This window comes from Gammaproteobacteria bacterium, from assembly GCA_013001575.1.
Classification (GTDB): domain Bacteria; phylum Pseudomonadota; class Gammaproteobacteria; order Steroidobacterales; family JABDMI01; genus JABDMI01.
In genome coordinates this window covers 1-47,993 of the sequence record JABDMI010000102.1, presented here as the reverse complement: position 1 = coordinate 47,993, position 47,993 = coordinate 1, and the positions used below count along the sequence as shown (strand labels likewise).

At 46.6% G+C, this 47,993-nt stretch carries 47 protein-coding genes and 3 tRNA genes; 19 read left to right on the top strand and 31 right to left on the bottom strand.

Translation table 11 applies throughout. From position 1 onward, the window contains the following. The coding region (locus HKN88_08620; GenBank protein ID NNC98122.1) for an FAD-binding oxidoreductase at positions 1-1,148 on the top strand (1,148 nt) is incomplete at its 5' end. A gap of 47 nt (positions 1,149-1,195) precedes the next feature. On the opposite strand, the gene HKN88_08615 is transcribed toward HKN88_08620, so the two are convergent. Further along, positions 1,196-1,798 carry a DUF899 family protein gene (locus tag HKN88_08615; protein ID NNC98121.1) on the bottom strand — a complete coding sequence of 201 codons (603 nt, stop codon included), beginning with the start codon at positions 1,796-1,798 and terminating at the stop codon, positions 1,196-1,198. A gap of 27 nt (positions 1,799-1,825) precedes the next feature. Beyond that, positions 1,826-2,467, bottom strand: coding sequence for a carbonic anhydrase (locus HKN88_08610; protein NNC98120.1), 642 nt, complete (start codon positions 2,465-2,467; stop codon positions 1,826-1,828). A 163-nt stretch (positions 2,468-2,630) separates the two neighbouring features. Between HKN88_08610 and HKN88_08605 the strand changes: the two genes are divergently transcribed. Continuing rightward, complete coding sequence (locus HKN88_08605; GenBank protein ID NNC98119.1) at positions 2,631-3,998, top strand: hypothetical protein; 1,368 nt, start codon at positions 2,631-2,633, stop codon at positions 3,996-3,998. Between the two features lie 14 nt (positions 3,999-4,012). On the opposite strand, the gene HKN88_08600 is transcribed toward HKN88_08605, so the two are convergent. Then, on the bottom strand, positions 4,013-5,158 hold the full coding sequence (locus tag HKN88_08600; protein NNC98118.1) for a ferredoxin--NADP reductase: 1,146 nt from the start codon (positions 5,156-5,158) through the stop codon (positions 4,013-4,015). A gap of 92 nt (positions 5,159-5,250) precedes the next feature. On the opposite strand from HKN88_08600, the gene HKN88_08595 reads away from it, so the two are divergent. Next, positions 5,251-5,886, top strand: coding sequence for a hypothetical protein (locus tag HKN88_08595; protein ID NNC98117.1), 636 nt, complete (start codon positions 5,251-5,253; stop codon positions 5,884-5,886). A gap of 52 nt (positions 5,887-5,938) precedes the next feature. Here HKN88_08595 and HKN88_08590 read toward each other — a convergent pair whose 3' ends face one another. The 17 genes from HKN88_08590 to HKN88_08510 all read right to left on the bottom strand — a co-directional run bounded on the left by HKN88_08590 (position 5,939) and on the right by HKN88_08510 (position 22,718). Beyond that, positions 5,939-6,658, bottom strand: coding sequence for a hypothetical protein (locus HKN88_08590; GenBank protein NNC98116.1), 720 nt, complete (start codon positions 6,656-6,658; stop codon positions 5,939-5,941). A 67-nt stretch (positions 6,659-6,725) separates the two neighbouring features. Continuing rightward, positions 6,726-7,628: a hypothetical protein gene (locus tag HKN88_08585; protein ID NNC98115.1), complete on the bottom strand. Its 903-nt coding sequence runs from the start codon at positions 7,626-7,628 to the stop codon at positions 6,726-6,728. A 3-nt stretch (positions 7,629-7,631) separates the two neighbouring features. Next, positions 7,632-7,892 carry an acyl-CoA-binding protein gene (locus tag HKN88_08580; protein NNC98114.1) on the bottom strand — a complete coding sequence of 87 codons (261 nt, stop codon included), beginning with the start codon at positions 7,890-7,892 and terminating at the stop codon, positions 7,632-7,634. A 140-nt stretch (positions 7,893-8,032) separates the two neighbouring features. Next, the gene (locus HKN88_08575; GenBank protein NNC98113.1) at positions 8,033-9,733 is read right to left on the bottom strand and encodes a Mur ligase; all 1,701 of its coding nucleotides are present in this window, start codon (positions 9,731-9,733) and stop codon (positions 8,033-8,035) included. Between the two features lie 37 nt (positions 9,734-9,770). Continuing rightward, positions 9,771-12,557, bottom strand: coding sequence for a cyanophycin synthetase (gene cphA, locus HKN88_08570; protein NNC98112.1), 2,787 nt, complete (start codon positions 12,555-12,557; stop codon positions 9,771-9,773). Positions 12,558-12,638: 81 nt separating this feature from the next. Beyond that, positions 12,639-13,460: a cyanophycinase gene (locus HKN88_08565; protein NNC98111.1), complete on the bottom strand. Its 822-nt coding sequence runs from the start codon at positions 13,458-13,460 to the stop codon at positions 12,639-12,641. A gap of 62 nt (positions 13,461-13,522) precedes the next feature. Continuing rightward, entirely contained in the window at positions 13,523-14,689 is a 1,167-nt protein-coding gene (locus HKN88_08560; GenBank protein NNC98110.1) for a beta-aspartyl-peptidase, read from the bottom strand. Between the two features lie 80 nt (positions 14,690-14,769). Continuing rightward, positions 14,770-15,750, bottom strand: coding sequence for a hypothetical protein (locus HKN88_08555; GenBank protein NNC98109.1), 981 nt, complete (start codon positions 15,748-15,750; stop codon positions 14,770-14,772). Beyond that, the gene (locus tag HKN88_08550) at positions 15,747-16,151 is read right to left on the bottom strand and encodes a cytochrome c-type biogenesis protein CcmH (GenBank protein ID NNC98108.1); all 405 of its coding nucleotides are present in this window, start codon (positions 16,149-16,151) and stop codon (positions 15,747-15,749) included. Before HKN88_08550 ends, HKN88_08555 begins: the two co-directional genes overlap by 4 nt. 17 nt (positions 16,152-16,168) lie before the next feature. Further along, positions 16,169-16,714, bottom strand: a complete 546-nt coding sequence (locus tag HKN88_08545) for a DsbE family thiol:disulfide interchange protein (GenBank protein NNC98107.1) — start codon at positions 16,712-16,714, stop codon at positions 16,169-16,171. Beyond that, positions 16,707-18,668 carry a heme lyase CcmF/NrfE family subunit gene (locus tag HKN88_08540; protein ID NNC98106.1) on the bottom strand — a complete coding sequence of 654 codons (1,962 nt, stop codon included), beginning with the start codon at positions 18,666-18,668 and terminating at the stop codon, positions 16,707-16,709. Before HKN88_08540 ends, HKN88_08545 begins: the two co-directional genes overlap by 8 nt. 1 nt (position 18,669) lies before the next feature. After that, the gene (gene ccmE / locus HKN88_08535) at positions 18,670-19,176 is read right to left on the bottom strand and encodes a cytochrome c maturation protein CcmE (GenBank protein ID NNC98105.1); all 507 of its coding nucleotides are present in this window, start codon (positions 19,174-19,176) and stop codon (positions 18,670-18,672) included. After that, entirely contained in the window at positions 19,173-19,343 is a 171-nt protein-coding gene (gene ccmD / locus HKN88_08530; protein NNC98104.1) for a heme exporter protein CcmD, read from the bottom strand. The genes ccmE and ccmD overlap by 4 nt, the downstream gene beginning before the upstream one ends. Next, a complete protein-coding gene (locus HKN88_08525) occupies positions 19,343-20,092 on the bottom strand; it encodes a heme ABC transporter permease (protein ID NNC98103.1) in 750 nt (249 codons plus the stop codon). Before HKN88_08525 ends, ccmD begins: the two co-directional genes overlap by 1 nt. An 18-nt stretch (positions 20,093-20,110) precedes the next feature. After that, complete coding sequence (locus HKN88_08520) at positions 20,111-20,776, bottom strand: heme exporter protein CcmB (GenBank protein ID NNC98102.1); 666 nt, start codon at positions 20,774-20,776, stop codon at positions 20,111-20,113. Then, positions 20,766-21,392, bottom strand: a complete 627-nt coding sequence (gene ccmA / locus HKN88_08515) for a heme ABC exporter ATP-binding protein CcmA (protein ID NNC98101.1) — start codon at positions 21,390-21,392, stop codon at positions 20,766-20,768. The genes HKN88_08520 and ccmA overlap by 11 nt, the downstream gene beginning before the upstream one ends. Before the next feature lie 141 nt (positions 21,393-21,533). Then, positions 21,534-22,718, bottom strand: a complete 1,185-nt coding sequence (locus HKN88_08510) for an acetylornithine/succinylornithine family transaminase (GenBank protein ID NNC98100.1) — start codon at positions 22,716-22,718, stop codon at positions 21,534-21,536. A gap of 438 nt (positions 22,719-23,156) precedes the next feature. Here HKN88_08510 and HKN88_08505 point away from each other — a divergent pair, with 438 nt between their 5' ends. The 8 genes from HKN88_08505 to HKN88_08470 all read left to right on the top strand — a co-directional run bounded on the left by HKN88_08505 (position 23,157) and on the right by HKN88_08470 (position 33,822). Further along, a complete protein-coding gene (locus HKN88_08505; GenBank protein NNC98099.1) occupies positions 23,157-24,158 on the top strand; it encodes an N-acetylornithine carbamoyltransferase in 1,002 nt (333 codons plus the stop codon). Positions 24,159-24,176: 18 nt separating this feature from the next. Next, the gene (locus HKN88_08500; GenBank protein NNC98098.1) at positions 24,177-25,388 is read left to right on the top strand and encodes an argininosuccinate synthase; all 1,212 of its coding nucleotides are present in this window, start codon (positions 24,177-24,179) and stop codon (positions 25,386-25,388) included. Further along, on the top strand, positions 25,385-26,464 hold the full coding sequence (locus HKN88_08495; protein NNC98097.1) for an acetylornithine deacetylase: 1,080 nt from the start codon (positions 25,385-25,387) through the stop codon (positions 26,462-26,464). Before HKN88_08500 ends, HKN88_08495 begins: the two co-directional genes overlap by 4 nt. A 46-nt stretch (positions 26,465-26,510) precedes the next feature. Next, a complete protein-coding gene (locus HKN88_08490; GenBank protein NNC98096.1) occupies positions 26,511-27,842 on the top strand; it encodes an acetylglutamate kinase in 1,332 nt (443 codons plus the stop codon). Next, positions 27,839-28,837, top strand: coding sequence for an N-acetyl-gamma-glutamyl-phosphate reductase (locus tag HKN88_08485; protein NNC98095.1), 999 nt, complete (start codon positions 27,839-27,841; stop codon positions 28,835-28,837). Before HKN88_08490 ends, HKN88_08485 begins: the two co-directional genes overlap by 4 nt. A 55-nt stretch (positions 28,838-28,892) precedes the next feature. Beyond that, a complete protein-coding gene (gene argH / locus HKN88_08480) occupies positions 28,893-30,230 on the top strand; it encodes an argininosuccinate lyase (protein ID NNC98094.1) in 1,338 nt (445 codons plus the stop codon). Next, a complete protein-coding gene (locus HKN88_08475; GenBank protein ID NNC98093.1) occupies positions 30,227-31,450 on the top strand; it encodes a pyridoxal phosphate-dependent aminotransferase in 1,224 nt (407 codons plus the stop codon). The genes argH and HKN88_08475 overlap by 4 nt, the downstream gene beginning before the upstream one ends. Positions 31,451-31,602: 152 nt before the next feature. Next, positions 31,603-33,822 carry an NADP-dependent isocitrate dehydrogenase gene (locus HKN88_08470; protein NNC98092.1) on the top strand — a complete coding sequence of 740 codons (2,220 nt, stop codon included), beginning with the start codon at positions 31,603-31,605 and terminating at the stop codon, positions 33,820-33,822. A gap of 23 nt (positions 33,823-33,845) precedes the next feature. Here the strand turns inward: HKN88_08470 and purU are convergent, their stop codons facing one another. The 5 genes from purU to HKN88_08445 all read right to left on the bottom strand — a co-directional run bounded on the left by purU (position 33,846) and on the right by HKN88_08445 (position 36,371). Beyond that, positions 33,846-34,703: a formyltetrahydrofolate deformylase gene (purU, locus tag HKN88_08465; protein ID NNC98091.1), complete on the bottom strand. Its 858-nt coding sequence runs from the start codon at positions 34,701-34,703 to the stop codon at positions 33,846-33,848. A 40-nt stretch (positions 34,704-34,743) separates the two neighbouring features. Further along, positions 34,744-34,830 (bottom strand) — tRNA-Leu (locus HKN88_08460). Between the two features lie 236 nt (positions 34,831-35,066). Next, positions 35,067-35,140: transfer RNA gene (locus HKN88_08455), tRNA-Cys, on the bottom strand. 133 nt (positions 35,141-35,273) lie between these two features. Continuing rightward, a tRNA-Gly gene (locus HKN88_08450) sits at positions 35,274-35,349 on the bottom strand. A 113-nt stretch (positions 35,350-35,462) separates the two neighbouring features. After that, positions 35,463-36,371, bottom strand: coding sequence for a hypothetical protein (locus HKN88_08445; GenBank protein NNC98090.1), 909 nt, complete (start codon positions 36,369-36,371; stop codon positions 35,463-35,465). A 90-nt stretch (positions 36,372-36,461) separates the two neighbouring features. On the opposite strand from HKN88_08445, the gene HKN88_08440 reads away from it, so the two are divergent. The 5 genes from HKN88_08440 to HKN88_08420 are packed head-to-tail and all read left to right on the top strand — an operon-like array spanning position 36,462 to position 38,396. After that, positions 36,462-36,878: a GFA family protein gene (locus HKN88_08440; GenBank protein NNC98089.1), complete on the top strand. Its 417-nt coding sequence runs from the start codon at positions 36,462-36,464 to the stop codon at positions 36,876-36,878. Next, the gene (locus tag HKN88_08435; protein ID NNC98088.1) at positions 36,875-37,234 is read left to right on the top strand and encodes a hypothetical protein; all 360 of its coding nucleotides are present in this window, start codon (positions 36,875-36,877) and stop codon (positions 37,232-37,234) included. The genes HKN88_08440 and HKN88_08435 overlap by 4 nt, the downstream gene beginning before the upstream one ends. Positions 37,235-37,277: 43 nt before the next feature. Then, positions 37,278-37,667 (top strand): GFA family protein, encoded by a 390-nt coding sequence (locus HKN88_08430; protein NNC98087.1) that lies wholly within the window; start codon positions 37,278-37,280, stop codon positions 37,665-37,667. Then, complete coding sequence (locus tag HKN88_08425; protein ID NNC98086.1) at positions 37,667-38,146, top strand: hypothetical protein; 480 nt, start codon at positions 37,667-37,669, stop codon at positions 38,144-38,146. The genes HKN88_08430 and HKN88_08425 overlap by 1 nt, the downstream gene beginning before the upstream one ends. 19 nt (positions 38,147-38,165) lie before the next feature. Then, complete coding sequence (locus HKN88_08420; protein NNC98085.1) at positions 38,166-38,396, top strand: hypothetical protein; 231 nt, start codon at positions 38,166-38,168, stop codon at positions 38,394-38,396. Between the two features lie 9 nt (positions 38,397-38,405). On the opposite strand, the gene HKN88_08415 is transcribed toward HKN88_08420, so the two are convergent. Further along, positions 38,406-39,251 (bottom strand): pirin family protein, encoded by an 846-nt coding sequence (locus tag HKN88_08415; protein NNC98084.1) that lies wholly within the window; start codon positions 39,249-39,251, stop codon positions 38,406-38,408. 110 nt (positions 39,252-39,361) lie between these two features. Here HKN88_08415 and HKN88_08410 point away from each other — a divergent pair, with 110 nt between their 5' ends. From HKN88_08410 to HKN88_08400, 3 genes are all read left to right on the top strand, one after another. After that, positions 39,362-41,560, top strand: coding sequence for a malate synthase G (locus tag HKN88_08410; protein ID NNC98083.1), 2,199 nt, complete (start codon positions 39,362-39,364; stop codon positions 41,558-41,560). Between the two features lie 118 nt (positions 41,561-41,678). Continuing rightward, positions 41,679-42,857 carry an acyl-CoA dehydrogenase gene (locus HKN88_08405; protein ID NNC98082.1) on the top strand — a complete coding sequence of 393 codons (1,179 nt, stop codon included), beginning with the start codon at positions 41,679-41,681 and terminating at the stop codon, positions 42,855-42,857. Between the two features lie 197 nt (positions 42,858-43,054). Beyond that, positions 43,055-43,582, top strand: coding sequence for a DUF1232 domain-containing protein (locus HKN88_08400; protein ID NNC98081.1), 528 nt, complete (start codon positions 43,055-43,057; stop codon positions 43,580-43,582). Positions 43,583-43,616: 34 nt separating this feature from the next. On the opposite strand, the gene pgsA is transcribed toward HKN88_08400, so the two are convergent. The 5 genes from pgsA to HKN88_08375 all read right to left on the bottom strand — a co-directional run. Beyond that, entirely contained in the window at positions 43,617-44,192 is a 576-nt protein-coding gene (gene pgsA / locus HKN88_08395; GenBank protein NNC98080.1) for a CDP-diacylglycerol--glycerol-3-phosphate 3-phosphatidyltransferase, read from the bottom strand. Between the two features lie 52 nt (positions 44,193-44,244). Continuing rightward, positions 44,245-46,092 (bottom strand): excinuclease ABC subunit UvrC, encoded by a 1,848-nt coding sequence (uvrC, locus tag HKN88_08390; protein ID NNC98079.1) that lies wholly within the window; start codon positions 46,090-46,092, stop codon positions 44,245-44,247. A 4-nt stretch (positions 46,093-46,096) separates the two neighbouring features. Further along, the gene (locus HKN88_08385) at positions 46,097-46,744 is read right to left on the bottom strand and encodes a uracil-DNA glycosylase (GenBank protein ID NNC98078.1); all 648 of its coding nucleotides are present in this window, start codon (positions 46,742-46,744) and stop codon (positions 46,097-46,099) included. Positions 46,745-46,777: 33 nt separating this feature from the next. After that, complete coding sequence (locus HKN88_08380; protein ID NNC98077.1) at positions 46,778-47,422, bottom strand: response regulator transcription factor; 645 nt, start codon at positions 47,420-47,422, stop codon at positions 46,778-46,780. Between the two features lie 106 nt (positions 47,423-47,528). Further along, positions 47,529-47,993 (bottom strand): hypothetical protein (locus HKN88_08375; protein ID NNC98076.1); only part of this gene is annotated, 465 nt, incomplete at its 5' end.

Sequence of the window (47,993 nt, the reverse complement as noted above, 5' to 3'; positions counted from 1 at the left end):
TCGATTTGATGGATGAGATTGCTGTAATTTCAGATAATGCCATCAAGCTAAATCGCAGCGGGTATCTTCTGGCGAGTCGCAACAACACGATTGATGATGTGTACGGCCTGGATCAAAACCTGATCCGTGAATACAGCGACAAAAGTATATCCAAATATTCAAACAGTCTAGATACGCTCTGGAGCGAGGTTCCTGACGCCATAGATGTACTGCAAAACCGCGCACACATTCAACAGCTTTATCCGCATTTGAGTAGTGAGATCAGCAGCCTGATCCATATCCGCAAAGCCGGTGACCTTGATGGCCAGGCGCTGGGACAATTTATGTTGCAAGCAGTTAAAACGAGTGGCGCTGCCAAGCTGCGCTACAAAGTCACGGATATACAACATTCAAACGGTTTTCAAATTGCATTAAGTGATGCGCAGCAGACCCAATCCCTGCATGCCGATTATGTAATAAACGCGGCGGGCCCTTTTGCGCACCAAATTGCAAATATGCTGGGCCAGGAATTACCCCTGGAAAATCTCTATCAACAAAAAATATTATTCGCCGATGAAGTGAATGCCGTTCCACGTACGCAGCCTTTTGTGATCGACATTGACAAACAACATCTCGACTGGACTGAGGAAGAACGTGCATTACTTGAACAAGATCCCGATTCAATCTGGCTAACCCGGGAAATCGGCGGAAGTGTGCACTGCCGTCCGGAAGGCGGTGACAAGGCCAATTGGGTCAAACTGGGATGGGCCTATAACACGCGCCCAAGCGAACCCGCTGAAGACCTGATGAATGACACAGCCTTTGATCCAAGTTTTCCAGAAATTGTCATTCGCGGCGCCTCGAATCTAAACCCCGCACTAAAACATTATCTCGATAAAATGCCGTCAAAAATGACGCATTACGGTGGTTATTACAGTATGACCGAAGAGAACTGGCCCTTGATCGGGCCACTGGGGGTCGAGAATGCGTTTGTGGTCGGGGCACTCTCGGGCTTTGGTACCATGGCGGCCTGTGCGGCAGGGGAATTGTGTGCAAACTGGGTATTGAACGCAGACTTAGCGGACTATGCAAAAGATCTAAGTTTGTACAGGTATTCGGACGAGAAGTTGATGAAAAATATCCGGACCGCCAATAAAGGAGTTTTGTAATACGCCTACTGCAGCGATTGAATACTGGATCAAGCTTATCTTAAGCATCACTCATTCAAATTCTGGCCGCCATCATCCATGGTCCCCGGTTTTTGCCAATAACGATATTGTGGTGTCCAGTTTGTTTCACTCATTCCAGCCAGGTTGAGCAGATCCCAGATTGAGCAATAATTATCACCGGGTCCGAAATATGCCGAGTTTTTACGGTAGATCTTTCCGTCTTTACGCTCGTACACCACCACACCAGGCATATTTTTTTCACCTGGCACGACCGTTTGCTCTTGAATGTATTCGCCGCCACCGTGTGACGCCAGACGGAATCGCCAAGCACGTGAGTTGGCAAAGTCGCGTTGCACAGCCGGTGCATCTTTCGAGACCAGTGCAACGGATAAGGCCGACTCTAGATGCGGTAAAAAGCCGTTAAAGCCGTCTGCCCATAAAGTGCAATAACGACACCCCTGCCCCATGTTATGAATCAACAGTAATGAGTCTTTATCGCCAAACAGATCCGACATTTTGACCTCGCCCTCAAGACTTGTGAACTGATAATCATTCACTTCGTCACCGATATGCCCGGCTTGCAAGCTGGATAATTCCTGCTTGAGATCAAAAATTTGTTTCTGAATATCCTGAATTTTTTGCGTTGACATATTGCACCTCCAGAAGTGAGCTAATAATCAGCGATTTCCGCCGAGGTCATATACCTCACGGACACTGTCGAGTTTTGCTAAGAAATCAATGTCCAGATCTTTGAGTAAACCCGTGGAAACGTCAAAGATCCAGCCATGCACCTGCGGATAGCCACTTTGCAAATAGGCGTTTTGTACAACCGCGGTTTTAATCACATTAAAGGCCTGTTCTTCCACATTGAGTTCGACCAGACGTTGGTAACGATCACTCTCGTCCGTCATTGCGTCCAGTTCATCATGGTGTAATCGATACACATCCCGGATATTGCGTAACCACGGGTTCAGAACACCCATATCCAGTGGTTGCATAGCCGCTTGTACGCCACCACAACCGTAATGGCCGCACACTACAATGTGTTTAACTTTAAGATACTTCACCGCGTATTCGATCACCGACATCGCGCTAAGATCCGAATTACTGATCACATTGGCAATATTTCGATGCACAAAAACTTCACCCGGTGTAGCGCCCATCATGTCTTCAGCGGTTACCCGGCTGTCGCTGCAACCAATGTATAAAAAATCGGGATCCTGGCCCTTGGCCAAATGGGTAAAAAATTCCTGGTCATTGGCCTGTTTAGTAGCTGCCCATTGCTTGTTATTGGCAAATATTTTCTGATACGGCGTCATATGTTTCCTGTCGCTGGGGTCAATGTGAGCTCATAGTATACGCATTCAACAGTCACTATTCACCTATTCAGTACTTGTAATACCTTTAATGGAACAAGCTTGCATCCGCATGGTCTTAGTTATAATGTTTAGAATCTTAAGTCAATTCCTGTGCTTGATAATCTTGCTCTCAGTTGCCCACGCGGCATCGGCGGTCGAACATCACATTGACTTGACTTTTCCCGAGTCGCTTGACTATGTTGAGGTTGAAATTCGCTTGGCTTATCCAGTACGTAGTCTAAAAGCCCGTAATGCGTATTCCGACCTGTTCCTCAGATTCCCGCAAGCCTGTGATTCCAGTGAAGCGATCGATTATCGTGATTCGCGCTTGTATCTTTATCGTTCTGTCACTTGCCTGAATTACCGCATGCGTCTTTTGCAAAAACAGGATCGCAGAGCTTTTTCCCTGAACTCGACAACCATGGTGAGCACACCGGCGGAATGGTTGTTTTTACCCGGCTTGCGAGCCAGTGACAGTGTTTTGATCACGGTTAAAAAGCATGCTCAACACGAGTTGTCGGTACCCTGGGAAGTTATTGACGCAGGCAAACAAACGTATCGCCTGCGCGCCTCACCGCAAAGTGCGGATGGCTTGGTGATCATTGGCGCTTTTGAACAAGATTATATTCAGCACAAAGGCACCACATTACGAGTCGCGTATTTACCCGGCCGCAAGATCGACAAACCGACCATGCGCGACTGGTTGCAACAGACCGTGGACAATGTCAGTCAAGTTTATGGTCGTTTTCCACACCCGAGTCCGCAGATCATTGTGTCACCCAGTGCATCATCCTGGTCTCGACAGCGTTCACCGGTACCGTTTGGGCGTGTGGTGCGCGATTATGGCGAGTCGGTACAGTTTTATATCGATCAACGCCAATCACTGAAACAATTCAATGCCGACTGGACCGCCACGCATGAGTTCAGTCATTTGCTGCTGCCTTATGTGAAATGGAAGAACCGCTGGCTTTCCGAGGGCTTTGCAAGCTATTACCAGAATATTCTCATGGCACGTAATGGTTTTTATACCGAACAAAGTGCCTGGCAAAAATTGCACGATGGATTTATGCGCGGTAAACGCGCGGTACCCGAACTTTCACCCAATGCCGCGGCACAAGGTAGTTGGGGCGGCACCATGAAGATCTACTGGAGCGGCGCTGCTTTGGCATTTTTGGCGGATGTGCAATTACGTGAACTAAGTAATCACACAAAAAGTCTGGACACCGCGTTGGATGCCTTGCAACGCTGTTGCCTACCATCCACCCGCAGCTGGTCCGGTTCGCAGCTGATGCGTAAACTCGATCAACTCAGTGAGACCACTGTATTTAGCGATCTCTACACACGATATGCCAACAATGATGAATTTGTACCATTTGAACAGGCCTATGCAAAACTGGGAATTGAGATCAAAAATCAAAAAGTGGTTCTAAAAAGTGAGCCAAAATACCGCAAATACAGGGCATCACTACTAGAGAAAAAAGAGAATAATTGATTCCACAGACTTGATTAAACCGCGTCGTAATCCACCTCAAGTTCAGCGGTTAGCGCTTCAGCCTGACAGGTAAGAATATAGCCTTGTTCAAGTTCATCGTCACTCAAGACTGCATTACTGCGTAATTTCACTTTGCCTTTTTTACACAGGGCCTTACAGGTTGCGCACACACCCGATTCACAGGCGTAAGGCACAGACAATCCTTCATCAATACTGGCGCGTAGAACCGTTTCACCTGCTGGCAGGTCGAAGGTTTCGGTGTCACCATCCAGAGTGACGGTTAGTTGCGTGGTGAGTAAGTCAGACGTTTCCGAGTTATTATTGGCAGAAACTTCATCCCGGGTAGCGCTACTGGCTGCATCAGCGGCAGCGAAATATTCATGATGGATATTACTTTCTGACACGCCTATTGATAATAAGGCGGCTTCCAATTCAGGGATCATTTGTCCCGGGCCACAAATATAATGATGCGCCTGGTTAAAGTTTGTATCGGTCTGTGCAAGCTTTAGCAATTTATCAACGGTAAAGTCACCTGGCTGAGCTTCGGTATCATGAGTTTCTACTTGTTTATTACCAAAAAATTTCCCAAATAAGCCTTTGCTTTCGGTTGTTTTTGCGTCAGTGTAATGATGGGTTAATACAAAACGCTCGGAATAAGCATTTTCAAGCGCTTGTAATTCCTCATGAAAAATAACTTGTTCGCGATTGAAATTTCCGTATTGCATATTAACCTGACAGTTCTCATGGCCTTGCAACAGGGTTTTGAGAATCCCAAAGATCGGGGTTACCCCACTACCGGCAGCGTATAAATACACTTTGTCAGGTACTGCATCCGGCAATACAAATTGACCCAAGGGTGGCATGGCTTCGAGAATGTCATTAACCTGCAGGTCATCCACAAAATGGTTGGACACTTTTCCCTGAGCGACCTTTTTCACTGTGACCTGCAAGGGATCGGAATTATATTCGGAACTGTTGATGGAATATGAGCGACGCAACTCCTGGCCATTATGATTCACTTTAAAGGTCAGGTATTGTCCGGCTTTGAATCGATAAAGTTCCTGCAGATTATCTGGTACTTCGAATTCCAGACTGCTGGCTAATTCAGTGCGTTTGATTATTTTGGCTATCCGGAGCGGATGAAAATGTCGGTCGGTCATAATTTTTGTTTTTTTTGCGTATAAGTCTTGGAATTGATCCACAGAGGGGTCATTATAGAGCATCTGCATGCATCGTGGTCTGGAGCAAAAACATGAGTGACAAAACCCCAAAACATTTTCACGGCAAACATATTGACGTCAGTTTTGATGCAGGGATCTGTTCCCACGGGGGTGACTGTGTGCGCAATTTACCAGGGGTGTTCGATCTCAAGGCCAGACCCTGGATCAATCTTGAGGATTGCGATACCGCAGCTGTGATTAATGCGGTCAGACAATGCCCGAGTGGCGCGTTGCAATTTCACGAGGCCTGTGACCAACAAGTGTCGATTCGCGTGGTAAAAGACGGCCCATTACAAGTACGTGGCAACGTATCCGTGAAGGAGAACTACAATTCCGAGGGCACACAGCATCAACGTGTCGCTTTGTGTCGATGTGGTCTATCCAAGAACAAGCCTTTTTGCGATGCACGACATATGAAAATCTTTAAAGACTCCGGCACTTTTAACAAAGTTCCTGCAGGTACCTCAAAACAGGAGGCCGCTGAACACGCGAATATTATTTGTGTGGAAAACGGGCCATTCATGTGTCGGGCAACGGTTGATGTGATCGCAGCCGATGGTCAAACCCAACGAGTTATAGATCCTGCCTTATGTCGTTGTGGTGAATCGCAAAATAAACCCTTCTGTGACGGTAGTCACAACAAGATCAATTTTGACAGTAGCAATTAATGCGGTATTACCGGGCACGCCTGTCCAGGACACAGGATGGACAATGAAATACTTAGTAAAAGCCCGGTAAGACAAAAAGCATGCCTTCCGCGATTGCGTCATCGGTTTTGATGAATTCCAGACGGGTAATATCCGAACACATCACCCCGTCACCAGCGGAAATACTAATTGTTGAGTCGCCATCGCAAAGATCCAACTTGCCTCTTATGACATGCACATAGGCTTTGTGGTGGTCCGCGGCACGCGCCAGATAAAAATAACGATTCTGGTCCAGATGAAAACGATATATCTCGGATTCCTGGTTTAAAAACATCGCTTCATCGCGCGGCATGTGTGAAGCTACTAACTGAAAATTCGAGCTCGGCTCAATGGAACGCTGTTGGTAACCCGGGCGGATATTGATCTGATTGGGAATGATCCACATTTCCAGAAATTCCAGCATCTCTGTTTCTGAACCATTGCTTTCGCTATGTTCGATTCCCGCCCCCGACGCCATTAATTGAAAATCACCGGCTGGTACAATTTGTTCAGTGCCCAAGCTATCGGTATGCACCAATTCACCTTGCGTGACATAAGTCAGAATTTCCATGTTCACATGCGACTTTTCGCCCAGACTGACGCCTGGTTTTACACTGACGGCATTCAGCGCCTGTAAGACCGAATACCCCATACGCGTGTGATTAAGATAGGTCCCAAAACTGAAACTGTGCAAACTGGTGTGATGGTCCGAGTCAGATTGACCACGTTCGGTGCCAGGGAGTATTGCCAACATTATCTATATATCACTTTAATTATAGTATGTATCTTATTGTTATTATTATATTAATTAACACTTTAAGTCACAAATATTCGATCTGGCCACTCATGTGGGGTTTAACACCTGCAGAATCCTTCATCACGAATTCCAAACCATCATTATTGTCATGGGTCTCCAGCATAACCCAAGACGGAATAAACACCGGAAGTTTAAAGTTCACATCAAAACGCAGCTTATTCAAACCGGTCTGGCGTTTGAGTAATTGCGGCTCAAGTTCTGCCAAAGTACGTGACATTGACCAGACCCCGTGGATAATGGCCTGTTTAAAACCAAACAGTTTTGCCGTGATGTTGGTCAAGTGGATTGGATTGATATCGCCGGAGACTTTAGCAAATTTCCTGCCCATGTTACCTGGCACTTCCCAACTAATTATCTGGGCGTCGGATTTTTCAACTGCTTGGATTTTTTTAGGACTTTTATTGCTGCGTTTATTTTTGGGTGTCTTTTTGCGTGCGATAAAACTGGTAGTCTCTTCCCAAACTAATTCATCACCAACCTGCATGTGGGTGTGTAAATGAAATACCTGCCCTCGTATGGTGTCGTCATATTCCTGTATATGACAGGCAATTGACAGCTCTTCTTCTAAACCGATCGGTCGATGTTGAGTAATACTATTGCTTATATGCACGAGTCCCAGCAACTTCAAAGGAAAGGCCTGGTGGGTTAACAAGGCATAGTGCAATGGGGCTGCAAGTACATGCGGATAGGGTAATGGCAAAAAATCACGATCTTCAGGAAAGCCTGACACTTTAGCAAAATCATTTACGTGTGATCTATCTGGACGTACACCATGAATACTGGCTTCCAGGCGTGGGTAAGATGCACCCTCTTTCAATCTGCCCGGTTTACGCGACAACATCATCTTGGGGTACATTTTCAATACCGACGGGATACTGTTCAATTCTAGGGTTACTGTATTAGTCAAAACTCAGCCTTGTTTTAATTCATTCACCAGGTCGATATACGCCTGTTTGGCATTATTGCCTTGCATCCCGCAATAACCGTACCAGGCATCATATTTTGCCCGGCCTTTCACGTCCAGAATCCCGGGACGTTTACCAATTGCATCGCCTACAGTCGCCTGCTTGAACAGACCGTACATTTTCAACATATTCTTATTACTTGGTCGCTCACTTAATTGATAGGCCTCATCCTGGGCTCGACTAAATAATTCTTCGAGATCACTCATGTTGTTACTCCTTTATTTCCATGTATATTCACAATCACATTCAAACATAAGTGTTATGTTGATAGTATATTTATATCAATTCTATTCCGTCACACAACTTATAACCAAAATATCAAACCACTCTGTTCATGTCAATTTATTCAAGACACCAATTTGCCCACATCGTGCAAGTGCTGCAAAAGCGATTTTGCCTCAGATAATGCAAGCATAATAATCAGGTCGCCTTCTCCAGCCATGGCCATGGCCAGCTCTAGTGACTCTGATTCCCGCTGGGTATGCGTAACCTGGTCTGCACGCGCACCACTGTTAAGCAACTCATCGCGTAACAGTTTATACACTTCACCACTTTCTCGTCCACGATAATAGTCCGCCATTTCACAAATAAATACATGCTCTAGACCAGAGGCCCAGGCAGTTCGCGCCAGGTCCCGAATCAGCTCATCGGTACGATCACCCGCTTGCCCAAAACATAAAAACCGACGTTTGGCCGGATGCTGACGGGCAATTTCCAGAATACTCGAAATGCCTTCCGGGTTGTGGGCAAAATCCAGCAAGACCTCGCAATTATTCACTTTGAACAAATTACAACGACCGGGATTGTCACTCGCGGTCATGGATTGCAATCCCTTAATTATTGCTGCATCCGGAATTTGCATGGCCACACAAACGCTGGCGGCAGCTAATGCGTTGGCGATATTATGCCGGGCAATACCATTGAGAGTGAGCGGTATCGAATTGATCGCACATAACTTGACCCACTGCTGCCCATCATAGCGGGCAACATGATCTTCAATCACACTGACCAAACGCTTGCCTTGTTGCGCTTGCTCCTGCATGAGTGGTTTTTCCGGGTCCAGACTGAACCAAAGCAGTTCCGGTTTGTTTAGGTTTGCACTTTTTGCTACCAGCATGGGATCGTCAGCATTGAGTATGGCAATCGATCTTTCATCCAGGGCTTGCATCACCAGCCATTTGATCGCCAACAACTCTTCCACAGTACGTGAACCAAAATCTCCTAAATGGTCTTCACTGATATTAGTGATCAAGGCGACATCCGCACGGGCAACCCCCAAACCGCGTCGCAAGGCACCACCACGGGCGGTTTCCAAAATAGCTTTATCGATTGAGGCTTGACGCAGAATACTGCGCGCCCCGCCTGGACCGGAATAGTCACCTCGTTCAATAATGTCATTGTTGATTCCAATCCAGTCAGTTGAACTGATTCCAACCGTGTCTCCCGCAGCCTGCATGATCTGACTGGTCATTCGCACGGTCGTAGTTTTACCGTTTGTTCCTGTGATCATGGCAAGCGGGATGTTGTGAATATTTTGCCATTCGACCTGGTTTGGAATCTCTGTCACAGGCCAGGTTTGTGAACCCTTACCGTACCCCACCGAGACAAGATCATCGTCCCATAAAAAAGCGACTTGATGTGCGCGGGCTTGTTGTTTTAAAGCCAATAAGTCGTGGTTTTGTTCTTCTGCAATTTGAGTTTGCAAACGTGCTAAAAACTCAGACAATTCATCAGGGCTATCGCTGTCACTTTCCGGGATTAATAATTTTTCGCTGCGATGATAAGCCCATTCGGCAATTTCCACGGCAGAGTACATGCAGTCGATAGGTGCAGAAAGTGCCAGACTTATGCCACCGGTGAATTCATGCATGGTGGTTTGTTCAGCCGTCCAGCCAATTGCGTGCAGTACATCCTGTACCTGTTGTTGCCAATGCGAGACGAGTGCGGGGATCATTTCCGGATTGGTGATCTCCACATCCACAATTGCACAGGGACGTTCCCAGATCACATTCAATCCGGTCAAACGTCTGGCATCAAGTAATTTCATTACTGGCTATGTGATTAGAGCAAAAAGTCTGAACAACTTAATCGCCGGCTTCACGGGCGATTCGCACACCACGATCGTCAACAATCAATTCCAGATCATCGTCCAGTTCAAATTGCAGTTCTTCGGGGAGTTCTGGCCGTACGGGTTCACTTGTTTTAGTGGCGGGTTCGATTTGCTCGGAATTAAAATAAATGATCTGTTTCCAGCAACGACTGATGTTATCGCCTAACACCAAAACCAGGTCATCGTGTTGTGCTAACTCCAGGGCATGATTAACGGCGTCTTGTTCGTCGTGTACGAGTTCAATTTTACTGGCATCAACACCGGCATCTTGCAATGCGCGTTTTAAAATCAGCGGAACTTCATCACCCTGGCGTCCGCGTAGATGATCATCACGCCGACAAATAAAATAGTCAAAATGCGGTGCGGCAATGCGCGCGATCTCCTGAATGTCTTCGTCGCGGCGATCACCCGGTGCGGCTAAAACCACGAGGCGCCGACCTTCGGGCTTGAGTTGATCAACCAAATGACACATGGCCTTTACGGCCGCCGGATTGTGTGCGTAATCCAGAATAACTTTAAACCCGTGTTCATTGTAAATATTCATGCGTCCTGGCGCCTGGAAAAAGCTGGTATCAAAGGTACGCAAGCCCTGACGGATGTTATCCAGTTTGATATTCATGTTATAAGCAAGCGCTGCCGCAAACATTGCGTTTTGCACATTATGCAACGCCTTTCCTTCAATTGTGGCCGGTATCAAATGCGTCCAAAGCAAGGGGAAGTGATTGTCCCCGTCATAAATTGTGATCATGTGCCCGTTCATCCCTTGCTCAAGCACAAAGGCTTGACCGCCTGCCTGTATGTGCTGTTTAACTAATGGATGGCTGGCGTTCATGGTCACATAACATACGGTGCTGGCCTCGGTGTAATCCGCCATTTGTAAACACAATGCATCGTCTGCGTTCAATACCGCTGCGTCTTTGGCAACTTCAATGGGAATGCGTTTGATCTCGGCCAATTGCTCTAGCGTGTCAATGCCTTTTATTCCGAGGTGGTCCGCGCTCACATTCAAACAACATGCGACGTCACATGTTGCATACCCCATGCCACCACGCAATAATCCACCGCGAGCGGTTTCCATCACCGCAGCATCAATTGAGGGGTCGCGTAACACCATCTGCGCCGAGATCGGACCAGTCATGTCGCCTTCAACCGAAAGCTTTCCATCGATGTATACCCCGTCGGTCGAGGTTAAGCCAACGGTATTGCCGCTGAGTTTTAATATATGGGCCAACATGCGTGACGTGGTGGTTTTCCCGTTGGTGCCAGTCACAACCGCAACTGGAATGCGACTGGGTGAGCCACTGGGGAACAATCCTTCGATCACGGGGCCGGCCACATCGCGCGGTGTGCCTTCACTGGGCGCAACATGCATGCGGAAACCAGGGCCGGCATTCACTTCACAGATGGCGCCACCGGTTTCACGATAGGAACGGGTAATATCATCGGTTAAGAAATCCACGCCACCCACATCCAGACCAATGGCTTTAATGGTGCGAATTGCCATATTGCGATTGTCCGGATGAATGGAATCGGTGACATCTATGGCCGTGCCGCCAGTCGAGAGATTGCCAGTGGAACGTAGAAACACGGTTTCGCCCTCTTCAGGGACGGTGTCCTGGCTATAACCCAGTTTTTGCAATAATCGTTCGGCCTGATGATCAAACTCAAGACGCGTTAGCACTTTCTCATGCCCGACACCGCGGCGCGGGTCTTGATTCACAATATCGACCAATTCCTTGATCGTGTGTTTAGCATCGCCAACCACGTGCCCGGGCATGCGTTTGGCCGCGGCAACCAACTCGCCATTGACCACCAATAAGCGATGATCCATGCCCTGGATAAAACTTTCCACCAAAACCGAACGACTGTGTTCACGTGCTTTGCTATACGCAAGCTTGACTTGCTCGGCATCATTCAAATTAATTGAAACACCCCGCCCATGATTGGCGTTTAACGGCTTCACCACAACCGGATAGCCGATACGTTCTGCGGCGCGCACCGCTTTGCTTTCTGAACGAACCAGATACTGTTGGGGCACAGGTAAACCGAGGTCACGTAAAATAATGTTGGTTTCTTCTTTGTCCGAAGCCAGTTCAACTGCGATATTACTGGTGTTGCCGGTACACGTCGCTTGAATTCGTTTTTGGTAGCGACCGTGACCAAACTGGATCAAGCTGTGCTCGTTTAAACGTATCCATGGAATATCGCGTTCTTCTGCCGCAGCCACCAGGGATGCGGTACTGGGGCCCAGTGCACGGCGTTGGGTAAAACGAATAAAGTCATCGCGTTCACTGGCAAAATCCCAGTCTTGATCGGGCGCATCACTGGATCTCAATTTTGCCGGTAACAAATACTGGATCAATCTCATCGCCAGACGACTGGCTTCACGGCCAACGTGCTCGTTGCGATATTCAAACACCATATTGTAATGACCAGGCTGTCCGTCAATCGAACGAGTGCGCCCGAAGGTCACTGGCAATCCGGCAACATTTTGCAGTTCAATAGCGATATGTTCCATGACATGACCAAGCCAGGTTCCCTCATCCTCACGCAGGCGACGGACAAATCCCCCGGGCTCCTTGTATGAACAGCCATGCTCATGCAATCCCGGTAATAATTCCAGCAATGGATCAATGAATTCAGAACCCAGTTTAGAGGTCGGCCAGCTTTCAAGTTCACCCAGATCAATTACATGCCGGATAACCGGGAAATGTGCATATAAATTGGGTCCGAGATAAACATTGGTTGAAACAATACGCATGGTTTTTCTCCATTACTTTATGCCGCAGCATTATTTTAGTCGGCATTTCGCCGTTATTTATTTGTGCCGTTTTGTAAGTTGCTATTCAGGATAAGCCTTTCGCTCTGAAATATCAAAACGTCCGCCCGAGACCAAAATATGCACTTTTATATCAATCAAACTTACCGGCTCGTTTTCACCGGCACGGTCCATTGAGGAATAGCTCAGATCAGTTGGATCTATAATGGTGATCCCACCACTACCGATGACCTCAAGATTATCCCCGGGACGAATAAAAGCTGCGGTGTCTTCATCCAGGCCAATGCCTATCGCAAAAGGATTATAGGCCAGCGCGGTCAATAAACGCCCTAGGCGATCACGTTGCCGGAAATGCTGGTCAATAATAAAATTATTGGTTAATCCCAGTCCCGGTGCCAAGGTCACTTTGTTAGGCGATGGCGTACTGCCTTCACTGCCGCTCGCGATCATGTGCTCGGGCATAAATGCTGCACCGGCCGATGTGCCCGCTACATGCATACCCTGGGCATTGCGTCGACGGATCATTTGGGCAACCGCCGTACCACCCAAAGTGGTTGACAGTCTTAACTGGTTTCCACCCGTCATGAATACCCCATCGGATTTTTCGATATAGTCCAGATGTTCACTGGATTTGCAATCATCTCGTGTAATAAATGGCAACACTCTTGCGTGTTGCACCCCGATACGACGAAAAAGCTTTTCGTAATTTCTGCCGGTATCTTCCAACTGGGATGCGGTGGGTATAATTGCGATGCGTGAGTTATTACCCCCGCAAATAGAGATAAATTTATCCAGTATTTCCGGGTTACTCAGTTTTTCCTCGGCTCCGCCAATCGGGATAATGTAACCACGATTGGCGGGGTCTTTTGCGGGAGATGGAGGCATTTGAAAGTGTCCTGTTTAGTGATTTTTTTAAATTAATTGGAAATGGTGTAATTGTGGTCAGCTTAAGAATTCTCAAAGCTGCCAGTGATAATTTGCTGGTGATACTTCCGATGCCAATTGCCTTGGCACATCACTGAATGGATCTGATGCTCTTTATCCATAAGTACCAGATCCGCATCGACATTGTGTGCAATGTGACCTTTTGAAGATAAGCGTAATAATCTGGCGACATTGCTGGTGTAGGCCGGTAATATTTTTTCCAGGGAAATTCCTCGTTGCAACAAATCCTTGATGGAATCAAACAAGCTGCACGGGTCGCCAATGTCCATGTGCACAATCTGCCCGTCTGCATCGAATTCCGGTAAACACCCTCCACCATCGGAACTGATGGTTAACTTGTCCGCTGGAGCGCCTGACGCGTGATAATTTTCCCAGGCGTCGGCGGCACACCAGGCATCTTCGCCATCGGCAACCGGGAACGCGGTAATATCCACACTGCAACCCAGTTTCGCCAATTCACAGGCTTCGATAAACAAGGCCTTGCGACGATTAATATGGGTTGGATGAAACACGCGCGCGGGTAATTCACTATTCGATAATGCATCCCGAACCAATTGCAGACCGCTTTCCCCGTCGCCCAAATGGATATGCAAAATACCGGCTTTCCCGGTCATCATGCCGGCCACGTGCGCATCGCTGGCCAAGCGCAAGATCTCCTGCAGAGTTGGTTGACTGGAACGGTGATCACATATAGCGATCTCACCGACACCAATTACCGGTTCAAGGTTTACGATGTCACTGCGCACACAGCCGGTGAAAGTTGTGGGCGGGATGTGATAGCCACCGGTGTAACACAGGGCGTGCATGCCCTGGGCACGCAAAGCTCTGACCTCAGCAAGTAAACTTTTGGTATCTCGTGTTGTGTCATCCGTTCCAAGCAAGCCAACCACAGTTGTGACCCCGCTTTGGGTAAAGCGCGATAAACCAACCGCAGGTACACGACTGGCATAACCGGATTCCCCACCACCACCCGTGATGTGGGCATGACCGTCAATCAAACCAGGCATTAGCACCAGACCCTGTGCATCGTATGTTTCAGCAAGCACTGTTTTTTCGAGTGCTGGTAAGTCCGCTCCCATCCAGAGAATTTTTCCGCCACCGATCAATAGATGTTGGATACCTAAATTATCTGGTGCAAACACATGTGCGTTTTTAATTAGTTTTAGCATTGAATTCTTCGCTTATATTTATTATCACGTGACGCTGGATTATTCATACCCAAGTACAACCTGAGCAATCCGCCATTATCCTACTCTGCAGCAGTTATTTCCACGTTAAGGGCTGATTTCAATTGTTCGCGGGTGACAGTTTGACTGCGTTTTATGTTTCCGGCCGCATTCGCCGAGCCTTGCGGAGACCAGATTATGCTGAGTGACACGGGCTTATCCCAGTTTAATTGCGATTTATCAGACATTTGGGCAATTGTGTTACGGTAATCCAGGTTTACAGGTTTATTGAGATCATTGATTGAAAGGCTCTTGGCCACGACAGGTGGCGCAGTCTCTGGTTGGCGCAGACTAAGAAAAATTCGGCTTTGCGCCTGGCTTTGAGACACTAATTCAGGTGCCAGTGAGATCTCGAGTTTCATTTCCCACAATGAATCCAGACGTTTTATAACTACATTCTGTAATGCCTGTGGCGGGTTTTGCCGTAGTAATAATTCCCAGCGTTGTTTGGCCAGCTGGGTATTTCCACGTTGTGCGGCCGCCAAGCCTCCATACCAAAGCACTTTGGGATTATTCTCAGCCAGTTCACTGGCCTGCTCGATCAAGTTGTAACTGTCCTCATCTATAGCGCCCTGTCTGGCCAGTATTCTGGACTCGGCCAGGCCGGTAAGCCAGTCAATGCGTGAACCACGCTTGGTCGCCGTCAGTGGCGCAAACTGGTCCAGCTGTTGTGATTCAGAATACGCCAAATAGGCATACAAATATTCGCGTTCGAGTATCAATTTGCGTCCTAGAGCATTCCACTTCTCCACACTCCCGGGATTATTTTGTGCTTCTGCCAAAGCCTGCTGTGTATCGGAATTTTTACCGGTCGGTTTGATCACCGCCTCCTGTTGCTTCACTTGTTGAAACAAGAATATTATTCCGGCCAAACCAAGCAGCCCCGACAGAATTGCGACAATCCGTGTTTTTGACGAATTGTCAGGTTTTTTAACGAGTACAGGCTGCAAACAATAGCCAAGACTGAGTATTACCAGCAAGGTAAACAACATTGAATTGGTCATGCTGTATGCTCACTGCCGGAATCGGTGGATTGCATTTTTTTTACCACAGCGATGAATATGACAAGCAGTATCGTCAGAAGAATTACAGGAGCAAGCCACAACACTTTGGTTTTTCCGCTGTTGGCCGGACGGTAATGCACAAATTCGCCATAGCGTGCACTCATGTATTCACGTATCTCGTGGTTAGTTTTTCCAGCACGTAATTGATTTGCAACTTGTTGTCGCAAGTCAACGGCCAAAGGTGCATTGGAACCGGCAATGGTTTCGTTTTGACACACCAGACAGCGTAATTCTTCCGTTAGTAGTTCATAACGCTGTTGCAAAGCGGCATCATCAAAGCTGGTCGGATCCAAGGCATGCAAACTGATTGTCAGGAATACCATCAGGAAGCCGCTAATCATTGTAAATAGATATCGGGTCATGGTATTTGCTCTTGTTGCAGGGCAAGTACCAATGGACGCAATGTGTTTTGCCATTCCTGCAAGCTTATTGGAGCGATGTGTTTATACCGGATCACGCCTTGTTTATCGATGACAAAAGTTTCCGGTGCACCGTACACACCCCAGTCAATCGCCACATTGCCATTCGCGTCGTTCGGGATTGCAACGTAAGGGTTGCCCTGCTCTTGTAACCAGGCTTTGGCCTTAACCGGATCATCTTTATAATTCAGGCCAATTATTGGAACCAGTCGTTCGGCTGCCATAGCATTCAATACCGGGTGTTCCAGTAAACAACCGCTGCACCAGGTAGCCCATACATTTAACAAAACTACTTGGCCTCGCCATTGCGACAGATCGACAGTTGAATCGCTGCTTAATAGATCGGGCAAGATCAGCGCGGGTGCGCTTTTGCCAATAAACGGTGAAGGAACTTTATCCGTGTCCAGTGAAAGACCTTTCCAGAATAATGCGATCAATCCTAGCAATACAACAAACGGTATCCAGATGAATAATTTTTTAAGCATTGGATAATCCATTTTTTGTCAAATTGCCAGAATCGGGCTTAGTGACACGATAACGCTTGTCCAATATTGCAATCAAGCCGCCCAAGGCCATGAGCAAGCATCCAAGCCAGATCCAGCGAACAAAAGGCCGTACTTGAAAACGTACACTCCAAACGGCGCCTTTTTGACTATTTGGTAACTGCTCACCTAAAGTCACGTACAGATCCCGAATAAACCCGGCTTTGATGCCAGCTTCGGTCGTTGAGGTTTGACGTCCCGGATAAAAACGTTTCTCACTGGTCAGACTGGTAATCGGTTGCGAATGACGTTTTACGTCGAACACGGCCTGGGTCATCTGATAATTACTTTCAGTGGCCTGTTGTACCTTGGAAAAGTGAAAACTGTATTGCCCGACTGTTCGTGTATCACCCGGACTGATCGGTACCGTCTCAACCTGGGCTAACTGATTGCTCAAAGCAACACCCAGGGCAAATACCGCAACACCGATATGAGCAGTGAACATCCCAATCTGTGATTTACCCAGTTTATTGTTATTAAGCTTGGTATTCACTATGGCTTGCCCGGCGCTGTACAGAACCCAGAGTGCAAACACGATTGCAAGTAATGTCAGCCAGCTGATATCAGTCAGCGGGATTGCGATAATCAAACCCGTCACCACCGCTAATGCGAATGCAAGCAATAAGATCTTTGCAAGTTTAGTTGGCAGTTTGGATGTGCCTTTCCAATTCAGTCGCTGGCCCAAACCAATCGCAAGTAATAACGGCAAAGTCACATAAAGCATCACATGATCAAAATACGGCGGGCCTACCGAGATCTTGCCCCAACCCATGGCTTCCACCACCAGTGGGTATAAAGTACCTAGCATGACCAACAGCAACATGGCGATCAACAACAGGTTATTTAATAGCAAAAGTGCTTCACGCGAGAACAACTTGAAACCGGATGAGGCAAATCCGATCGGGGTTTTTAATGCGTAAAGACCTAATGCACCACCGACGAAAACGGCGAACATAGCCAAAATAAACATACCACGGGTTGGATCACTGGCAAAAGAATGCACCGAGATCAGAACCCCGGAACGCACCAGGAAACTTCCCAGCACACTAAAGGCAAACGCCATAACCGCCAGTAATAAGGTCCAATGTAAAAACAGACCGCGTTTTTCCGTAACCGCAAGGGAGTGAATTAATGCAGTTGCTGCGATCCAGGGCATTAAAGATGCATTCTCAACCGGATCCCAAAACCACCAACCACCCCAACCGAGTTCGTAGTACGCCCACCAGCTACCCAAGGTGATACCAATGGTTAGAAATATCCACGGAATAACAACCCAGGGACGGATCCAGCGTAACCATTGCTGTTGGGTTTGCCCAACCCACAACATGGCAACCACCAGTGAGAACGGTACGGAAAAACCCACATAACCCACATACAGTATCGGAGGATGTATGACCATCGCCGGATCTTGCAATACCGGATTCAGATCCATGCCATTGAGTGGCACTTCACTCACAGGTACGAACGGACTGGAGGTCAACAAGGTAAATAGAGAAAAACCGAGTAACAAAATACCCTGTACCGCCAAAGTACGGTCAACCACAAATGCCGGTAATTGCTTCAATCTGAATAAACTCAGCGCCCATAGTGACAAAACCGAGTTCCATAACAACAGTGAGCCTTCATGCGCTCCCCAGGCTGCGGTGATCTTATAAAATAAAGGTGAACGCAAATTGGAGTGTTGCACCACATAAGCGACCGAGAAATCACTACGCACCAATAAACTGACAAGAATAACGAAGGCACTGACCGTGAAAAACACCTGTAAGCAGGTCGCTCGTCGCAATGCCGGACGCCATTGTGAATTTTGCTCGGTAACCTGCGCGCCGAACACAACCATCAGTGCAGAAAACACTGTGGCTAGAATTAAACTGAAGGTTCCGAGTTGTGCGAGCATATCAAGGCTTTTTATCAGTACCCGACGAGTTGGATCTTTGTTCGAGCATCTTTTTGTTCATGGAGTCCTTGTCCAATTTGGGTGGCATGTAATTCTCATCGTGTTTGGCCAAAACCTTTTCGGCCTTAAGGCTTCCATCCGCTTGCAAACTGCCGATGGCGATTATGCCTTGACCTTCCCTGAACAGGTCCGGAAGAATGCCAGAATAACTGACCGGCACTTCTTTTTCATAATCGGTTAACACGAATGTCACATTTAGCGAATTTGCGGTGCGTAGTACGGATCCTTGTTTGACCATTCCGCCGAGATGATATTTTTTTGCCGGTGTGCTGTTTGTTGCATTATTTTGCGTATTGTTTTCACTTACCAGTAATTCCACGTGTAATTCACTCGGGGTTACGTAATACAATAGGTTCTGTTCAAAAGCGATCAGGATGATCGCCACTGCGACACCCACACCAGCCAGAGTGGCTAATATTGCAAAAAGTCTTTTTTGTCGTGGTTTCATGAAGATTTCTTTTTGGATTGACGGTGTAACCAGTATCTGACCAGACGCTGTTGTTTCTTGTGGTACTTCCTGGCTTCAAAATATAGATAAACTATACCAAGCAGACTGATCCCAAAGGATGACCATACATACAGGGCATAACCGCCCATGGCAAAAAATTCCTGCATTAGTGTGACCCCCCCTCAGGCATTAAAATTTCCCTGACCCATTTGGTGCGTCGATCACGTGATAATAATTCACCCCGGGTTCGCATCAGGACAACAGCGCCAAAGAACAGCATAAATGCAATGGTCATGACCAGTAATGGCCAACCCATATCCCAGGTAATCGAAGGTTTTCCAATCTTGCTAACCGTGGCGCCTTGATGCAATGTATTCCACCAATACACGGAGTAATGAATAATGGGCAAATTGACCACACCGATCAAGGCAAAAATGGCCGCCGCCTTATCGGCCTTGGCCTGTTCTGCAAAGGCCGAACGCAAGGCCATGTATGCGAGATAGATCAGCAATAACACTAACTCGGAGGTCATGCGTGCGTCCCATTCCCACCAGGTGCCCCACATGGGTTTACCCCAGAAGGAACCGGTTAGTAGGCACATTGCAGTAAACACCGCACCTACCGGCGCTATAGATGCCGCTACGGCATGCGCGGCACTGAAACGCCACACCAGTGCCACCAATGAGGCTCCGGCCATAAAGGCGTAAGCAAACATCGATAACCAGGCAGACGGTACATGCACATAAATGATACGGAATGCGTCACCCTGCTGGTAATCTGGCGGCGCCAAGACCAGACCACCATATAAGGCTATTAGCATGCCGATCATTGCAAGAACAAAAAACACCGATGCATAGCGATCCGCCCGTTCGTAGAGATGCGGAGGCGAAACCCATTGATGAAACCATTTTTTCATATCAAAATAAATTTATTACTAATCCAGATTTAAACGAATACCAGCGTGCGTAACCCAGGGCACAATACTTATACTCAACACACACAGTCCTGTCAGTAGCAATAAAAACCCGCTAACGCTATTGCCTACGACAGCTTCTTTGATCACCCGACTGCCAAAGATGAGCAAGGGCACAGCCAGTGGCAGCAATAATAAACTCATCAGTGCCGGTCGACGATCCGTTAAGGTCAAGGCACTTAAGCCCGCTCCCAAGGACCAAAATACAAACGAGCCGGCTATCAAACCAAGTGCACTGACCAGAATCGCTGACAGTGGCAATTGCAACATGCTAAAAGCTACTGGCAAAAATAACAGCAATGGCAATACACACAAGACCCAGCGAATGACAATTTTATGTAACAGCAATTGCAAAGGCGCTTGAGTATGCAACAACTGTTGTTCCAACACGCCTGACAAATAATCATCCCGCCACAAATGATCCAGGGCTAACAACAAAGACAACAAAAACGCACACCAGATGACGGCCGGTGCCATTTGTTGCAAGCGTTGTGCTTCCGGATCAACTCCCAGTGTGAACAACACGATCACCAGCACAAAAAACATCACAGGGAATAACCATTGCCCTTGCGAGCGACTGAAGTTACGCCATTCGAGTTGATACAAGGCTTTCAGATCATTCGGCATGATTTTCCAATACCAGATTATGCAAATTGGGCAAATTCATTGCCACACTATGACTTACTACGATCAATAGGCCATTATTCTGCACGTGATCAGACAACAGTTTTTGCAACCACGCTTGACCGCTCAGGTCTAAATGGCTTTGTGGTTCATCCAGAATCCACAAAGGTTTGTTTCTAGCCAGCAAACGCAATAAGCCCAGTCTTTGTTGTTGGCCTGCCGACAGTGTGGCGACTGATTGCCCAAGCTGCCGGGACAGACCAACATCCTCAAGTAATAATTCAATGTCACTACTGGCTGTTGCCCCGAGCAATGGAAACAACAGATCAATGGTTTCATGCACCGTCAGATGTGGTACCAAACTTGATCGGTGCGACACATAATGCATGTTGGCGCGATAATCATGACTGTGCGCGTCAACCGCGGTTTCTGTCCAATAAATTTCGCCTTCATCGGCCTGACTAAGGCCGGTCAATATGCGTAACAGACTGGTTTTACCCGCCCCGTTATCTCCTTGCACCCACAAGCATTCTCCCGATGACAGGGAAAAGCTCACACTGTCCAAGACACAATGGTGGTCCCGCCATTTACTCAGATTATTGGCGCTTAAGGTGATCAAATCGAAAAACTCGAAATCAAGTGATGGTGTCCGGATAATCTCACAGACATTTACATAGAAAAACAGGGCCTTACGACCCCGTTCAATCTGAATATTATAGCTTAATCAGGCTAATTCTGTCTTATATTATGTTTATTATTATTATCGCCTGGTGAGGAATTGAGCGACTATTTCCAACATCTCGTCGATCTCGTTTTTATTCACGATCAAGGGCGGCATCAGTCGCAAGGAATCGGGCTTACAGGCATTGATCAACAGTCCATTGGCAAAACACTGGTCCGAGATCTTGCCGGCAATATTGCTACCCACATCAAAGGCCAGCAATAAGCCTTCTCCACGAATATTGGAAATGCGGTAAATCTCGGAAAGCTCTTGCAGCATGGATTTTAAATACCGGCCCATGTGGGCGGCGTGTTCGGGAATATCCTTGTCCAACAATTCCTGCAGTACAGCCTTACCCACCGCCATGCCCAGGGGTTGACTGCTGTAGGTAGCGCCCTGGTCTCCCGCTTCAAATATATTCAAGAATTCTTTGGCCAGCAAAGCGGATAAAGGAAACCCACCGGCGATTCCTTTGGCCAGACTCATGATGTCGGGCTCAATCCCGTAGTGCTCGTAGGCAAACAGTTTGCCCGTACGCCCAAAGCCGGTTTGTACTTCGTCCAGGATCAACAATAAGCCTTGCTCGTCACACAGATTGCGTAGGCCCTGCATAAACTCTTGGGTGGCAACATTCACACCACCCTCGCCTTGTACTGGTTCAAGCATGATAGCCACGGTGTTTTCATTGACCAAGGATGCAACCGATTCCAGGTCGTTAAAAACCGCTTGCTTAAAGCCCTTGGTCTTGGGTTCGTACAGATCTTTCCATTTGGCTTTGCCAGTGGCTGCCATGGTAGTTAGAGTACGGCCATGAAATGCGTTGCTGGTGGTGATAATCTCATAGGCGCCATTTTTGTGCTTCTGACCGTACTTGCGAGCCAGCTTAATGGCGCCTTCATTGGCTTCGGCTCCAGACGACGCAAAAAACACACGATCCAGACAAGTGTTATCAACCAGCAGCTTGGTGTATTCCAACATGGGCAGGTTGTAATAGGACGGACTCGAATTGATCAATTGATCTGCCTGTTCGGTTATGGCATCAATAATAGCCATCGGCGAATGCCCCAAACAGGTCACTGCCCAGCCACCTACAAAGTCCAGATACTCATTGCCTGCTGTATCGGTCATTCGCATGCCCTTGCCCGATTGCATGACGGCATTGTGGCGTTTGGTTACGCTAAGCAATTGTGAATCGGCGATTTGAATGAGTTCTGAAAGTTGCATAAAAGTAATTCGTCCATCAAATTAAATTCTAAAAAATCATCGCGAATCATACGTTACTTTATTAGGGAAAGACACAGCGTGAGGTGTTTACAAATCCAGTTAATCCGGTTTATGTAAATTTCACAGTTATGACAACAACCCACAATCTCATTGCTTTGGCGATTTTCCCTCGATATTTAGTTACATTTGTAATTTAATTATTTGTTGCCATGCAGTAATTACTTCTGTACAGTCCAATCCATGACGTTTATCAGCGCAATCCGCCCAGCCGCTCCGGCACGCCCTCGACCAGCGCGTGCGCGTTTATTTATGCCGGGTAAATATAGTTGATAAAGATTTCATAACATATTTACATAACCCGGCTAAATGCCGGGTTTTTTTATAAGTATGCAAATCAAGATCATAAGCCGAAACCAAAGAAATACAGCTACTGAAACTATGGAAAAGCATTTTTTAAGCACCGAGAACTGGAGCCAGGATGATCTGCAAAAGATCCTGGATCTGGCGAGCGAATTAAAACAGAGTCCCTTGAATAAGGCGCTCGAAGGAAAGTCTATCGCAATGTTGTTTTTGAACTCTTCCTTGCGAACTCGCACCTCGTTTGAGATCGGCATGCAACAATTGGGCGGAATTGCTGTGGTATTGCAACCGGGTAAAGACGCCTGGGGCATCGAATTCAAACCCAATGTAATCATGGACGGCGACGCCGAAGAGCACATCATTGAAGTCGCCGGAGTTCTTTCTCGCTATTGTGACCTGATCGCGCTAAGAGCTTTCCCCAGTTTCACCGACTGGTCTGTAGACCGCCAAGACCTTCTGATCAATGCTTTGGCCCAGCATTCCAGTGTTCCGGTGATCAATATGGAAACCATAGTGCATCCTTGCCAAGAACTGGCGCTTATGCAAACACTGCAAGAAAAGCTCGGCTCGGTGCAGAACAAAAAGTTTGTGCTGACCTGGGCTTATCATCCCAAACCCTTGAATACCGCGGTCGCTAACTCGGCGCTACTGATTGCGAGCAAATTCGGCATGGATGTAACCCTGCTATACCCGGATCAGCATTACTTACTCGATTCACACTATCTCGATAAAGCCCAAGAGTTCACCAGCGCCCATGGAGGTAGTTTCACACTCAGTCACGATATCGAAAGCGCTTACGCTGATGCCGATGTGGTGTATGCCAAAAGTTGGGGCTCGCTGGATTTATATGGCGACGTCAAGACCGAACAGGCGCATCGTCAGCAATATAAGCATTTCACCGTCGATGAGAAAAAAATGGCTCTGACCAATAACGCCTATTTCAGTCATTGTTTGCCGCTACGGCGGAATATTCAAGCCACCGATGCGGTGATGGATGCTGACTATTGTTTAGCGATAGATGAAGCGGAAAATCGCTTGCATGTGCAAAAATCCTTAATGATAAATCTTTTAAATAATTAACATATCTTAATGAATAATATAGAAAATAATAAATTAGTACTCGCATTTTCCGGTGGTCTGGACACCTGCTATTGTCTTTGGCAATTGGTCAAGGATGGCTACGAGGTGCATACGGTTTTTGTGTCCACAGGCGGGATTGAGCAAAGCGAGATTGACGAGATCGAAAAACGCGCCCAACTACTCGGCTCTACTCGACACCACACCTTAAACGCCGAACAGGCCATTTGGGATGAATTCGTAATACCGCTGGTCTGGTCAGGCGCACGCATGTTGGGCGAATATCCCTTACTGTGCTCGGATCGCTACGTCATTGTGCGCTTGTGTCTGGAACTGTGTGATCAGTTGCAAACCAAGCGTTTTGCCCATGGTTGTACCGGTATGGGTAATGACCAAATGCGTTTTGACCTGACCGTGATGAGCCTGGGTGACTATGTCATTCATGCGCCTGTACGAGAATTACAAGAAAAGGTCGACAAGGTTCGTGATTTTGAATTGGAGTGTTTGAAAAATACGCCTGTCGATATCAGCGCTTCAAGTAAACGCTACTCCATCAATGAAAATCTGCTTGGCATAACCATTTCCGGTAGTGAGATCGATGAATTCAAAGCGCCCGCTGAAGACGCGTATGTGTGGTGTAAACCGCGTGCCCAATGGCCACTACAGTCTCTACAGGTTCAACTGACATTTCAAAACGGAATTGCAGTCGCGCTAAACGGACAAACCGTGAGTGGTCCGGAAATGATCCAGGAGTTGAATAAAAGCCTCGGCGCTTATGGTGTGGGAAGACACATTTACACCGGTGATGTTTCCTTGGGGCTTAAAGGTCGTATCGTTTTCGAATGCCCCGGTATTGATGCCCTGTTGATCGCACATAAAGCCTTGATGAATACCGTCAATACCAAATTGCAAAATCAGTTTCATGCCCAAATTGCAGCACGCTGGGCCGAGTTGGTTTACACCGGATATTTCTACGAACCTCACAAGCACGATCTTGAAGCGTATTTGAGTAACTCCCAATCCTACATCAACGGCACGGTCACTTTATCAACCGAGGGCGGATCCTTACTGGCCACAGACATCGAGAGTGAGCACATTTTGCAAGACCCGGAGGCCGTGTATGCCCAAAGTTGTACCTGGTCACCCTCTGAAGCGGTTGGTTTTATTAAACTCAGCGGGCAAAGCACCGTAATGGCGCAACGATTGCGACGACAAAAGGACAACACGCAATGAGCAATTCGCATCTCGCCAATATCATTGAATATACCCGTGCTCTGGTTGGCTACGACACTCAGAATCCACCACGCGACCTGCATGAGAATAGTGACATTTTCCTGTATTTGTCCAAAGTTCTGTCCGACTTCAGCATCCAGATCTTTGATTTGGGCAATGGCAGTGTGAGCTTTTACGCCACGCGTGGAAATCCGGACATACTGTTTAATGTGCATCTGGATACCGTACCCGCAGTCAATGAATGGACTCAATCGCCACATCAACTTGTTGAAATTCAAGACCGCGTCATCGGATTGGGCAGTTGCGATATCAAAGGTGCAGCCGCCTGTTTGATTGAACTTTCCAAACTCGATTCACGCGATCTGGCTTTCCTGTTTACCACCGATGAAGAAGGCGCCGATGGCATCTGCATCAGTGAATTCATTCAAGCGGGATTCAGTCAGGGCTATGCTCAAGCTGTGGTTGCCGAACCCACCAATTGCGAGGCCATTACCGAACATTGCGGTTTTTTGTCTGTAGCGATGGATTTCTCGGGTCTTGCCGGTCACTCCTCGAATGTTGAGGCCTTACGCCAAAGCGCCAATCACCACTTGGTGACTTGGGCGCAAGCCGCTTTGGATTATGTGAATCAGGAATATCAAAACAATAGCAACGCGCGCTTTAACATCGGGGTGCTGCAAGGCGGGATTAAAAGCAACATCAGTGCAGACCGTGCTTACTGCAAATGGAGTGCGCGTCTCGCGCCCGGTTCTGACATGCAACAGTTTTTATTAGACATCAAAGACTGTGCTCCTGTTGAAGCGAATATCGAGTGGCATCCTTCTTTCGCTGGACCCTCCTTGCCCAGTAAGGGTTACGATAATCTAGCCTCGCAGGCCTTTATTACACGGCATGCCCTCAAGACCGGTGAACCCGTTGGATTCTGGACCGAGGCCTCGCTGTTCAATGCGGGCGGATTGCCTGCAATCGTGCTTGGACCCGGCGACATCAAACAGGCTCACAGTGCCGATGAATTTGTATTAAAAACCCAGTTACAGACTGCCTTCGAACTTTACGAAAAAATTTCCCGACCGTGAAAGTAATTATTTCCGCCTAAGCATTGAATAATTACCCGAGAATAACATGCAACATACCCGACAACTAATTCGAGAAGTACTAAGCCAGTTAAGCTCCAGTCATGAAGCGCAATACTATCTCGAGCAATACAACGTTAATGATGAAATGCGTTTTGCCGTGATCAAAGTAGGCGGCGGCATAATCCATGAGCGCCTGGATGACTTATGTGCTGCCCTTTCTGTGTTGCGCCACTTGGGCCTGCATCCTATATTGATCCATGGTGCCGGACCACAGCTGGATCAGGCCATTAATGCGGCCGGCATCTCTTCAAATAAAGTGGATGGATTCCGGGTTACCAGTGAAGCGGTGATGGAAGTCGTCCGCCCGACTATTTACAAAGTGAATCGTGATCTGGTCAATACCCTGGAAAAACATCAGGTGCGCGCAGTTGGCATGCAGCACGGTGTGTTCACCTGTGACTATGACGACAAGGAACGCTACGGCCTGGTTGGCAAGATCAAACACATTAATCTGGACAGCATTCGCGACGCCATTGAAGCCGACCTGCTGCCGGTGATCTCCAGCCTGGGCGAAACCTCATCCGGACAAGTTGTGAACATCAACGCCGACGTAGCCGCACGCGAACTGGTCTGGGCAATCTCGCCCAGTAAAATAATTTTTATCACACCCACAGGTGGCCTATTGGATGAAGACAATAAACTCATCTCAGCAATTAGTTTGAAAAATGATTATGCCAACTTGATGCAGGCCGACTGGGTGCATTCTGGGATGCGCCTTAAACTGGAACAAATACACGACTTGCTCAAACCCCTACCCGCAAACGCATCTGTGTCGATAACCTCGGTAGACCATCTGGTGCGTGAGCTATTCACGCATCGCGGCGCTGGAACCTTGATCAATCAGGGCGAAAATATTCAAGTTCTTACCCAGCTGAACAAACAGCAAGAAAGCGAACTCACAAGCTTGATCGAATCGGCGTTTGCGCGTAGCTTAAAAGACGATTATTTCAAGCAACACGAGATTCATAAAGTACTGATCTCCGAGTCTGGAGGTGCTGCCGCTGTGGTGGTTACCGGCTTTAATGGAGTGCCCTATCTCGACAAATTCGCGGTCACCCCCGAAGCGCGTGGCAAGGGTTATGCAGCGGCATTGTGGCGTGCATTAAAAAAAGAATGTCCGCAATTGTATTGGCGCTCGCGTAAAAGCAATGCCTTTACTCCCTGGTATTATCACAAGTCGGATTTCAGTATGAAAAACCAACAATGGGTGAGTTTTAGTTACGGGGTAAAGGATTTCGATTATTTGCACGATTGCGTAAACGATGCCTTTCAACGTTGTTCTGCCTGGAAAGACTCCATGCAAGTAGTGCGCACATGAGTAGTCATAAACAGTACAAGGTTGCGATCATCGGCGCACGAGGTTATGTGGGCAATGAGTTGATCAAACTGCTTGACCAACACCCGTATTGTAATTTGCTGGCCGTCAGTTCCCGTACTGCGGGTGGGAAAAAGGTTCAGGCACAGATTCCTTCGTTTTCAGACCCAAATTTAACTTTTACCGCGCTTAATCCTGCCGAGGTTGGCGAATTACAGGCGGATGTGGTGTTCCTGGCTTTACCTAATAATGTTTCACATACCTATGTGGAAGAAATTCGTAAACACTCGGCAAGCGCAGTCATTGTCGACTTGTCATTTGATCATCGCATGCAATGCAGTCAAATAGCTGAAAGCCTGTCAGATACCAGCTGGTCGTACGGTTTAAGTGAACTCAATACTCTGCAACTCCAGCAATCAAGGTCGATCGCAAATCCGGGGTGTTATGCAAGCGCCGCACAATTGGCTCTCTATCCCTTGCGTGATCACTTGTGCGGTAAACCCAGTGTGTTCGGTGTTTCCGGCTACAGTGGTGCTGGCAGCACACCAAGTGACAAGAACGACCCGAACAAACTTAAAGACAATCTAGTACCTTATGCACTTGCCGGACATCTGCACGAACAGGAGATCTCCAAACACCTTGGTCGGGCGGTAAATTTCATGCCACACGTTGCTCCCCATTTTCAAGGCTTAAGTGTGACGGTTAGCGCAGAACTTAGCAGCAAGATCAGTTCATCTGATCTGCTCGATCTATACACCCAAACCTACCAAGGCCATGAGCTGATCAAGGTGCAAAAAGAAATACCGTTCCTTCAGGACATTGCCAAAAAGCCTGGTGCAATCATTGGCGGGTTTGCCATTGATGAACGGGATGGAAAGAATGTCCGATTAGTGTGTGTCTTGGATAACTTGCTCAAAGGCGCTGCCATACAAGCGCTGCAAAACATGAACCTGGCACTGGGACTTGCGCCTTTACTCACCGTTAACACGAGCGATTAAAGCGAAACTTGGAAGCTAAAAGGATACTAAATAACTCAATCTGAATTAATTAAGCATGAACAATAAATCAAGCAAAATAATACGAAATGCGCCACTTTGGAAAAAATCCACAACTTGCACCCTTCCCAGTGAAGCCTTGATGGAGTTTTTATCTGGTCAAGATGTGATTTTGGATCGCGCTTTAATGCAATATGACATTCAAGCCAGCCAAGCCCACATTAACGGTCTGCTGACTATTGGCGTTTTGAGTCAAATCGAATATCAACAATTGCATCAGGCCTTAAGCCAACTCTTGATAGATTTCGAGAATGGCGAATTTGTCCTTGATCAGCGTTTTGAAGACTCACATTCGGCCATCGAGTGGTACCTCTCCGAAGTATTGGGTGAATTGAGTGGCAAAGTGCATACGGGTCGCAGCCGCAACGATCAGGTCATGGTGGCGATTAGATTGTATATGCGAGATCGTCTGGAAATTCTTGCGCATAACTGTCACGCGATTGCATTGAGTTGTTTGCACAAAGCAACCGAGTTTGAGTTCTTGCCTTTGCCGGGCTACACCCATTTACAACGCGCCATGCCCTCATCGGTTGGTTTATGGATGGCCGGATTTGCCGAAGCATTTATCGAAAATCTTGAACTCACATTATCCACGCTTAACTGGATAAACGCTTCGCCACTGGGCACCGCGTCGGGATTCGGGATCAACCTGCCTTTGCCTCGAGACCAAGTGGCGCAAGAACTCGGCTTTGAGCGTTTACAAATTAACCCGCAAAATGTGCAAAACTCACGCGGCAAGTACGAATTACAGGTTTTGCAAGCAATGTCGATGTGTACTCTGGATCTCAGACGCCTGGCCTGGGATCTGAGTTTATACACATCACAAGAATTTGATTTTGTGCATTTACCGGAGGAATACACCACCGGCTCATCGATCATGCCAAACAAAAAAAATCCGGACAGTGTTGAGCTCCTACGTGCAGTACATGCAAGCGTGCAAGCAGCCAGCACAGAACTACAGGGGATTTTGTCACTGCCATCAAGTTATCATCGTGACCTGCAGTTCACCAAAGCACCTTTAATGCGCGCGTTGGAAACCGGTTTACAAGCCTTAGGCCTACTGCCCGAACTGATCAAGTCTATGCAATTCAATTCCGAAAAAATGCAACAGGCCATCAGCTCTGAAATGTACGCGACTGATCAGGCCGTCGATGCGGTTAAACAAGGCAGAGCCTTTCGTGACGTGTATCAAGACATAATGCAAGAAAGTGACGCCATGCAATCTGCTGATATCACCAATACATTGGCGCACAGAAACTCACCGGGTGCAAACGGCAATTTGATGCTTGAAGAAATGCGTCAACGCCTTGCATCACTAATGGAACAACTCAAATGACCCTTTCCGAAAAACCCTTTAGCAAAGCGCATAAGCTTAAAGACGTTTGCTATGAAATCCGGGGTCCAGTATTACAAACCGCTAACCGTCTGGAAGCGTCCGGACAGCGTGTGCACAAGTTTAATATTGGCAACCCGGCACATTTCGGTTTCGAGGCGCCTGAAGAGATTATCCAGGACGTAGTGCGTAATTTGCAAAATGCCCAAGGCTATACCGACTCCAAAGGCATATTTTCAGCCCGCAAAGCCATTATGCAACGCTGCCAACTCGATGGACTTCTGGATACCGAGATTGAAGATATTTACATGGGTAATGGCGTCAGTGAACTGATCGGCATTGTTACCCTGGCCTTGCTTAACCAGGGCGATGAAGTATTGATCCCGACTCCGGATTATCCGCTATGGACAGCTGCAACGTCTTTGGCCGGAGGGAAACCCGTACACTACAAATGCGATGAAACCAAGGACTGGCAGCCGGATATAAGCGACATCGAAAGCAAGATAACAGTAAAAACCAAAGCGATTGTCGTTATCAACCCCAACAATCCAACGGGTGCGGTATATTCCAAAGAGGTATTACAAAAGATTGCCACCCTGGCTGAAAAACACCGTCTGGTGGTTTTTGCCGACGAGATCTATGACCGCATTCTTTATCATGATGCCATACATACGCCCATGGCGAGCCTGGTGGAGCACACTTTATGTGTGAGCTTTAACGGTTTATCCAAAGCCTATCGTTTAGCCGGTTTTCGTTCTGGCTGGATGGTGCTGTCCGGCGACAAATTGCATGCGGCGGACTATATCGAAGGCCTGGATATGATGGTTTCCATGCGTTTGTGCGCCAATGCGCCAGGCCAATACGCGGTACAAACCTCACTGGGGGGTTATCAAAGTATCAATGACCTGGTCTTGCCTCAAGGACGCTTGTACGAGCAAATTGAGTACGCCTATAAGCGAGTAATCGCTATCGAAGGTCTAAGTTGTGTGCAGCCAAAAGGGGCAATCTACTTATTCCCCAAGCTCGACTCCGAGCGTTATCCGATCAAGGATGATGAAAAGTTCGTATTGGAGTTTTTGAATCAGCAGCATTGTTTGCTGGTACAAGGAACCGGCTTTAATTTATCGAGTAATGATCACTTTCGAGTGGTCACCCTGGGCCATCTGGAGCAACTGGACATACTGTTCAATCGACTGGAAGAATTTTTGCATAAAAATTTTTAATCAATCCTGCTAAAAGTTTTATATATTAAATTATTAATATATAAGAGAAATTTCACTTTTGATAGCTACTTTCGCTACAATGCCGCCCCTGTCTTAAATTTGTTTGAATAATGCAAACAATTGTTTGAATAACATTACACGCGCGGTGATCCATGTCTGAAAAAATAATCTACACCTTTACTGATGAAGCTCCGGCTTTAGCTACTTATTCTTTTTTACCGATTATCCAGGCTTTTACCAAAGCGGCTGGTGTTGAAGTGGAAACCCGTGACATTTCATTGGCCGGTCGGGTTCTGGCTGTGTTTCCTGAATTGCTGACTGAAGAACAGCGAATTAATGATGACTTGGCAGAACTGGGCGCTCTGGTTAAAAACCCCGATGCAAATATCATTAAACTACCCAATATCAGTGCTTCGATCCCTCAACTCAGTGCCACCATCAAAGAACTGCAAGATAAAGGCTATGCCTTACCGGATTACCCAATCGTTGCAGACAATGAAAAAGAAGCCGAGATCAAGGCTCGGTATGACAAGGTTAAAGGCAGTGCCGTTAACCCGGTATTACGCGAAGGAAATTCTGACCGTCGTGCACCTGCTGCGGTAAAGCAATACGCCAAAACCAATCCGCACTCCATGGGAGCCTGGTCACCTGATTCTAAAACACATGTTGCCTCAATGAGCACGGGAGATTTTTTCCATTCTGAAAAATCTGTCACGGTCGAGAAAGCAACAACCGTCAGTATTCAACACCATGCAGAAAATGGCGAGGTCACTGTTCTTAAGGAAAGCGTCCCTTTATTGGCAAATGAAGTCATTGATGCCAGCACCATGAGCCAGAAAGCCTTGATCAGTTTTTATAAAGAACAGTTTTTTGATGCCAAACAAAAAGACGTGTTGTTTTCCTTGCACATGAAAGCCACCATGATGAAGGTTTCAGACCCGATCATTTTTGGACACTGTGTACGAACCTATTTTCGCAATGTTCGCGAGAATCATATTGACCTGATCAATGAATACGAAATTACCGGTGATAATGGTCTCGACAGCCTTTACAGCAAACTTGATCAATTTGATACCGATACACGTTTTGCGATCCGCCAGGAAATTGCCGAAGCAATGCGTATTGGTCCGGACCTTGCCATGGTTGACTCCGACAAAGGCATTACCAACTTGCACATTACCAGTGATGTCATTATTGATGCTTCAATGCCAGCCATGATCCGTTCTTCGGGAAAAATGTGGAACAAAGATGGTGAATTGCAAGACACCAAAGCCGTAATACCCGACAGCAGTTATGCCGGCGTTTATCAAGCCGTTATTGAAGATTGCAAAGCGCATGGCGCTTACGATCCCAGCACCATGGGTAGTGTGCCCAATGTCGGATTAATGGCACAAAAAGCGGAAGAGTATGGCTCACACGATAAAACCTTTGAAATGTCCGCAGCCGGCAGTGTGAAAGTCGTGGATAGTGACGGCAATGTACTCATCGAACATCAAGTCGACACCGGCGATCTGTGGCGCATGTGTCAGACCAAGGATCTGCCTATCCAGAATTGGGTCAAGCTGGCTGTATCGCGCGCCAGAGCCAGTAAAACGCCAGCGGTTTTCTGGCTGGATAAAGATCGCGCGCACGATGCCGAACTGATCAAAAAAGTGAATAAGTATTTACCTGAGCACGATACTACTGGTTTGGATATTCAGATCATGTCACCGGTTGAAGCCACCAAGCATTCTGTCACACGCATTCGTCAAGGCCTGGATACCATATCAGTCACTGGTAATGTACTCAGGGATTACCTGACTGACCTGTTCCCTATACTGGAGCTTGGCACCAGTGCAAAAATGTTGTCCATTGTGCCTTTGATGAACGGTGGCGGATTATTTGAAACCGGAGCCGGCGGATCAGCACCAAAACACGTACAACAGTTCATGCAAGAAGGACACCTGCGCTGGAATTCATTGGGAGAATTCCTGGCACTGGCCGCATCTTTGGAACATTTGGGTGAGACTTTCGACAATAACAACGCAAAAATATTATCCGCTGCACTCGACAAGGCAACGGCTAAACATCTTCAAAAAGACAAATCACCTTCACGTAAAGTGCATGAGATTGATAATCGCGGTAGTCATTTTTATCTGGCGCTGTATTGGGCCCAGGCCATGACCGAACAAACGGATAATCCGGAATTAGCCAAAGCCTTTAAGCCAGTCGCCGACTATCTATTGACTAATAAGACGCGAATTAATGCCGAGCTTGATGTTGCGCAAGGCAAAGCAATGGATATTGGCGGATATTATTTTGCCGATCCCGACAAAGCAGAAGCGGCAATGCGCCCAAGCGAGATATTGAACAAGGCCTTGGATCTTATTTGAATTTATGAATTGAAATTCAGAATTTAAAGCACTACTGTGCGCTGACCGTTTTGTACCACACGCTGGGTTGTGTGTAAGCGCACTGCCTCACACAGGGCTGACGATTCAATGTCGTGCCCCATGTGGATCATTTGATCAATACTGACCTCATGATCTATCGGCTTGACCTCCTGAACGATTATAGGACCTTCGTCCAGATCTTTTGTCACATAATGCGCGGTTGCCCCGATCACTTTAACGCCACGCGCATAGGCACGATCATAAGGCCGTGCACCTTTGAAACTGGGTAAAAATGAATGGTGAATATTGATTGCATGGTTCTGAAGCTGCCCACACATGTCGTCCGACAGAATTTGCATATAGCGCGCCAATACCAGTAGATCCACTTTCTCGGTTTGCATGATCTCGAGTATTTGTTGTTCTTGCTCAAGCTTTGTTTCCGGGCTAACGGGTAGATGGTGATACGGTACTTTGTACCACTCGGCCAAGTCGCGGCATGTTTCGTGGTTCGAGACTACTCCAACCACGTCAATCGGCAACACTCCGGAGCGCCATTTATTCAGTAAAGCATTTAGACAATGGTCAAATTTACTCACCGCGATCAACACACGCATCGGACTGGATACTCGACGTAAACGATATTCTATCAACCAGCTATGAGCCAGACTTTTGATGTGTTGTTCGAACTCACTGATCTCACACGCCAAGTCTCTGTCATCAAACACAAAGCGCAGAAAAAACCGTTGCGAAACAGGATCACTGTAATTGGAAACTTCTGTGATGAATGCACTGTGTTTGTAGAACACGTCGGAAACCACAGCCACCACGCCCAGTCGATCCGGGCAATGCATGGTAAATATGTAACTATTGGGTTGAGTCATGTGCAGTGATGTTGTGAAATTTTTTTAACCTGGTCTTCAATGGTGCCCGGGGCCGGACTCGAACCGGCACGGTGTTGCCACCGAGGGATTTTAAGTCCCTTGCGTCTACCAATTTCGCCACCCGGGCAATATGAGGTGGTCTTTGTATATCTGATCTGATCTCAAATTCTTCTATCGCAAGTCCCTTGCGGCCGTTTCCGACTCCCTGTCTCTCACGGCATTAGAACATCCTGTACGTCCGCCGTTTCCGACTCCCTGTCTCTCACGGCATTAGTACATCCTGTACGTCATCTACCAATTTCGCCACCCGGGCAATATGAGGTGGTCTTTTCTATTAACACCTTTTTCGACCCAAATCGAAAATGGAGGCTGAGGTCGGAATCGAACCGGCGTTGACGGATTTGCAATCCGCTGCATAACCACTCTGCCACTCAGCCATGTACTTTTGTATAACTTATTATTTATCAATAAGTTATAAGAAATTCTTAATTAAAAACTTATTGTTTGTTCATTAATCATATCAGACAATAAAAACCCCGGACTTACCTGAATAAGACCGGGGCCAGAATCTGGAGCGGGAAACGAGATTCGAACTCGCGACCCCAACCTTGGCAAGGTTGTGCTCTACCAGCTGAGCTATTCCCGCAAATGAGCCGCACATTGTAGTCGCAAAGCCCATTAAGTCAAGCAGTTAAAGCATCTGTTTTGTCGATTTAGATTTATTGACTATGAAATGCGCATTTTTCAAATATGAACAGCTTATTCTGCAGCATATACATGCATTCTTGCAGTTCTAGCGTCAAGTGTGATAACAAAGTGTTTCAATACATCATAGCCTAATATACCAATTGTACTTACGCCTTTTGATAATCGAGTTCCCAATTCGGCCCGACTTGCTTGTGAAGATATATTTGTGGGTCGATCTTGAGCAGGCACTGTGACAATTACATTCTCAAGCGTATATGGCCCTAACTTCAATTTAGGTAAAACCAGTATTTCATTCTCTATGGTTTCAACTATCCCGGAAGTTTCACCACTTGCCTTCGAATATTTTTCTATCCAGCCACGGCGCGCTGCGAATTTTCTTTCCAAGTAGAGGCCACTGGATGACCCAGTGTCAAACAAAAGGTCAAGATTTTCACCATCTTCCAAGTTTGCCGTGATAACAAGTGATCTTTTGTTATTACCATGTTGCATTTCTACATTTGCAACTTGTTTCATATCAACACTGTCCCGAGTGATCATTTTGAATCTGCTATTTGGATAATCTATTTGAAAAATCATATCTTTAAAAAACGGCAAGCCAATTATCATTTGATAAGCATCTCCTGAATTGATTGGCACTACATTTTTTAATGGAAAATTTACGTCATATAATGACACATCTATTTCCTTGATGAGCTTGGTACGCTTTTCACCAAAAATACCCTGCAATATAATTTTCCTGCCCTTTTTATAGTTAATTTTATTCTTTTCAAGGAAATCAATATCAATACCAACAATACTCGCTCCAGTGTCTAGCATGGCTTTTGTCGGAATACCTGCAATTTCAACATCGATTAGCATGAGTCCATTGTAAATTTCGAATTCTAGCCAGTCAGTACTACCAGCGTATACATTGCTTGTTGCAAGTAATAATATGGTTATTATCAATTTTTTAAGTGCCATATGGAATGTCCCTATTTATTGTTAGATTAACATCAAGTTAAAATTATTATAGCTTACAATAGAAATTTCGATGCCAATAGAAAATTCACTATGAAAACCTTAAATTCCTACTCAGGCAGCTGCTTATGTGGAAACATACAATATGAAGTCGATGCCATTGAGCCGCGTATGGCGCATTGCCACTGCAATATGTGTCGTAAATTCCACGGTGCCGCGTTTGCCTCCTTTGGTGAAGCTAAGCCCGAGAATTTCAGATGGACTCAGGGAGAAGAAGATCTTGCAGAATATGTAGGTACGAATAACTCAATACGACGTTTTTGTAAAACCTGTGGGTCGAGCATGACGTTTCAACCATCATATGATAACGACGGTTTGATCGAGTTTACCTTGGGCACACTTGATTCACCGATTAACGAACGACCCGACGCTCATATTTTTACCGGCTATAAAGCAAACTGGTTTGATATTGAAGGTCATTTGCCACAGCATGCCGAAGGCCGCCAATGATATTTTTCAATCTTGCTGGCGCGGGAATGTTAATAACGGCTCTTCTGGTATTGATTGGCTTAATGCAACTTCCAGAACGTCTGGAAACGTCACAGGAATTCAGCATCCTATTTGCCTGTTTGTTTCTACTGGATCTGATTTACCGTTTCAGTTTGGTTAAAAAAGAAATTTCAAATCGAAAACAAATTGTTCAAGCTACTTATCCTGAAAAAGAGCAAGCTCAAACTAAAGGTCTAATCACTAAATTGCCGACCCACTTTGGAGCATTACTCTCTTATAGCGGTGGGCATATCCTGTTTTTGCCGGTTTGGGTATGGGGCATCTTTGGCATCTTGGGCATGTTACTCTTGAGCTGAAATATAAATTTTAGGAATTTGATATTACTTTGAGGAAGCGCTCATGCAAGGTTCATGTTTTTGCGGTGAAGTCAGTTTCGAAATAAAACTGAATAAAATTGAGGCCTATCATTGCCATTGTTCGATTTGTCGAAAAGTCACCGGTTCGAAATTTAATACCGCGTTTACCCTGGATGCTGATAGCTTTGTCTGGACCGGCAAAACGGATGGCATTAAACGATTTCAAAAAAATGGTCAGGGTTTTAGTAATTATTTTTGTTCAAGCTGCGTCTGTACAGTTCCCAACCGGTATAAAGACAAATATTTCTGGGTGCCTGCCGGCTTAATGGCTGATGACTCTAGCATAGAACTTGTTCGTCACATTTTTGTCGAATCCAGAGCAACTTGGGATGAAATTATTGACGACTTGCCACAATACGAGGGTTACCCCTAGTGGACCACACCATAAAAAACTTACTGATTTCTGGAATCATCATACTCGGGATCATAATTTTCGGCATTGTAGCCAAAACCTTCGAAGCGCACGGGATCCAGAAAGAGGCCCGAAATACCGGTGTAATTATCGATCTAGCCAATGCCAATGTGCAGGAATATCTGAATAATAAGCAGTACAGGATTGTAACCAGTTGCGGCATGTTCATAACCGACGTTCCAGAATTATCCGAACACAATATTACATTGGAGAAATTTCACTCCTGTATGCATCCCAAAGTCGAGTTACGTTGTTACGGAGACTGGGTAGATGCCGGCATTCCTGAAAACCATGTGTCACGTCTCAAATTGCAAAATACCGATCCACGTGCAAGCCGTTTATATGCAAAAATATTCAACATGCAAATGATGGCTGAAATCAAAAATGACAATGATCTAACAAAATGTTTTAAAGTTGATAACTACAACTCTGACGGTTAAGTTACACCCTAGTCTATTTATGAAAGTTGTATGGCGCATATTAAGATTTTTCCTGGGGGCCAGCTTGCTCCTTGCCGGCAGCATGATGTATTGGCATGTTTTGAATGACAGTGTTTCAGGGTATTCTGCCGCGGTTAAATATCAGGATCAGGAATTGATCGGCACCGGGATCATTACCGGACTGGGTTTTTTGCTAATGCTCAGTGCGTTTTTTTCCAAACCATCTGACGATGAAGAGCCAAAAGACTAAAGCGTGTTCTCAAACAGGCGGGAAAGTGCCACTTTTTAGCTCTTGTAATGTTTGCTCAATCTCTTCCCGCGTATTCATTACAAATGGCCCCCAACGTACCATAGGTTCATTAAGCGCTTCACCAGCCGCCAGTAAAATTCGAGCAGAATCATCTGTAGTCAGATCCAGTTGAGTCCCGTGCGACAGCACCGCCATTTGCGGTGCTTTTAGGACTTCATGCGAGCTTTGCTTAACGACCTGCAGCTGACCTTCAAACACATACAGCAAAACACTTAAATTATCACTCAGGGGTATTGTCAGCGTAGAGTTGATCTCAATTTCAACCAGCATGGGCTTGCGACTGATCTTGCTGACCGGTCCGGTATGACCGAATAAGTCACCGCACACCAGGCGAAACTTGTTCCCATCGATCTCGAACTCGGGAATTTGATCTGCGCGGTACTCCTGATAATCCGGTGGGTTCATTTTCTCTGTTGCTGATAAATTGACCCACAACTGGAAACCAGATAACTCCCCTGCTTCCAATTCAGGCATTTCTTCGTGCATTATTCCGCGTCCGGCACTCATCCATTGCACATCACCTGCTTTAATCACGCCACTACGCCCCGTAGAGTCCTTATGACGCATTTTGCCTTTTAGCATGTAAGTAATGGTTTCTATACCACGATGTGGGTGTAGGGGAAAACCCGCCACATAATCGTCTGGATCATTCGAACCAAAATGATCAAACAATAAAAATGGATCAACGGCTTGAAACCCCGGAACCGGAAAAAAACGTTTGAGCTTAACCCCCGCGCCATCGGTAGCCTCTACCGGAATTCGAATCTGTTGAATACTTCGCTGCATAATTGTCATTAATACCGTTACATGTGCAACTTGTGCGGCGCACAAATCGTTGAGTATTCGATTATAATATCGTCCCAAACACGATTCTTCCACCGCGATATCTGAACAAAGGCCTGATCATGATCTCTCGAACCAATATCGGCGGCTTGCAAGTTGCCAATTCGCTTAAAAAACTCATTCATGCAGAAATCTTGCCGGGCCTGGACATCAGTCCGGGACGTTTTTGGGATGAATTTGAACAATTGATCATTGAATTTGCGCCTAAAAATGCTTCCTTGCTGGTAAAGCGTGATGAGTTACAACAAAAGATAGATGCCTGGCATCAACAACGCGCGGCTCAGGCACACGATCCGGTAGCGTACAAAGCGTATTTACAAGAGATTGGGTACTTGCTGCCGGAGGGCGAGGATTTTATGATCAATACACAAAATATTGATTCTGAAATTGCTACGCAAGCTGGACCACAACTCGTGGTACCGGTGAAAAATGCCCGTTTTGCCCTAAACGCCGCGAATGCTCGCTGGGGCAGTTTATACGATGCCTTATATGGCACTGATGTGATCCCTGAAACTAACGGCGCGGAACGCGCAGGTAGTTACAACAAAGTACGCGGTGATAAAGTGATTGCCTTTGCCCGTCGCCACCTCGATGTGGTTGCACCATTGCTTGAAGGATCACATGCACAAGTCAGTCGCTATACGGTACAAGATGTCAATCCAACCAAGGATTTCGAGCTCGAGATCTACATGAGCAATGGCAAAACCACCAGTTTGCGACACCCGGAAAGATTTATTGCCTATCGAGGAGATCGTATTCAGCCAGAGGCAATTTTATTAAAGAATAACGCTTTGCATGTGGAGATACAGATAGACAAGAACCATCCAATCGGAAGTGAAGACCCGGCCGGAATTAAAGATGTCTTGGTCGAAGCGGCCGTAACTACCATCATGGACTGCGAAGATTCGGTGGCAGCTGTAGACGCCGAAGACAAAGTCGAGGTCTACAGTAACTGGTTAGGCCTGATGCGTGGCAACCTGGAGTCAAGTTTTGACAAAAATGGCAAAACCATTACCCGCCAAATGAATCCTGACCGTACCTACACCGCCAAAGACAGTTTTTCATTAAGTTTACCTGGCCGCAGTTTATTGTTTGTGCGGAATGTGGGTCATTTAATGACAAATAATGCGATTTTATTTGGCGATGATCAAGAAATTCCGGAAGGCATTCTGGATGCCATGATCACGACAACGGCAGCCTTACATGATCTCAATTCCTTGTCGTCTGACAAAGATGTTTTGCACAATTCCCGGCGCGGTTCAATTTATATCGTGAAACCAAAAATGCATGGACCCGATGAGGTCCGGTTTACTTGCGACCTGTTTTCCCGTATTGAACAAATACTAAACCTGAAACCCAATACCATAAAAGTCGGCATCATGGATGAAGAACGTCGCACCACGGTCAATCTCAAAGAGTGCATCCGCATCGCCAAAGATCGTCTGGCCTTTATCAATACCGGCTTTCTGGATCGTACTGGCGACGAGATACACACCAGCATGCATGCTGGGCCGTTTGTGCCCAAAACCGCCATGAAGAATGAAGAATGGATAAAAGCCTATGAAGACTGGAATGTCGATGTTGGACTGAAATGCGGCCTGCCCGGCAAGGCACAGATCGGCAAAGGCATGTGGGCCATGCCGGATGAAATGGCCGCCATGTTAAAACAGAAAATTGCACACCCGAAGTCAGGCGCAAACACGGCTTGGGTGCCATCACCCAATGGCGCGACCTTGCACAGTCTGCACTACCATGCTGTTAATGTATTTGCACAGCAAGAGCAGTTAAAACTGCGCGAGCATGCCAAGCTGGATGACATTTTGACCATTCCTTTGCTGCAAGATCCAAGCAGCCTAAGCGCAGATGAAATTCAAGCTGAACTGGATAATAACGCCCAGGGAATTCTTGGATACGTAGTGCGCTGGGTTGATCAGGGCGTAGGTTGCTCAAAAGTTCCAAATATAAAAGATGTTGGCCTGATGGAAGACCGTGCCACCTTGCGCATCTCCAGTCAGCACATGGCAAACTGGTTACTGCATGACATTGTCAGCAAGCAACAGATATTACAAACCATGCAACGCATGGCAGCCGTGGTGGACAAACAAAACGCCGGAGACCCATTGTATAAAAATATGTCACCTGACTTTGACGGACACGCGTTCAAGGCGGCCTGCGACCTGGTGTTTGAGGGCGTTGCACAACCGAATGGTTATACAGAGCCCCTGCTCCATAAACACCGTTTAAAGTTAAAGAATGCCTGATTGCTGATATCGATCTCTTGCGCACCAATACAAGCATAATTTTTACCAAAGCGTGAATGCCACAGGCATCCTGCATTTGGCTATAATACGCGTTCTTTAATTCACACCATGCAAGCCTATGTCTTCATTACCTCCATATCACTGGCAAGACCCGTTAAATTTTGATGAACAATTGAGCGAAGACGAGCGCATCGTTATGGAAAGCGCGCGTAACTATTGTCAAGAAAAATTGATGCCACGTGTCCTGGATGCCAACCGTAATGAACATTTTGATCGCGCGATCATGTCGGAAATGGGTGAGCTCGGATTGTTAGGGACTACCATTGAAGGATATGGCTGTGCGGGGCTGAATTATGTCAGTTACGGGCTGATAGCGCGTGAAGTAGAACGCGTGGATTCTGGCTATCGTTCTGCCATGAGTGTGCAATCTTCTCTTGTTATGTACCCGATCTATGCCTATGGCACGGACACTCAAAAAGAAAAATATTTGCCCAAACTTGCCAGCGGCGAATGGGTTGGCTGTTTTGGACTCACTGAACCGGATGCCGGCTCTGACCCTGCTTCAATGAAAACCCGGGCAAAAAGCGTTGACGGCGGTTACCGCCTGAATGGCGCTAAAATGTGGATAACCAATTCCCCAATTGCCGATGTATTTGTGGTCTGGGCCAAATGTGATGATGAGGCTATTCGCGGATTTATTCTCGAAAAAAGCATGCAAGGTCTGACGGCTCCAAAAATTGAAGGAAAATTCTCTTTACGTGCGTCTATAACCGGCGAAATTGTAATGGACAATGTATTTGTTCCTGAGGAACAGTTATTACCAAAAGTACAAGGCCTCAAAGGTCCGTTTGGTTGTTTAAACAATGCCCGTTACGGTATTGCCTGGGGCGCCTTAGGTGCGGCAGAGTTTTGTTGGCACGCAGCACGCAACTACACCATGGAACGCATACAATTTGGTAAACCTCTCGCCGCAACCCAGTTGATCCAGAAAAAACTGGCCGATATGCAAACCGAGATCACCCTCGCACTGCACACCGTACTACAAGCCGGACGCATGAAAGATGCAGGCAAATTACACCCAACCGCCATTTCACTCATCAAGCGCAATAGCTGCGGAAAGGCTTTGGATATCGCGCGTACTGCACGCGACATGCATGGTGGAAATGGCATAATGGATGAGTATCATGTGATCCGTCATAGCATGAATCTCGAAACCGTGAACACCTATGAAGGTACGCATGATGTGCATGCATTAATTCTTGGTCGTGGTCAAACCGGACTGCAAGCTTTTAGTTAAATCACAGGCAGATTTGAGTAATATTGCATTGCCACAAATTTAACCGTGATACTACGTAGTTTTACGTAGGACAAGTCATACACCCGAATCACCAAATTCTGTTTCAAAACGCGGTAGAATGCTCATATTCAAACTATAAATTTTGCTGTTTCATAGGCACAACGGAGATAATAATCTCGGGAGTTTGATGTATGGGTATGTCAATACAAATTGAATTAAGTGATCACGATCTTAAATATTTTCATGACACTCTGGACAAGGCCAGAAACACAGCGGCATTGGAAACAGAAAGTATAATTTTAGGAAAAGCAACGCAATTGCTGGATGAAATTGAAAACCGCGAAAAGTTTCCTGAATTTGTCGCAACACGTTTTAAGTATTTACACACTTTGATTGAAATGCTGGAAGACAAAGACTGGAGTCTACCGGATGAAGAAAAAATCCAGGTTTTGAATGCTTTGGCGTATTTTGTTGACAGCTATGACCTGATACCGGATGACATTCCAGGCATCGGTTACCTGGACGATGCCATCATGATTGAAATGGTGGTCTCGGAATTATCCAAAGAGTTCAAACATTATTGTGAATTTCAGCACTATGTTGAACTTGAGAAAAAAGTGCATCCTGATAGTCACCCGAACCGTGAGGAATGGGAAGAGCATAATCGGGTGTCAATGTTTCAACGCATGCGTAACCGACGCGGCACAACCGGCAGTATTTTATAAACCATACTTGCTGCAAGGAAATAACAAACCGGCCCTACGTGGCCGGTTTGTTTTTAATGGCAGCAAATGCCGTTTGTAAATACATACTCATAGAAACCATGGTCAATACGGCGGCCAAGACCAAAGAGGCAAAACCGATTGCATAGGTCGGCAGTCCAAACAAGGGTTGCTGATAAAGCATGGCAATGAGTGCACCGATCTGGAAAGTGGTTTTGACCTTACCAATAAATTTAACTTTTACCGCGCTACTCATACCACTATTTGCCATCCATTCACGTAAAGCAGACACTGCTATCTCGCGACCCACTATGATTATTGCGGCAAGAATGATCCATAGTGATAATCCCGGTGGCGCATCGCTGACAATCAGGATCAAGGCCGTTGATACCAGTAATTTATCCGCAACCGGGTCCAGAAACGCACCAAACAAGGACTCCTGATTCCAGCGTCTGGCAAGATACCCATCTAGCCAATCACTAATGCCTGCAATAGCAAATATAACGGCTGCAATGGGTCGTGAATAGCTCCAACCGGATAAAAATATCAATATGAATACCGGGATCAATACAATGCGCATCCAAGTCAGGAGATTGGGGATTTTGGCTTTCATGTTTGAATTATACCGTCTATGTCATCAGCAAAAAATACTATTAGCCGCACGTTCATTTTTCATGCAAATGTTTGTAGATACGTTCGGCAATGAGCTTGCTAATTCCCTCCACCTTGGACAAATCCTCTATGCTGGCATCGGTAACTTCATGCAAGCCCCCAAAGTGCCTTAATAACAAGCTACGTCGCTTAACCCCAAGCCCTTCAATCTCTTCCAGTACCGAGCGCGTGCGTGACTTTCCGCGACGTTTACGGTGACCAGACAAGGCAAAGCGATGAGCTTCATCACGTACTTGTTGTATAAGCTGTAAAGCAAGGGATTCGGGTCCGAGAATTAACTCTTTTTGTAAATGTGGCATTACTATTTTTTCCGCACCAGCTTTGCGCTCAGGACTTTTGGACACACCGGCCACCAGAAATGGCGGCAACTCGAGGTCAGCAAGATTATCAATCGCTTTTAGTACAGAGTTCACCTGACCAACGCCACCATCGATCAACATCAGATCCGGATAGCGCGGCTTGGACGGCTTGCTTTCATCATTTTGATCCTGGTAAATACGCTTTAGATAGCGCGTTACCGCCTCTTGCAAAGCAAGATAATCATCACCCTCTGTGACCGCACGGATATTGAATCGCCGATAGGCACTCTTTTTAGCGCCCTTGTTATCAAAAACCACACAGGAAGCCGTAGTCGCCTCCCCCATGGTGTGACTGATATCAAAACAACAGATCAGGCCCGGTGTTTCACTCAAATTCAATGTATTTGTCAGATCGGCAAAGCGAGAATCCAGTTGGGTTTGCTTGTTCAAGTGTTGGGTGACGGCGTGCTCTGCATTCATGGCTGTCATGTGCATTAATTGTTTGCGCTTGCCACGCACATTCGCCTTGATGCGTACAGTGTGTTTTGCCTGTTCGCTTAATACCTCTTCCAGCAAATCTTTTTCCTGCAAAGATGTGTTCAATAAAATTTCGTGCGGCGGATAATGATGCAAGTAATACTGGGTTAAAAACGCATCAATAATTTCTTCAAGTTCGGTATCTTTCGCATAACGGGGAAAATAAGTGCGACTGCCCAGATTACGTCCCTGGCGGATAAACAATATGGTAATGCCGGTTACTCCATTATTAGAATACGCAGCGATACAATCCAGATCTTTGGCAAATCCCGACATTAACTGTTGTGCCTGGATCTTTTTCAAGTTAGCAATTTGATCACGATAAAACGCTGCAAGCTCATAATCCTGAGCGTCGGAGGATGATTGCATTTTATTTTGTAATGCTTTAACGATCTGGGCATTTTTCCCACGTAAAAACTGCATCGCATTCTCTATATCCTGTGCATAGTGTTCCGCGCTTATCTTGCCCACACAGGGAGCACTGCAGCGTTTGATCTGGTATTGCAAACAGGGCCTGGAACGATTGGCAAACTCGCTGTCTTTACATTTTCTTAAGCGGAACAGTTTTTGCAATTGATACAGGGTTTCACGGACTGCTACAGTACTGGGAAATGGTCCAAAATAGTCCCCTTTTTTACTCTTGCTGCCGCGGTATGACGTTATGCGTGGAAATTTCTGATCGGTAGAAACATGAATATAGGGAAAACTTTTGTCATCTTTCAACAAAACGTTATATCTTGGCTTGAACTTTTTGATCAAATTCGATTCGAGTAACAAGGCCTCGGTTTCGGTATTGGTTACAGTAACTTCTATGCACTTCACCAAGGCCAGCATGCGCATGGTTTTTTTGGTTTTAGGGCTGCCACTGAAATAACTCGCTACCCTCTTTTTCAGGTTTTTGGCTTTACCGATATAAATAATCTCCGATCTGGCATCCAGCATCCGGTAAATACCCGGACGCGAGGTCATTTTATTGATCTGTGCCGAAGGGTCAAATTCATTCATACAGCTAATCGAGTTCCTGCTTAATGTCGGCAAATACCTGATCGAACATGGCCGGGGTCAAGCGTTTGGTATTGGTGTTGTAACGACTGCAATGATAACTGTCATACATGATCAAATTCTCACGCAATTCGTGGCGTGCATTATGGGCAAACTTGAAAGCTGACTGTTTAAAACCACAGGCTTTGAGAATGGCTTTGTGCGCCACTCCGCCAAGCGCCAGTAAAATTGAATTCTCCGGCAGGGCATTGATCTCATGCTGTAAAAAGTGATTACAGGTATTTACTTCTTGAGTAGTAACCTTGTTTTGTGGCGGCAAACATTTCACGGCATTACTGATACGACAATTGCGTAAACGCAAGTCATCATTCGCATGGGTCTGGCCACGCTCTATCTGCATTGCCTGGTTACTAAAACCGTAACGGTACAAGGTATCGTATAACAATTCCCCTGCATAATCACCGGTGAACGGACGTCCGGTTGCATTCGCACCATGCAAACCGGGTGCCAGCCCGACAATCAAAAAGCGTGCATGCGGATCACCGAATGGTGCCACGGGTAGATTATGATATTCCGGATATTGCTCTCGCAGATCTAGCAAAAACCCGGCCAGCCTCGGACAGGCGGTGCATTGCAAGTCAAAACTACTTGTCATGATAAATTACAAAACTGACTTTAAAGTTGGCGATTAATTTGGGGTAACCACTTCATTGGCAATGGCCAATTTGATCAATTCGGCATTGTTGCTGGCATCTACTTTATCGCGCATGCGGGTGCAATAGGTACTGATGGTCTTGGGACTGACATGCAATAGTTCCGCGATCTCGATATTGCGCTTGCCGCGTGCCATTAATTGCAAGACTTCCAGTTCCCGACGTGAGAGATCATCAAAGCGTTCATCTTTGATGTCGCCGATGAATTGCTTGGCCAGGAGCTCTGCGATCGGTTGTGACAAATATTTTTCACCGGAATACACCTGGCGGACAGCATTGGCAATTTCGCTAACCGCGGAAGTCTTACTTAAAAATCCGAGCACCCCCATTTCCAGGACCAGGCGCGGTAATGGGCCCTTCTCCTGACTGGTCAGGAATATGATTTTTGTACTGCTTTGACGCAGTATCCGCTCAGCCGCCGACAAACCATTCATGCCAGGCATATGATTGTCCAGGATCAACACGTCCGGATTTTCTTGCCGACAAAACTCCAATGCCTCAATGCCTGTAGTGGCTTCATTAACAACCACAATGTCTTCGGTTTCTCCCAGCACCATTTGCAAAGCCTGACGGATGATATCGTGATCATCAGCAATGCAAACGGAAATCGCTTGTGACATAGGGTTCACTCCTGCAGTGACAGATTAATTCGTGTATTAATGTTTTGAATATTTATTTTAGTATAACTTTATATGAAAATATTGTGACATTTAAGTCGGAAATACATCAACTCATGTGACGAATGACAGACTCGGCAAAACCATCGGTTCCAACCAGTGTAACGCCTTCACGCAATTTGGTTTCGGGCGCACCAGCTTTACGGTCGGCAGCTTCGCGCTTGGTACGCTTGGAGGCCGGCTCACGAGCCAGGTCAAAAGTCACTTCCAGCGCCCCGATCGCGCCCTTCACACCCGCCAAGACCAGATCCGCGGCTTCGGTCCAGCCCAGATGTCTGAGCATCATGTCTGCTGACAGAATTAGTGAACCCGGATTGACCTTGTCTTGACCGGCAAAGCCCGGTGCCGTTCCATGGGTGGCCTCAAACACCGCAACGCCTGAACCGATATTACCACCTGGCGAGATACCAATGCCTCCAACCTGTGCCGCGAGGGCATCAGAAATATAATCGCCGTTCAAATTCAAGGTCGCGATCACGTCATACTCTTCCGGGCGTAACAGGATCTGTTGCAG

Excerpts from the sequence above, each read along its gene's own strand:
- HKN88_08615 (NNC98121.1), bottom strand. The coding sequence starts at position 1,798 with ATGTCAACGCAAAAAATTCAGGATATTCAGAAACAAATTTTTGATCTC.
- HKN88_08610 (NNC98120.1), bottom strand. The coding sequence starts at position 2,467 with ATGACGCCGTATCAGAAAATATTTGCCAATAACAAGCAATGGGCAGCT.
- HKN88_08600 (NNC98118.1), bottom strand. The coding sequence starts at position 5,158 with ATGACCGACCGACATTTTCATCCGCTCCGGATAGCCAAAATAATCAAA.
- HKN88_08595 (NNC98117.1), top strand. The coding sequence starts at position 5,251 with ATGAGTGACAAAACCCCAAAACATTTTCACGGCAAACATATTGACGTC.
- HKN88_08590 (NNC98116.1), bottom strand. The coding sequence starts at position 6,658 with ATGTTGGCAATACTCCCTGGCACCGAACGTGGTCAATCTGACTCGGAC.
- HKN88_08580 (NNC98114.1), bottom strand. The coding sequence starts at position 7,892 with ATGAGTGATCTCGAAGAATTATTTAGTCGAGCCCAGGATGAGGCCTAT.
- HKN88_08575 (NNC98113.1), bottom strand. The coding sequence starts at position 9,733 with ATGAAATTACTTGATGCCAGACGTTTGACCGGATTGAATGTGATCTGG.
- cphA (NNC98112.1), bottom strand. The coding sequence starts at position 12,557 with ATGCGTATTGTTTCAACCAATGTTTATCTCGGACCCAATTTATATGCA.
- HKN88_08565 (NNC98111.1), bottom strand. The coding sequence starts at position 13,460 with ATGCCTCCATCTCCCGCAAAAGACCCCGCCAATCGTGGTTACATTATC.
- HKN88_08560 (NNC98110.1), bottom strand. The coding sequence starts at position 14,689 with ATGCTAAAACTAATTAAAAACGCACATGTGTTTGCACCAGATAATTTA.
- HKN88_08555 (NNC98109.1), bottom strand. The coding sequence starts at position 15,750 with ATGACCAATTCAATGTTGTTTACCTTGCTGGTAATACTCAGTCTTGGC.
- HKN88_08550 (NNC98108.1), bottom strand. The coding sequence starts at position 16,151 with ATGATTAGCGGCTTCCTGATGGTATTCCTGACAATCAGTTTGCATGCC.
- HKN88_08545 (NNC98107.1), bottom strand. The coding sequence starts at position 16,714 with ATGCTTAAAAAATTATTCATCTGGATACCGTTTGTTGTATTGCTAGGA.
- HKN88_08540 (NNC98106.1), bottom strand. The coding sequence starts at position 18,668 with ATGCTCGCACAACTCGGAACCTTCAGTTTAATTCTAGCCACAGTGTTT.
- ccmE (NNC98105.1), bottom strand. The coding sequence starts at position 19,176 with ATGAAACCACGACAAAAAAGACTTTTTGCAATATTAGCCACTCTGGCT.
- ccmD (NNC98104.1), bottom strand. The coding sequence starts at position 19,343 with ATGCAGGAATTTTTTGCCATGGGCGGTTATGCCCTGTATGTATGGTCA.
- HKN88_08525 (NNC98103.1), bottom strand. The coding sequence starts at position 20,092 with ATGAAAAAATGGTTTCATCAATGGGTTTCGCCTCCGCATCTCTACGAA.
- HKN88_08520 (NNC98102.1), bottom strand. The coding sequence starts at position 20,776 with ATGCCGAATGATCTGAAAGCCTTGTATCAACTCGAATGGCGTAACTTC.
- HKN88_08510 (NNC98100.1), bottom strand. The coding sequence starts at position 22,718 with ATGCAACTTTCAGAACTCATTCAAATCGCCGATTCACAATTGCTTAGC.
- HKN88_08505 (NNC98099.1), top strand. The coding sequence starts at position 23,157 with ATGGAAAAGCATTTTTTAAGCACCGAGAACTGGAGCCAGGATGATCTG.
- HKN88_08495 (NNC98097.1), top strand. The coding sequence starts at position 25,385 with ATGAGCAATTCGCATCTCGCCAATATCATTGAATATACCCGTGCTCTG.
- HKN88_08490 (NNC98096.1), top strand. The coding sequence starts at position 26,511 with ATGCAACATACCCGACAACTAATTCGAGAAGTACTAAGCCAGTTAAGC.
- HKN88_08485 (NNC98095.1), top strand. The coding sequence starts at position 27,839 with ATGAGTAGTCATAAACAGTACAAGGTTGCGATCATCGGCGCACGAGGT.
- argH (NNC98094.1), top strand. The coding sequence starts at position 28,893 with ATGAACAATAAATCAAGCAAAATAATACGAAATGCGCCACTTTGGAAA.
- HKN88_08475 (NNC98093.1), top strand. The coding sequence starts at position 30,227 with ATGACCCTTTCCGAAAAACCCTTTAGCAAAGCGCATAAGCTTAAAGAC.
- HKN88_08470 (NNC98092.1), top strand. The coding sequence starts at position 31,603 with ATGTCTGAAAAAATAATCTACACCTTTACTGATGAAGCTCCGGCTTTA.
- purU (NNC98091.1), bottom strand. The coding sequence starts at position 34,703 with ATGACTCAACCCAATAGTTACATATTTACCATGCATTGCCCGGATCGA.
- HKN88_08445 (NNC98090.1), bottom strand. The coding sequence starts at position 36,371 with ATGGCACTTAAAAAATTGATAATAACCATATTATTACTTGCAACAAGC.
- HKN88_08440 (NNC98089.1), top strand. The coding sequence starts at position 36,462 with ATGAAAACCTTAAATTCCTACTCAGGCAGCTGCTTATGTGGAAACATA.
- HKN88_08435 (NNC98088.1), top strand. The coding sequence starts at position 36,875 with ATGATATTTTTCAATCTTGCTGGCGCGGGAATGTTAATAACGGCTCTT.
- HKN88_08430 (NNC98087.1), top strand. The coding sequence starts at position 37,278 with ATGCAAGGTTCATGTTTTTGCGGTGAAGTCAGTTTCGAAATAAAACTG.
- HKN88_08420 (NNC98085.1), top strand. The coding sequence starts at position 38,166 with ATGAAAGTTGTATGGCGCATATTAAGATTTTTCCTGGGGGCCAGCTTG.
- HKN88_08415 (NNC98084.1), bottom strand. The coding sequence starts at position 39,251 with ATGACAATTATGCAGCGAAGTATTCAACAGATTCGAATTCCGGTAGAG.
- HKN88_08410 (NNC98083.1), top strand. The coding sequence starts at position 39,362 with ATGATCTCTCGAACCAATATCGGCGGCTTGCAAGTTGCCAATTCGCTT.
- HKN88_08405 (NNC98082.1), top strand. The coding sequence starts at position 41,679 with ATGTCTTCATTACCTCCATATCACTGGCAAGACCCGTTAAATTTTGAT.
- HKN88_08400 (NNC98081.1), top strand. The coding sequence starts at position 43,055 with ATGTCAATACAAATTGAATTAAGTGATCACGATCTTAAATATTTTCAT.
- pgsA (NNC98080.1), bottom strand. The coding sequence starts at position 44,192 with ATGAAAGCCAAAATCCCCAATCTCCTGACTTGGATGCGCATTGTATTG.
- uvrC (NNC98079.1), bottom strand. The coding sequence starts at position 46,092 with ATGAATGAATTTGACCCTTCGGCACAGATCAATAAAATGACCTCGCGT.
- HKN88_08385 (NNC98078.1), bottom strand. The coding sequence starts at position 46,744 with ATGACAAGTAGTTTTGACTTGCAATGCACCGCCTGTCCGAGGCTGGCC.
- HKN88_08380 (NNC98077.1), bottom strand. The coding sequence starts at position 47,422 with ATGTCACAAGCGATTTCCGTTTGCATTGCTGATGATCACGATATCATC.